General features: G+C 60.1%; 60 protein-coding genes, 3 tRNA genes and 1 pseudogene. 53 read left to right on the forward strand and 11 right to left on the reverse strand.

Annotated elements, in window-relative coordinates:
- Nucleotides 1-161: 161 nt before the first annotated feature.
- Together ACZM22_RS07485 and ACZM22_RS07490 are read right to left on the reverse strand one after the other, a co-directional pair.
- Nucleotides 162-253, reverse strand: a tRNA-Ser gene (locus ACZM22_RS07485).
- A gap of 145 nt (nucleotides 254-398) precedes the next feature.
- Nucleotides 399-575: a hypothetical protein gene (locus tag ACZM22_RS07490; protein ID WP_483267903.1), complete on the reverse strand. Its 177-nt coding sequence runs from the start codon at nucleotides 573-575 to the stop codon at nucleotides 399-401.
- Nucleotides 576-716: 141 nt separating this feature from the next.
- Here ACZM22_RS07490 and ACZM22_RS07495 point away from each other — a divergent pair, with 141 nt between their 5' ends.
- The 10 genes from ACZM22_RS07495 (at nucleotide 717) to atpC (ending at nucleotide 11,017) form a co-directional block, all read left to right on the forward strand.
- A complete protein-coding gene (locus tag ACZM22_RS07495) occupies nucleotides 717-1,475 on the forward strand; it encodes a beta/alpha barrel domain-containing protein (RefSeq protein ID WP_483267904.1) in 759 nt (252 codons plus the stop codon).
- Nucleotides 1,472-2,524, forward strand: coding sequence for a GNAT family N-acetyltransferase (locus tag ACZM22_RS07500; RefSeq protein ID WP_489543622.1), 1,053 nt, complete (start codon nucleotides 1,472-1,474; stop codon nucleotides 2,522-2,524). Before ACZM22_RS07495 ends, ACZM22_RS07500 begins: the two co-directional genes overlap by 4 nt.
- 13 nt (nucleotides 2,525-2,537) lie before the next feature.
- Nucleotides 2,538-4,517: a YgiQ family radical SAM protein gene (locus ACZM22_RS07505; protein WP_489543623.1), complete on the forward strand. Its 1,980-nt coding sequence runs from the start codon at nucleotides 2,538-2,540 to the stop codon at nucleotides 4,515-4,517.
- Nucleotides 4,518-4,805: 288 nt separating this feature from the next.
- A complete protein-coding gene (locus tag ACZM22_RS07510) occupies nucleotides 4,806-5,654 on the forward strand; it encodes a F0F1 ATP synthase subunit A (protein ID WP_489543624.1) in 849 nt (282 codons plus the stop codon).
- A gap of 17 nt (nucleotides 5,655-5,671) precedes the next feature.
- Nucleotides 5,672-6,043: an ATP synthase F0 subunit C gene (gene atpE, locus ACZM22_RS07515; protein ID WP_483273400.1), complete on the forward strand. Its 372-nt coding sequence runs from the start codon at nucleotides 5,672-5,674 to the stop codon at nucleotides 6,041-6,043.
- Between the two features lie 18 nt (nucleotides 6,044-6,061).
- Nucleotides 6,062-6,559 carry a F0F1 ATP synthase subunit B gene (locus tag ACZM22_RS07520; RefSeq protein ID WP_489543625.1) on the forward strand — a complete coding sequence of 166 codons (498 nt, stop codon included), beginning with the start codon at nucleotides 6,062-6,064 and terminating at the stop codon, nucleotides 6,557-6,559.
- Nucleotides 6,546-8,300, forward strand: coding sequence for a F0F1 ATP synthase subunit alpha (atpA, locus tag ACZM22_RS07525; RefSeq protein WP_489543626.1), 1,755 nt, complete (start codon nucleotides 6,546-6,548; stop codon nucleotides 8,298-8,300). Before ACZM22_RS07520 ends, atpA begins: the two co-directional genes overlap by 14 nt.
- A gap of 4 nt (nucleotides 8,301-8,304) precedes the next feature.
- Nucleotides 8,305-9,201 (forward strand): ATP synthase F1 subunit gamma, encoded by an 897-nt coding sequence (gene atpG / locus ACZM22_RS07530; RefSeq protein WP_489543627.1) that lies wholly within the window; start codon nucleotides 8,305-8,307, stop codon nucleotides 9,199-9,201.
- A 5-nt stretch (nucleotides 9,202-9,206) separates the two neighbouring features.
- Entirely contained in the window at nucleotides 9,207-10,610 is a 1,404-nt protein-coding gene (gene atpD, locus ACZM22_RS07535; protein ID WP_489543628.1) for a F0F1 ATP synthase subunit beta, read from the forward strand.
- Nucleotides 10,610-11,017, forward strand: coding sequence for an ATP synthase F1 subunit epsilon (gene atpC, locus ACZM22_RS07540; RefSeq protein ID WP_489543629.1), 408 nt, complete (start codon nucleotides 10,610-10,612; stop codon nucleotides 11,015-11,017). The genes atpD and atpC overlap by 1 nt, the downstream gene beginning before the upstream one ends.
- A gap of 54 nt (nucleotides 11,018-11,071) precedes the next feature.
- Here the strand turns inward: atpC and ACZM22_RS07545 are convergent, their stop codons facing one another.
- The 3 genes from ACZM22_RS07545 to ACZM22_RS07555 are packed head-to-tail and all read right to left on the reverse strand — an operon-like array spanning nucleotide 11,072 to nucleotide 13,018.
- Nucleotides 11,072-11,710 (reverse strand): Pr6Pr family membrane protein, encoded by a 639-nt coding sequence (locus ACZM22_RS07545; RefSeq protein ID WP_489543630.1) that lies wholly within the window; start codon nucleotides 11,708-11,710, stop codon nucleotides 11,072-11,074.
- Nucleotides 11,707-12,540: a deoxyribonuclease IV gene (locus tag ACZM22_RS07550; RefSeq protein WP_489543631.1), complete on the reverse strand. Its 834-nt coding sequence runs from the start codon at nucleotides 12,538-12,540 to the stop codon at nucleotides 11,707-11,709. Before ACZM22_RS07550 ends, ACZM22_RS07545 begins: the two co-directional genes overlap by 4 nt.
- A gap of 13 nt (nucleotides 12,541-12,553) precedes the next feature.
- Nucleotides 12,554-13,018, reverse strand: coding sequence for a metallophosphoesterase family protein (locus ACZM22_RS07555; RefSeq protein WP_489543632.1), 465 nt, complete (start codon nucleotides 13,016-13,018; stop codon nucleotides 12,554-12,556).
- A gap of 102 nt (nucleotides 13,019-13,120) precedes the next feature.
- Here ACZM22_RS07555 and ACZM22_RS07560 point away from each other — a divergent pair, with 102 nt between their 5' ends.
- From ACZM22_RS07560 to ACZM22_RS07570, 3 genes are read left to right on the forward strand one after another with little or no spacing between them, the layout of a single operon-like run.
- On the forward strand, nucleotides 13,121-13,366 hold the full coding sequence (locus tag ACZM22_RS07560) for a Smr/MutS family protein (RefSeq protein WP_483268734.1): 246 nt from the start codon (nucleotides 13,121-13,123) through the stop codon (nucleotides 13,364-13,366).
- A 31-nt stretch (nucleotides 13,367-13,397) separates the two neighbouring features.
- Nucleotides 13,398-14,207 (forward strand): carbon-nitrogen hydrolase family protein, encoded by an 810-nt coding sequence (locus ACZM22_RS07565; RefSeq protein ID WP_489543633.1) that lies wholly within the window; start codon nucleotides 13,398-13,400, stop codon nucleotides 14,205-14,207.
- Between the two features lie 59 nt (nucleotides 14,208-14,266).
- Nucleotides 14,267-15,547 (forward strand): aspartate aminotransferase type Ic, encoded by a 1,281-nt coding sequence (locus ACZM22_RS07570; RefSeq protein WP_483268736.1) that lies wholly within the window; start codon nucleotides 14,267-14,269, stop codon nucleotides 15,545-15,547.
- Between the two features lie 403 nt (nucleotides 15,548-15,950).
- Here ACZM22_RS07570 and ACZM22_RS07575 read toward each other — a convergent pair whose 3' ends face one another.
- On the reverse strand, nucleotides 15,951-18,509 hold the full coding sequence (locus ACZM22_RS07575) for a DNA translocase FtsK (protein WP_489543634.1): 2,559 nt from the start codon (nucleotides 18,507-18,509) through the stop codon (nucleotides 15,951-15,953).
- A gap of 18 nt (nucleotides 18,510-18,527) precedes the next feature.
- Nucleotides 18,528-19,361, reverse strand: coding sequence for an undecaprenyl-diphosphate phosphatase (locus ACZM22_RS07580; protein WP_483268738.1), 834 nt, complete (start codon nucleotides 19,359-19,361; stop codon nucleotides 18,528-18,530).
- Between the two features lie 370 nt (nucleotides 19,362-19,731).
- Between ACZM22_RS07580 and ACZM22_RS07585 the strand changes: the two genes are divergently transcribed.
- From ACZM22_RS07585 to ACZM22_RS07625, 9 genes are read left to right on the forward strand one after another with little or no spacing between them, the layout of a single operon-like run.
- Nucleotides 19,732-20,055: a hypothetical protein gene (locus ACZM22_RS07585; protein WP_484438246.1), complete on the forward strand. Its 324-nt coding sequence runs from the start codon at nucleotides 19,732-19,734 to the stop codon at nucleotides 20,053-20,055.
- Entirely contained in the window at nucleotides 20,056-22,002 is a 1,947-nt protein-coding gene (locus ACZM22_RS07590; protein ID WP_489543635.1) for a V-type ATP synthase subunit I, read from the forward strand.
- A complete protein-coding gene (locus ACZM22_RS07595; protein WP_483268741.1) occupies nucleotides 21,999-22,487 on the forward strand; it encodes a V-type ATP synthase subunit K in 489 nt (162 codons plus the stop codon). The genes ACZM22_RS07590 and ACZM22_RS07595 overlap by 4 nt, the downstream gene beginning before the upstream one ends.
- A 13-nt stretch (nucleotides 22,488-22,500) precedes the next feature.
- A complete protein-coding gene (locus tag ACZM22_RS07600) occupies nucleotides 22,501-23,085 on the forward strand; it encodes a V-type ATP synthase subunit E (protein ID WP_483268742.1) in 585 nt (194 codons plus the stop codon).
- Between the two features lie 14 nt (nucleotides 23,086-23,099).
- Nucleotides 23,100-24,080, forward strand: a complete 981-nt coding sequence (locus ACZM22_RS07605; RefSeq protein ID WP_489543636.1) for a V-type ATPase subunit — start codon at nucleotides 23,100-23,102, stop codon at nucleotides 24,078-24,080.
- The gene (locus tag ACZM22_RS07610) at nucleotides 24,073-24,381 is read left to right on the forward strand and encodes a V-type ATP synthase subunit F (protein WP_489543637.1); all 309 of its coding nucleotides are present in this window, start codon (nucleotides 24,073-24,075) and stop codon (nucleotides 24,379-24,381) included. The genes ACZM22_RS07605 and ACZM22_RS07610 overlap by 8 nt, the downstream gene beginning before the upstream one ends.
- A 13-nt stretch (nucleotides 24,382-24,394) precedes the next feature.
- The gene (locus tag ACZM22_RS07615; RefSeq protein ID WP_489543638.1) at nucleotides 24,395-26,167 is read left to right on the forward strand and encodes a V-type ATP synthase subunit A; all 1,773 of its coding nucleotides are present in this window, start codon (nucleotides 24,395-24,397) and stop codon (nucleotides 26,165-26,167) included.
- Nucleotides 26,164-27,540: a V-type ATP synthase subunit B gene (locus ACZM22_RS07620; RefSeq protein WP_489543639.1), complete on the forward strand. Its 1,377-nt coding sequence runs from the start codon at nucleotides 26,164-26,166 to the stop codon at nucleotides 27,538-27,540. Before ACZM22_RS07615 ends, ACZM22_RS07620 begins: the two co-directional genes overlap by 4 nt.
- Nucleotides 27,541-27,546: 6 nt before the next feature.
- Entirely contained in the window at nucleotides 27,547-28,197 is a 651-nt protein-coding gene (locus ACZM22_RS07625; RefSeq protein ID WP_484424883.1) for a V-type ATP synthase subunit D, read from the forward strand.
- Nucleotides 28,198-28,238: 41 nt separating this feature from the next.
- On the opposite strand, the gene ACZM22_RS07630 is transcribed toward ACZM22_RS07625, so the two are convergent.
- Nucleotides 28,239-29,747 (reverse strand): hypothetical protein, encoded by a 1,509-nt coding sequence (locus tag ACZM22_RS07630; RefSeq protein WP_489543640.1) that lies wholly within the window; start codon nucleotides 29,745-29,747, stop codon nucleotides 28,239-28,241.
- Nucleotides 29,740-30,273, reverse strand: a complete 534-nt coding sequence (locus tag ACZM22_RS07635) for an RNA polymerase sigma factor (RefSeq protein WP_483268324.1) — start codon at nucleotides 30,271-30,273, stop codon at nucleotides 29,740-29,742. The genes ACZM22_RS07630 and ACZM22_RS07635 overlap by 8 nt, the downstream gene beginning before the upstream one ends.
- A gap of 128 nt (nucleotides 30,274-30,401) precedes the next feature.
- On the opposite strand from ACZM22_RS07635, the gene ACZM22_RS07640 reads away from it, so the two are divergent.
- From ACZM22_RS07640 to ACZM22_RS07685, 10 genes are all read left to right on the forward strand, one after another.
- Nucleotides 30,402-30,487 (forward strand) — tRNA-Leu (locus ACZM22_RS07640).
- An 18-nt stretch (nucleotides 30,488-30,505) separates the two neighbouring features.
- Nucleotides 30,506-30,581 (forward strand) — tRNA-Met (locus ACZM22_RS07645).
- 335 nt (nucleotides 30,582-30,916) lie between these two features.
- Nucleotides 30,917-31,609, forward strand: coding sequence for a hypothetical protein (locus tag ACZM22_RS07650; RefSeq protein WP_489543641.1), 693 nt, complete (start codon nucleotides 30,917-30,919; stop codon nucleotides 31,607-31,609).
- Nucleotides 31,610-31,890: 281 nt separating this feature from the next.
- Nucleotides 31,891-33,075 carry an antirestriction protein ArdA gene (locus ACZM22_RS07655; RefSeq protein ID WP_489543642.1) on the forward strand — a complete coding sequence of 395 codons (1,185 nt, stop codon included), beginning with the start codon at nucleotides 31,891-31,893 and terminating at the stop codon, nucleotides 33,073-33,075.
- A gap of 56 nt (nucleotides 33,076-33,131) precedes the next feature.
- Complete coding sequence (locus tag ACZM22_RS07660; protein WP_489543643.1) at nucleotides 33,132-33,995, forward strand: DUF6329 domain-containing protein; 864 nt, start codon at nucleotides 33,132-33,134, stop codon at nucleotides 33,993-33,995.
- A gap of 57 nt (nucleotides 33,996-34,052) precedes the next feature.
- Nucleotides 34,053-34,406 carry a hypothetical protein gene (locus ACZM22_RS07665; protein WP_489543644.1) on the forward strand — a complete coding sequence of 118 codons (354 nt, stop codon included), beginning with the start codon at nucleotides 34,053-34,055 and terminating at the stop codon, nucleotides 34,404-34,406.
- Entirely contained in the window at nucleotides 34,403-35,425 is a 1,023-nt protein-coding gene (locus tag ACZM22_RS07670) for an LPD28 domain-containing protein (RefSeq protein ID WP_489543645.1), read from the forward strand. The genes ACZM22_RS07665 and ACZM22_RS07670 overlap by 4 nt, the downstream gene beginning before the upstream one ends.
- Nucleotides 35,425-36,762: a DUF4314 domain-containing protein gene (locus ACZM22_RS07675; protein WP_489543646.1), complete on the forward strand. Its 1,338-nt coding sequence runs from the start codon at nucleotides 35,425-35,427 to the stop codon at nucleotides 36,760-36,762. The genes ACZM22_RS07670 and ACZM22_RS07675 overlap by 1 nt, the downstream gene beginning before the upstream one ends.
- Complete coding sequence (locus tag ACZM22_RS07680) at nucleotides 36,755-37,960, forward strand: hypothetical protein (protein ID WP_417307063.1); 1,206 nt, start codon at nucleotides 36,755-36,757, stop codon at nucleotides 37,958-37,960. The genes ACZM22_RS07675 and ACZM22_RS07680 overlap by 8 nt, the downstream gene beginning before the upstream one ends.
- Nucleotides 37,960-38,370, forward strand: a complete 411-nt coding sequence (locus tag ACZM22_RS07685) for a hypothetical protein (RefSeq protein WP_489543647.1) — start codon at nucleotides 37,960-37,962, stop codon at nucleotides 38,368-38,370. The genes ACZM22_RS07680 and ACZM22_RS07685 overlap by 1 nt, the downstream gene beginning before the upstream one ends.
- Nucleotides 38,371-38,405: 35 nt before the next feature.
- Here the strand turns inward: ACZM22_RS07685 and ACZM22_RS07690 are convergent, their stop codons facing one another.
- Nucleotides 38,406-38,633 (reverse strand): hypothetical protein, encoded by a 228-nt coding sequence (locus ACZM22_RS07690; RefSeq protein WP_489543648.1) that lies wholly within the window; start codon nucleotides 38,631-38,633, stop codon nucleotides 38,406-38,408.
- Nucleotides 38,634-38,773: 140 nt separating this feature from the next.
- Entirely contained in the window at nucleotides 38,774-39,097 is a 324-nt protein-coding gene (locus ACZM22_RS07695) for a helix-turn-helix domain-containing protein (RefSeq protein ID WP_178874394.1), read from the reverse strand.
- Between the two features lie 219 nt (nucleotides 39,098-39,316).
- On the opposite strand from ACZM22_RS07695, the gene ACZM22_RS07700 reads away from it, so the two are divergent.
- The 21 genes and pseudogenes from ACZM22_RS07700 to ACZM22_RS07800 form a co-directional block, all read left to right on the forward strand.
- Nucleotides 39,317-39,625: a hypothetical protein gene (locus tag ACZM22_RS07700; protein ID WP_489543649.1), complete on the forward strand. Its 309-nt coding sequence runs from the start codon at nucleotides 39,317-39,319 to the stop codon at nucleotides 39,623-39,625.
- A complete protein-coding gene (locus tag ACZM22_RS07705) occupies nucleotides 39,622-40,611 on the forward strand; it encodes a DNA adenine methylase (protein WP_489543650.1) in 990 nt (329 codons plus the stop codon). The genes ACZM22_RS07700 and ACZM22_RS07705 overlap by 4 nt, the downstream gene beginning before the upstream one ends.
- Entirely contained in the window at nucleotides 40,608-41,126 is a 519-nt protein-coding gene (locus ACZM22_RS07710; RefSeq protein ID WP_489543651.1) for a hypothetical protein, read from the forward strand. Before ACZM22_RS07705 ends, ACZM22_RS07710 begins: the two co-directional genes overlap by 4 nt.
- A gap of 37 nt (nucleotides 41,127-41,163) precedes the next feature.
- Entirely contained in the window at nucleotides 41,164-41,892 is a 729-nt protein-coding gene (locus tag ACZM22_RS07715) for a DUF3849 domain-containing protein (RefSeq protein WP_489543652.1), read from the forward strand.
- Nucleotides 41,893-41,907: 15 nt separating this feature from the next.
- The gene (locus ACZM22_RS07720; protein ID WP_489543653.1) at nucleotides 41,908-42,456 is read left to right on the forward strand and encodes a YodL domain-containing protein; all 549 of its coding nucleotides are present in this window, start codon (nucleotides 41,908-41,910) and stop codon (nucleotides 42,454-42,456) included.
- Between the two features lie 57 nt (nucleotides 42,457-42,513).
- The gene (locus ACZM22_RS07725; protein ID WP_489543654.1) at nucleotides 42,514-42,873 is read left to right on the forward strand and encodes a SpoVG family protein; all 360 of its coding nucleotides are present in this window, start codon (nucleotides 42,514-42,516) and stop codon (nucleotides 42,871-42,873) included.
- Nucleotides 42,874-42,925: 52 nt separating this feature from the next.
- Nucleotides 42,926-43,162: a DUF6133 family protein gene (locus tag ACZM22_RS07730; RefSeq protein WP_417306810.1), complete on the forward strand. Its 237-nt coding sequence runs from the start codon at nucleotides 42,926-42,928 to the stop codon at nucleotides 43,160-43,162.
- A 3-nt stretch (nucleotides 43,163-43,165) separates the two neighbouring features.
- On the forward strand, nucleotides 43,166-43,576 hold the full coding sequence (locus ACZM22_RS07735; protein ID WP_489543655.1) for an A24 family peptidase: 411 nt from the start codon (nucleotides 43,166-43,168) through the stop codon (nucleotides 43,574-43,576).
- A 20-nt stretch (nucleotides 43,577-43,596) separates the two neighbouring features.
- On the forward strand, nucleotides 43,597-44,400 hold the full coding sequence (gene cpaB / locus ACZM22_RS07740) for a Flp pilus assembly protein CpaB (protein WP_417306930.1): 804 nt from the start codon (nucleotides 43,597-43,599) through the stop codon (nucleotides 44,398-44,400).
- Nucleotides 44,397-45,194, forward strand: coding sequence for an AAA family ATPase (locus ACZM22_RS07745; protein ID WP_489543656.1), 798 nt, complete (start codon nucleotides 44,397-44,399; stop codon nucleotides 45,192-45,194). Before cpaB ends, ACZM22_RS07745 begins: the two co-directional genes overlap by 4 nt.
- Before the next feature lies 1 nt (nucleotide 45,195).
- Nucleotides 45,196-46,707, forward strand: coding sequence for an ATPase, T2SS/T4P/T4SS family (locus tag ACZM22_RS07750; protein WP_489543657.1), 1,512 nt, complete (start codon nucleotides 45,196-45,198; stop codon nucleotides 46,705-46,707).
- The gene (locus ACZM22_RS07755; protein WP_489543658.1) at nucleotides 46,704-47,633 is read left to right on the forward strand and encodes a type II secretion system F family protein; all 930 of its coding nucleotides are present in this window, start codon (nucleotides 46,704-46,706) and stop codon (nucleotides 47,631-47,633) included. Before ACZM22_RS07750 ends, ACZM22_RS07755 begins: the two co-directional genes overlap by 4 nt.
- A gap of 5 nt (nucleotides 47,634-47,638) precedes the next feature.
- Nucleotides 47,639-48,514, forward strand: coding sequence for a secretion protein F (locus tag ACZM22_RS07760; protein ID WP_489543659.1), 876 nt, complete (start codon nucleotides 47,639-47,641; stop codon nucleotides 48,512-48,514).
- Nucleotides 48,511-48,906, forward strand: coding sequence for a DUF4320 family protein (locus ACZM22_RS07765; protein WP_489543660.1), 396 nt, complete (start codon nucleotides 48,511-48,513; stop codon nucleotides 48,904-48,906). The genes ACZM22_RS07760 and ACZM22_RS07765 overlap by 4 nt, the downstream gene beginning before the upstream one ends.
- Nucleotides 48,903-49,436, forward strand: a complete 534-nt coding sequence (locus tag ACZM22_RS07770) for a hypothetical protein (protein WP_489543661.1) — start codon at nucleotides 48,903-48,905, stop codon at nucleotides 49,434-49,436. Before ACZM22_RS07765 ends, ACZM22_RS07770 begins: the two co-directional genes overlap by 4 nt.
- Before the next feature lie 97 nt (nucleotides 49,437-49,533).
- A complete protein-coding gene (locus ACZM22_RS07775; protein ID WP_489543662.1) occupies nucleotides 49,534-50,082 on the forward strand; it encodes a DUF6550 family protein in 549 nt (182 codons plus the stop codon).
- 77 nt (nucleotides 50,083-50,159) lie between these two features.
- Nucleotides 50,160-51,920, forward strand: a complete 1,761-nt coding sequence (locus ACZM22_RS07780) for a DUF8193 domain-containing protein (RefSeq protein ID WP_489543663.1) — start codon at nucleotides 50,160-50,162, stop codon at nucleotides 51,918-51,920.
- Between the two features lie 14 nt (nucleotides 51,921-51,934).
- The gene (locus ACZM22_RS07785) at nucleotides 51,935-52,282 is read left to right on the forward strand and encodes a DUF3852 domain-containing protein (protein ID WP_489543664.1); all 348 of its coding nucleotides are present in this window, start codon (nucleotides 51,935-51,937) and stop codon (nucleotides 52,280-52,282) included.
- 10 nt (nucleotides 52,283-52,292) lie between these two features.
- Nucleotides 52,293-52,718, forward strand: coding sequence for a hypothetical protein (locus ACZM22_RS07790; RefSeq protein ID WP_489543665.1), 426 nt, complete (start codon nucleotides 52,293-52,295; stop codon nucleotides 52,716-52,718).
- A 97-nt stretch (nucleotides 52,719-52,815) separates the two neighbouring features.
- Nucleotides 52,816-53,715 (forward strand): conjugal transfer protein TrbL family protein, encoded by a 900-nt coding sequence (locus ACZM22_RS07795; RefSeq protein WP_489543666.1) that lies wholly within the window; start codon nucleotides 52,816-52,818, stop codon nucleotides 53,713-53,715.
- A gap of 11 nt (nucleotides 53,716-53,726) precedes the next feature.
- A pseudogene (locus ACZM22_RS07800) lies at nucleotides 53,727-55,338 on the forward strand (DNA cytosine methyltransferase); the annotation flags it as partial.
- Nucleotides 55,339-55,462: the final 124 nt, after the last annotated feature.

The following is a 55,462-nucleotide window of genomic DNA, read 5'->3' on the forward strand; positions in this document are numbered from 1 at the left end:
TGCCCGAAAAGGGAAAACGCCCGGTTCGAATCGGGGCAGACGCTCTGAAACAGCGATTTGCATCTATGGTTTGAAAGAAAAAATCCGGGCCTGAAAAAGCCAGGAAACGGTATAGATGCGCCTGGCTTTTCGCCAGACGCATCTATACCGTTTCGTTAATATGGCGCAGTGGGAGGGATTCGAACCCTCGTGCCGCTTTTGACGACAACACGATTTCCAGTCGTGCTCGTTATGACCTCTTCGATACCACTGCAAATATTCAGTTCTGTGACGAACAGCATTACTTATTATAGCAAAAAAACTGTCCTTGTCAAGAAGTAATTCCTGCAAAACTCCGTTTTTTCGCACAGGCAGGCGGTAGAAGGACCAAGAGCCCCTCCACCGCCTGCTGTGATCCCTCAGTGCAGCATGGATGTGACAGTCACCAGCGCCGAGTCCAGTGTATTTCCCACCCGCTGCATGGCCTTGCCCACAACGGTTTTTCTGGGCTTCGGGTAGGGGCGCGCCGCCATATCCACCGCCGCGCCGGCTACCATGCCGACGCAGACGCCCCGCAGAAATGCGGTCATGTTCATTTTTACCTCACTCCTTTTCCGTACAGCACCAGTATCTCCCGCCGCCGCGAAAAAAACACGCGGTGTTTCTTGCCAAATCGCCCCAAAGCGCGGTATAATAATATTTAATGTATTTTTATTGCGGAAAAGGAGGACCCCTGTATGTCCGTTACCGATTTGCAGCAGCGCATCCGGCAGAAAAAGACGCCCCTGGCCCTGGGCCTGCGTCCGGAGCTGGAGAAGCTCAGTCCCAAAATTCTGAAAAACTTCACCGATATGTTCGGCCCGGGCAGCATGGCGGAGGCGGAAGCCCTGCGCTATCACGGCACCACCCTGCTGGACGCGGCGGCGGAGACGCTTCCCGCCGTGATGCTCCACGGCGCCAGCTACCTGCGCTGCGGCATGATGGGCGCGGACGTGCTGTCCAACCTCATCAGCGCCGCCCACGCCAAGGGTCTGTACGTCATTCTGGGTATCGGTGCGGAGGAGCCCGCCCTGTGGCAGGGCTACGGCGCCGACGCCATCACCGTGGATCCCTACATGGGCAGCGACTGCTGCGATGCCGGCGAGCAGGCGGTGTTCGCCCTGGTGCGTACCTGCAACAAGAGCGGCGGTGAGGTACAGCGTCTCATGGCCGGCGACCGGCCGCTGTATCTGGCGGTGGCAGATCAGATGGCCCGCCACGGTGCGTCGCTGGTGGTGGGCACCGGCTACCGGCTGGACATCCGCGATGTCCGGCGGCAGTGCCCCAAGTCCTTCCTGCTGCTGCCGGAGTGCGACGGCGAGAATGCCGTCCCCGCCTTCGATGAGTACGGCCACGGCGCCATGCTGGTGGACTTCGATCTGCAATACGCGGAGGAACCGGCGCAGGCCGTGCCTGCCGCCGCGCAGCTGCTGAAGCAGTGGGTGACAGTGGTATGACGAAGATCTATCTTATCCGCCACGCGGAGGCGGAGGGCAACCTCTACCGCATGGCTCACGGCCACTACAACGGCATGATCACCAACTACCGCGGCTATCAGCAGATCGATGCCCTGCGCCAGCGCTTTCAGGACGTGGACATTGACGCCGTGTATGCCAGCGACCTCTACCGTACCCAGATCACGTCCCGTGCCATCTGGCTGCCCAAGGCTCTGCCCCTGCATCTGGAGCCCGCCTTCCGCGAGATCCACATGGGCGTGTGGGAGAATCACACGTGGCACGAGCTGAACAAGGCATACCCCCAGGAGATGTACCACTTCAACCGCCGCGTGGACCTGTGGCACGTGGAGGGCGGTGAGACGGCGCAGGACGTGCTGGATCGCTATCTCCCTGCGCTGCACCGCGTGGGCGCCGCCCACGACGGCGGCACCGTGGCGGTGTTCTCCCACGGCGCGGCCCTGCGCATCGTGCTGGGCACATTGCAGGGCGTCCCCCTGTCCGGGATTGGCGAGACGCCCCATGGCGACAACACCGCCGTCTCCCTGCTGACCTGGGACAACGGTCAGCTCCGCGTGGAGTACCGCGATGACAACAGCCACCTGACGGAGCGCGGCCTGTCCACCTTCGCCAAACAAAGCTGGTGGCGCAGCAAAAACATGGTGGACCCCGGCGAGGATTATCTGCCCCTGCCGGAGGAGCTTCTTCCGCGCTTCCATGTGCCCGACGGCGGTGAGGCCGTGGGCATCCGCAGCGGCGAGACGTTCATCGGCGCGTATCAGCTGCTGCCGGACCGCGAGCCGGACGCCGTATGGCTGGGCTGGTACTGGCTGGACCCCGCCTTCCGCGGTACGGGCCGCGGCATCGCCCCCATGGGCCAGATCATCCGCGCCGGACGCCATCGGGACGTGGGCTTCCTGCGTCTTTCCTGCGGCGACGCGAAGCTGCGGCGGTTTTTCGCCCGTCTGGGCTTCTACCCCCTGAGCGGCGATGTGATGGAAAAGGACATCCGCCAGCAGCTGCCGCCCATCCCCCAGGCGTACCGTCCCTGAAAGGAGCTGTCCCATGACACGTGGCGAATATTTTTTACCTGTCAGCCGTGACGAGATGATCGACCGCGGCTGGTACTATTATGATTTTCTGGTGGTGACGGCGGACGGCTACATCGACCATCCCAGCTTCGGCTCCACCCTCATCGCCCGCCTGCTGGAGGCGGAGGGCTACCGCGTAGCCATTCTGGCCCAGCCGGACTGGCACTCGGCAGAGCCGTTCCGCGCCATGGGCAAGCCCCGCTACGGCGTGCTCATCGGCGGCGGCAATCTGGACTCCATGGTGGCTCACTACACCGTGGCCAAGCGCCGCCGCACCCGCGACCTGTACAGTCCCGGCGGCAAGCTGGGCTACCGTCCCGACCGCCCCACCATCGTCTATACCAACCGGGCGCGGGAGGCGTTCCCCGACACGCCCATCGTCATCGGCGGGCTGGAGGCGTCCCTGCGCCGCTTCGCCCACTACGACTACTGGGACGACAAGGTGCGCCGCAGCATTCTGTTTGACGCCCCCGCCGATCTGCTGGTCTACGGCATGGGAGAGAGCGCCACGGTGGAGATCGCCCGCCGCCTTTCCCGAAAGACGCCGGTGCGCGACATCACCGATGTGGCCGGCACGGCCTACATCGCCGCCGACGACAGCGGCTGCCGCTTCCACAAGGCCCCCTGCCCCTCCTATGAGGAGGTCTGCGCCGATAAAACGGCCTACGCCCGGGCCACCAAGATCGAGTATGACGAGCACGACCCCATCCGCGGCTCCGCCGTGCTCCAGCCCTGCGAGGGCCGATTGCTGGTGGTGAACCCGCCGGCCCGCCCCCTGCGGCGGGAGGAGCTGGACCGCCTGTTCGCCCTGCCCTACACGCGGGAGGTCCACCCCATGTACGCCGAGGGCATTCCCGCCATTGAGGAGGTACGTTTCTCCATCACCCACAACCGCGGCTGCTTCGGCGGCTGCAACTTCTGCGCTCTGGCCTTCCACCAGGGCCGCATGGTCACCAGCCGCTCTATCGAATCGGTGGTAGAGGAGGCCCGCCTCCTGACGGAGGATCCCCAGTTCAAGGGCTACATCCACGACGTGGGCGGCCCCAGCGCCAACTTCCGCCACACCAGCTGCCAGAAGCAGAAGAAGTGCGGCATGTGCAAAAATCGCAGCTGCCTTGCGCCGGAGCCCTGTCCCAATCTGGACGCCGACCACTCCGAGTACACGGAACTTCTGCGGAAGCTGCGGCAGCTCCCCGGAATAAAAAAGGTATTCGTCCGCTCCGGCATCCGCTATGACTACATGCTCCAGGACAAGAACAGGGACTTCTTCCTGGAGCTGGTGCAGCACCACATCTCCGGTCAGCTGAAGGTAGCGCCGGAGCACTGCGTCAGCTCCGTGCTGGACTACATGGGAAAGCCCCATTTCGACGTGTTCCTGAAGTTCTGGCGGCAGTATAAAAAGCTCAACGAGCAGGACGGCACGGAGCAGTATCTGGTGCCCTACCTGATGTCCAGCCACCCGGGCTGCACCCTGAACGACGCCGTGAAGCTGGCGGAGTTTCTCCACAAGAATGGCCGCACTCCCGAGCAGGTACAGGATTTCTACCCCACCCCGGGTACCCTCTCCACCTGTATGTACTATACCGGCATCGACCCGCGGGATATGTCACCGGTGTATGTGGCCCGCGACCCGAAGGACAAGGCCATGCAGCGTGCGCTGCTCCAGTGGTCCCGCCCCGAAAAGCGCGCTCTGGTGGTGGAGGCGCTGGAGGAGGCAGGCCGCACCGACCTCATCGGCTACGGTCCCGAGTGCCTGCTGCGCCCCCGCAAGGGCGAGCCCTACGGTCAGCCTCCCGCCAAGCCGGAGAAGCCGGAGCGCCAGCCCCGCCGCCCGCGGAAGGAGGTCTCCGGCAACCGCGGCCGCCGCGGTACGCCAGCAGCCCGTCAGCCGGTACAGAAGGGTAAAATGTCTGACCGGAAAAAGGCGGAATTTGCCAAAAAAAGGAAATCATGACCCGCTGGGGGCCTGCTATTGCCGCAGGCCCCCGGCCTTTTTTGGACATTTCACTGAAACTGGCCTTTTCTTCGGTAAAAAAGCAGAAATGTTTGGACAGTCCTGACGAAAAAATGCTTGTGTTATACCCGCTTTTTCATTATAATAAAAGTGAAGCGTCAAGATGGCTCCCCGCTGCGTGAAGATTCCGTTAAGGAATTGTATGCAATAGGGCGCCGCCGTGCCGCTCATGCCGTAAAAACGACGTAGCGGCACAAAATCCGGACCGTATGTGAAGGTGATAAGAGAATGGAAAAAAAGAAGAAAACAAGGTTCATCGTGGGGTGGCTGCTGATTACGGCGGCCCTGCTGGCCGGTTCTCTCCTGGTGCCCGGGCACGGGAAGTCGGAGTCGGTGCAGGAGGCCATGCGTGACGCAGTGCTCCACGGGACCAACCGCATCAGTCTGTTTGGGCTGAAAGACGTGAACCCCGCGTACATATCCTCTTTGGTAGTGGTGGGCGTGATCCTGCTGGCGGCGCTGCTGCTGCGGCTGTTTGCGATCCCCCGCTTCAAGATGGTCCCGGGGAAGCTGCAGCTGGCCGTGGAGACCGTGGTGGGGATGTTCGACGGCATGGCCAAGGACAACAGCCCCCACCGCAACAAGTTCCTGGGTGCCTACATCTTCGGCGCCGGTGTGTATATCTTCATCGGCACGCTGTTCGAGCTGTTCGGCTTCCAGGCCATTACCACCAACGGGCACATCATTGCCCTGCCGGCCCCGCTGTCCGATGTGAACGCAGCCATCTCCCTGGGCTGCCTGTCCTACGGCGGCATTCTGGTGGGCGGCATCGTGGCCAACGGCCTCAAGGGCGCGGGCAAGGCCCTGAAGGACTTCTCCCTGCCCATCTCCATGAGCTTCCGTATGTTCGGCGCGCTGCTCAGCGGTCTGCTGGTGACGGAGCTGGTCTACTACTATGTGACACTGAGCTATGTGATCCCCGTGGTCGTGGCGGTGCTGTTCACCCTGCTCCACGCGCTGATCCAGGCCTATGTGCTCACCACCCTGACCTCCATGTTCTACGGAGAGACCACGGAGAAGCACGCGCCCAAGCCCAAGAAAGCCAAAAAAGTCAAAGCTGAAACTGTAAATAACTGACGGAGGAAAGAGAGATCATGAAGAAACTGACCAATAAGAAGGCTGTTGCCCTGCTGCTGTGCCTGGTGCTGGCACTGACCGCACTGTTCACCGTGACCGCGTTTGCCGACACCGAGCCTGCCGCCGATGCCCCTGCCCAGACGGAGCAGACCACCGACAGCAGCGTTGACAGCGCCAAGGCCATGGCATCCGCCATCGCCATCGGCGTGGCCGCCGCCGGCGGCGCCATCGGCATGGGCATGGCCATCTCCAAGTCCGCTGAGGGCATTGCCCGCCAGCCGGAGGCCGAGGGCAAGATCCGCACCACCATGATGCTGGGCCTTGTGTTCCTGGAAACCGCCATCATCTACGCCCTGCTGGTGGTCATCCTTATCATCTTTGTGCTGTAAGAAACGGAGAGAGAAGCTATGAACATCCCTCTGAATATTGATTGGCAGCAGATCCTGCTGCACCTGTTCAACTTCTCCATTCTGGCGGGCGGACTGTACCTGCTGCTGTTCAAGCCGGTAAAGAACTTCATGGACAAGCGCGCCAAGCACTATGCCGACATGGAGTCCGCCGCCGTGGAGCGGGAGAAGAACACCGCCGCGCTGGAGGCATCCATGCAGCAGCGTCAGGCTGCGCTGGACGCGGAGCTGGACGAGAAGCGCGCCGCCGCCGCCCGGGAGGCCGAGACCTATGCCCATCAGCAGCGCGTCGCTGCCCATGAGCAGGCGGACAAGATCGTGGCTGCCGCCCGCGAGAACGCGGAGAACGACCGCAAAAAGATCGTGGACGAGGCCAACCGCGAGGCCGTGTCCATCGCCGAGGCCGCCATGGAGAAGCTGCTGGCGAAGGAGACTTCCCGCGCCTATGACGCGTTCGTGAACGCAGCCGAGGGGGTGGAGAAGCATGAGCACGAATGATGCCCGCCTGACCGCCAGACTGCTCAGCGCCTGCCCGCCTGACGCCGCGCAGAAGGCGAAGCTGGAGGACGTGCTGGCAAAGAGGTACGGCCGGCCGGTGGCGCTTTCGTGGCAGGAGGATAAGACCGTCTCCGGCGGCTTCCGCATCGAGATCGGCTCCGAGATCATCGACTGGACGGCGGAGGGTCGTCTGGGCCAGCTGAAGGAGCGCCTTGCCGCCCTGAAGACCGGCGGCCAGTCCGTTATCCCTCTGATCCGCGACACCGTGCGGGACTGGGTACCGGAAATCAGCGCCCGCGAGGTGGGCAGCGTCCTGTCCGTGGCGGACGGCATCGCCTACGTGGACGGTCTGGAAAACGCTGCCTACGGTGAAATTTTGCTCTTTGAGAGCGGCATCCGCGGCATGGTGCAGGAGCTGCGGGGCCACCGCATCGGCTGCATCCTGTTTGGCCGTGTGGAGGAGGTCAGCGAGGGCAGCGCCGTGTACCGCACCGGCCGTACCGCTGGCATCGGCGTGTCCGACGCCATGATCGGCCGCGTGGTGGACGCGCTGGGCGCGCCCATCGACGATGCCGGCGACATCCCCGTCGATGCCTACCGCATGATCGAAAGCCCCGCCCCCGGCATCATCGACCGCCAGCCGGTAAACACCCCCATGCAGACCGGCATTTTGTCCATCGACTCCATGTTCCCCATCGGACGGGGTCAGCGCGAGCTGATCATCGGCGACCGCCAGACCGGTAAGACGTCCATCGCCATCGACACCATCCTGAACCAGAAGGGGAAGGACATGATCTGCATCTACGTGGCCATCGGCCAGAAGGCCAGCTCCGTGGCGCAGATCGCGGAGATGCTGCGCAAGCACGACGCCATGGCGTACACCATCATCGTCTGCGCCAGCGCCGGTGAGTCCGCCTCCATGCAGTATATCGCGCCCTACGCCGGCGCGTCCATCGGCGAATACTTTATGAACAAGGGGAAGGACGTGCTCATCGTCTACGACGATCTTTCCAAGCACGCCATCGCCTACCGCGCACTGAGCCTTCTGCTGGGACGTTCTCCCGGCCGTGAGGCCTACCCCGGCGACGTGTTCTATCTGCACTCCCGCCTGCTGGAGCGCGCAGCGCGCCTCAGCGACGCACGGGGCGGCGGCAGCATGACCGCCCTGCCCATCGTGGAAACGCAGGCAGGCGACGTGTCCGCCTACATCCCCACCAATATCATCTCCATCACCGACGGCCAGATCTTTCTGGAGAGCAGCCTGTTCTTCTCCGGCCACCGCCCCGCCGTAAACGTAGGACTTTCCGTGTCCCGTGTGGGCGGCGCTGCCCAGACCAAGGCGATGAAAAAGGCGGTCGGTACCCTGCGCCTCGATCTGGCGCAATACCGCGAGATGGAGGTCTTTACCCAGTTCTCCAGCGATCTGGACGAGGAGACCAAGAACCAGCTGGCCTACGGCCAGAGCCTGATGTACATCCTGCGTCAGGGCCGGTGCAGCCCGCTGAGTCAGGCCCAGCAGATCGTCACGCTGGTGACGGCTATGGCCCGCATCTATCAGCAGGTGCCGGTGTCCCAGGTCTGCCCGCTGCGGGACTACATCCTGGGCGAGTTCGCCGCCGGACGCCCCCAGCTCATGCAGGAGCTGGAGCAGGGCGCGGCGCTGACCGACGAGGTGCGCCAGCAGATCGTGGACTTTGCAAAGACCGCGCTGGAAAAGTTCCGGCGCGCAGGCGGGCGGTGAGGCCATGGCCAGCACAAGTGAGATCCGCCGCCGCATCGGAAGCGTCCGGCAGACCCAGAAGATCACCCACGCCATGTACCTCATCTCCCAGGCCAAGCTGCGCAAGGCCAAGCAGGACCTGAGCAACACCCGTCCCTACTTCGACGCACTGCAGGCGGAGATCGGCCGCGTGTTCAACGCCGACGACACCGCGGAGAGCCGGTATCTCTGCGATGAGAACAGTAAGCCGCTGCCCGGCGTGGCCGCTTGCCTGCTCATCACGGCGGATAAGGGCCTTGCCGGCGCGTATAACCAGAACGCCATCCGTCAGGCCCAGCAGTTCCTGTCGGATCACGAGGGCGCGGTGCTGTATGTGGTGGGCGAGTACGGCCGCCGCTGGTTCACCCAGCGGGGCATCCCCATCGAAAAGAGCTTTCTCTACACCGCGCAGAACCCCACGCTGCGGCGCGCCCGCCAGATCGGCGAGCTGCTGCTGGAGCGGTACGACGCCGGTGAGATCAACGCTGTCCACATCATCTACACGGACATGAAAAACGGGCTGGAGGCTACGGTGCGTCAGGCACAGGTGCTGCCCCTGACGCGGGAGCACTTCTCCGCAGCCCAGGCCAGCACGGCGGGCGACCCCACCTTTGAGTATGTGCCCAGCCCCGCCGCGGTGCTGGACAACGCGGCGCGCAGCTGCCTCATCGGCTTCATTTACAGTGCGCTGGTGGACAGCTTCTGCAGCGAGCAGTCCGCCCGTATGACCGCCATGAACGCGGCGGACCAGAACGCGGAGGACCTGCTGAAGGACCTGTCCGTGCAGTACAATCGGGCGCGTCAGGCCGCCATCACCCAGGAGATCACCGAAGTCTCCGCCGGTGAGCGCGCCCAGCGCAGCAAGAAAGAAAAGGAGGGCTGACCTCAATGAAACAAGGAACCATCACGGGCATTTCCGGTCCCGTGATCGACGTATGCTTCCCCGAGGGGAGCCTGCCCGCCATCAATGAAGCGCTGACCGTGGAGGCAAACGGTACGCGCTACACCATGGAGGTGGAGCAGCATCTGGAGAACAAGACGGTGCGCTGCGTCATGATGGCCGGCAGTGACGGCCTCAGCCGGGGCCTGACCGTCACCGCCACCGGCCACGGCATCTCCGTGCCGGTGGGCGAAGCCACGCTGGGCCGCATGTTCAACGTACTGGGCGACCCCATCGACGGTGAAGCGCCGGTCAGCGCCGACGCGCCCCGCTGGGAGATCCACCGCCCCGCCCCCGGCTTTGCCCAGCAGATGCCCGCCGCCGACATTCTGGAAACGGGCATCAAGGTCATCGACCTCATCGAGCCGTATCCCAAGGGCGGCAAGATCGGCCTGTTCGGCGGCGCCGGCGTGGGCAAGACCGTCCTGATCCAGGAGCTGATCCACAATGTGGCCATGGAGCACGGCGGCTATTCCATCTTCACCGGCGTGGGCGAGCGCAGCCGCGAGGGCAACGACCTCTGGGGCGAGATGCGGGAGAGCGGCGTGTCCGACAAGACGGCGCTGGTGTTCGGTCAGATGAACGAATCCCCCGGCGTCCGTATGCGCGTGGCGCTGTCGGGTCTGACCATGGCGGAGTATTTCCGCGATGTGGAGCACAAGGACGTGCTGCTGTTCATCGACAACATCTTCCGCTTCGTGCAGGCGGGCAGCGAGGTCTCCACGCTGCTGGGCCGCATGCCCTCCGCCGTGGGCTACCAGCCTACTCTGGCCAGCGAGATGGGCGCTCTGCAGGAGCGTATCACCTCCACCAGAGACGGCTCCGTCACCTCCGTGCAGGCGGTGTACGTTCCCGCCGACGACCTGACCGACCCCGCCCCCGCCACCACGTTCTCTCATCTGGACGCCACCACCGTGCTGAGCCGTAAGATCGCGGAGCAGGGCATCTACCCCGCCGTGGACCCGTTGGAGTCCACCTCCCGCATTCTGGAGCCGGACATCGTGGGTGAGGAGCACTACAACATTGCCCGTGCCGTCCAGTCCACCCTGCAAAAGTACCGTGAGCTGCAGGATATCATCGCCATCTTGGGCATGGAGGAGCTCAGCGACGAGGACAAAAAGACCGTCGCCCGTGCCCGCCGCATCCAGCGCTTCCTGTCCCAGCCCTTCTACGTGGCGGAGAAGTTCAGCGGCGCCCCCGGCGTGTTCGTGCCCCTGCACGAGACGCTCCGCGGCTTTAAGGAGATCCTGTCCGGCAGCATGGACGAGTACCCCGAGGCGGCCTTCTTCAACGCCGGCACCATTGACGACGTGATCCGCAAGGCGGAGCAGATGAAGAAAGGCGGCATGTGATGGCAGCGCCGTTCCATCTGGATATTCTGGCGGCCAGCGTCCCGTTTTACCGGGGTGACTGCGTATCGCTGGTGCTGCCCACCACCGACGGCGAGTACGGTATTCTGGCCAACCACAGCAACGCCGTGGGCGCCGTCACCGCCGGTGAGCTGCGGTTCGAGACGGCGGAGGGAGAGCAGCGCCGCGCCGCCGTGGCCCCGGGCCTTTTCAAGGTGGAGAATGGCCGCGTGCTGCTGCTGGTGGACGCGGCCGAGCGTCCCGAGGACATTGACGTGAACCGCGCCCTCCGCGCCCGTGAGGAGGCGGAGGAGGAGCTGCGCCAGAAACGCAGCATGGCGGAATACCACCTGGCCCAGAGCCATCTGGCCCGCGCCATGAACCGTCTCCGCGTCAGCGGCCGCGGCTGAGAAACAGCAAAAAGCGAAAAAAGAACGTCCCCACCGGGGACGTTCTTTTTTCGCTTACAGCAGCCTGCCGATGCCCACAAACAGGCACCCCAGACCGAAAAACGCCGCGATCAGCAGCAGGACCACCGGCCAAAACCGTTTGCCCATCACCTGCGGGTCCATGAACGGGTAGGGGTAGCAGCGCTTCGTGTGGCCGATGGGCTTTCCCGTGGCCCCACGGGCCATACCGAAGGCAAAGTAGGCCAGCGGCAGCACCAGCCACCAGACGGCGTGGCCGATGGCGAGGCCGGACTTGTCCTGCCACAGCAGCCACTGCACCACCGTCAGCCACGGCACAGCGTAATGGACACACAGGTTGCCGAAGCTGCTGAATCCGATGTCTGACAGCGCCTTGCCGCCCTTTTTCGCCGATGGCACCAGCACCCACTGGTAGATGAGGTGGGTCACGAAGATGCACAGCGTCATGCTCAGGGCCACACCGGCGGAGCTGAGCCACCGGAACACGCCGCACTGTGGATCGTGGCCGCTGACCCCCAGCGTCAGCTGGTACACCGCCAGCAGCAGGTTGCTGAGGTTGGTGTAAAAGACGAAAAATCCAGGCCGGATATGGCTCGTCACCGGCAGCGTGGAGTGAAAATACAGTCCCACCAGTCCCAGCAGGCCCAGAAACAGCGCGGACAGCCGCAGCATCATTCCGCCCTCAGCTCCTTCAGCCGTCCGATCTCACGGGCGTAGCCCGCCAGATCGTTGGGCGTTTCCAGAATAAAGGGCAGGTCCCGCAGGGCGGGGTGATTGATGATGCGGCCAAAGGCCGCCTCCCCCAGATAGCCCTCGCCGATGCGGGCGTGGCGGTCCTTGTGGGCGCCCAGCGGGTTCATGCTGTCGTTGATGTGGACGGCCTTCAGCCGCTCCAGCCCGATAACGCGGTCGAACTCCGTCAGCACGCCGTCGATGTCGCCCGCGATGTCGTACCCCGCGTCGGAGATGTGGCAGGTGTCCATGCACACGCCCATCTGGGTATTCAGCGCCACGCGGTCCAGTATCTCCCGCAGCTCCTCGAACCGGCCGCCCACCTCGGAGCCCTTGCCCGACATGGTCTCCAGCAGCACCGTGGTGTGCTGCTCCGGCTTCAGGATGGCGTTCAGCGTCTCGGCGATCTGGCTGACGCCCACCTCCATGCCCTGCTCCGTGTGGCTGCCCGGGTGGAAGTTGTAGTAGTTGCCGGGGAGATATTCCATCCGCTTCAGGTCGTCCGCCAGCGTCATGCGGGCGAATTCGCGGGTGCGCTCCGTTTTGGAGCAGGGGTTGATGGTGTAGGGCGCGTGGGCCACCAGACGGCCGAAGCCGTTGGCCTGCGCCAGTGCCAGAAACGCCGCCGCGTCGTCGGGGTCAATGGCTTTCGCTTTACTGCCCCGGGGATTGCGGGTAAAGAACTGGAACGTGTTGGCGCCGATGGACAGCGCCGTTTTCCCCATGGCCAGAAAGCCCTCCGAGGCGGACAGATGACAGCCGATGGTCAGCATAGTTTTTCTCCTTTCACAGGGCCAGCGTCCGGACGTCCGCCCTGCCGTTTTCAATGGTAAGGATGCCGCAGGTGGGGTGCAGCGGGTCTCCGGCGGCCCCGGGGTTCAGCACCAGCAGGGCCCCGTCGTTGTCCACCAGAGGCCGGTGGGTGTGGCCGAACAGCAGCACCTGCGCGCCGCACTCACGTGCCGCCCAGACAGCCCGCATCACGTCGGACTTCACGCCCCGCGTGTGGCCGTGGAGCATCAGGATGCGCACGCCGCCCAGCTCGATGAGCCGCTCCGGCTGGTCGCAGCTGCCGTAGTCGCAGTTCCCGGGCACGCCCTCCATGGGCAGCATGGGAAACGCCTGCCGCAGCTTCTCCAGATCCCGCTGGCAGTCGCCCAGATGCAGTACATAGCTGGGGTGTACCTGCTCTACCGCTTGTATCAGTTTGTTCACTTTCCCATGGGAGTCGGATACCACCAAAACATTCATAGGCCCCTCACACTTGATGTAATGAAGGGTATTTTACCACAAAGCGGTTGAAAAAACAATTTATTTCCCGTATGATTAGGGCAGTTGAGAGGAGGTGTTGTCATGACCGGAGGTGTGGTGGAGCTGGACCTGCACGGCATGAATACCTATCAGGCCCAGATCGCGGTGGATGCGGCCCTGCGCCGCGCCGGAAACGGCACGTACCGCCTGCGGCTGATCCACGGCTATCGCGGCGGCACGGCCATTCGGGACATGCTGTGGCTGACCTACGGGCGGCGCAGCCAGGTGAAGCGCATGGTCAGCGTCAGCGAGGGCGTCACGGAGCTGGTGCTGCGGGAATACTATTGAGAAACGATCTCCGTGAAAGAGGTGTAAAGGTATGAAGCTTGCACAGATACAGATGCGCGTGGGCCCTGACAAGGCGGCGAACCTGCGCCACGCGGAGGCCCTGCTGTCCCGGGCAGCGGATGCGGACATGGCGGTGCTGCCGGAAATGTTCTGCTGTCCCTACGACAACGCCTGCTTCCGCGCCTACGGCGAGCCGGAGGGCGGGCCGGCCTATCAGATGCTGTCCCGCGCCGCAGCGGCCCACGGCCTGTGGGTGGTGGGCGGCTCTCTGCCGGAGCTGGACGGCGATAAGGTGTACAACACCAGCTATGTGTTCGATCCCACGGGCCTCTGCGTGGCCCGTCACCGAAAGATGCACCTTTTCGACATCGACGTGGCCGGCGGTCAGCGATTTCGCGAGTCCGACACCCTGTCGGCAGGAAATGAGATCACGGTGTTTGACACGCCCTGGGGCAAAATGGGGCTGTGCATCTGCTTTGACCTGCGGTTTCAGGAGCTGGCACAGCTGATGGTGCTGGAGGGCGCACAGGTACTGCTGGTACCGGCGGCCTTTAATATGACCACCGGCCCCGCCCACTGGGAACTGCTGTTCCGGCAGCGCGCGGTGGACGGACAGCTGTTCACCGCAGGCACTTCACCGGCGCGGGACGAGACGGCATCCTATGTGGCCTGGGGCCACTCCATCGTCTGCGACCCCTGGGGCACGGTGCTGCACCAGTGCGGCGCCGGTGAGCAGGTGGTGGTGACGGAGCTGGATATGAGCCGTGTGTCCGCCATACGGGAACAGCTGCCCATTCTTTCAGCGCGCCGGACGGACGTGTACGGTGTCCGAAAAAAGTGATTGCCACGGGGGCATCAGACGGTGTATAATCGCAAAAAACATGAGGCGGGAGGACGTTCATGATGAAGAAGAATTATAAAGAGATGACAAAGCCTGAGCGGCAGGCGGAATACGCGGCTGTCAAGGCGGAATTCGAGGGGGCGAAGGCCCTTCATCTGGAATTGAACATGGCGCGGGGCAAGCCCAGCCGCCAGCAGCTGGACATGGTGACGCCCATGCTGCAGGTGCTGACCCAGCCGGAGCAGTTTGTATCCGACGGGGTGGAGACCCGCAACTACGGCGAGGTGGCGGGTATTCCCGCGGCGCGGAAGCTGTTCGCCGACATCCTGGGCTGCAAGCCGGAGCAGGTGTTCGTGGGCGGCAATGCCAGCCTGCAGCTGATGTACGATGCCATCTCCAAGGCGTTCACCCACGGCCTGCTCCACAGCGAGAAGCCCTGGGCCAAACTGGATACGGTGAAGTGGATCTGCCCCGTCCCCGGCTACGACCGGCACTTTAAGGTGACGGGCAGCTTCGGTGTGGAGATGATCAACGTGCCCATGACCGACCAGGGTCCCGACATGGACATGGTGGAGGAGCTTATCAAGGATCCCGCCGTGAAGGGTATGTGGAACGTGCCCAAGTACTCCAATCCCGAGGGCGTGGTGTACTCTGATGAGACCATCCGCCGTCTGGCAGCCATGAAACCCGCCGCACCGGACTTTATGCTGATGTGGGACAACGCCTACTGCATCCACGAGTTCGACTGTGACTTTGTACCGTTCTCCGATATCATCGGCCTGTGCGCCCAGTACGGCAACGCCGACATGGTGTATGAGTTCGCGTCCACCAGCAAGGTGACGTTCCCCGGCGCGGGCGTGGCGGTGATGGCGGCCAGCGAGGCCAACATCCAGTATTTCTCCAAGCTCATCAACATCCAGACCATCGGCTATGACAAGGTGAACCAGCTGCGGCACGTGCTGTACCTGCAGGATCGGGAGCACACTCTGGCGCTGATGAAGCGGCACGCGGCGGTGTTGGCGCCCAAGTTCCACGCGGTGCTGAACGCGCTGGACAGTGAGATCGCGCCCCGTGGCATCGCGGACTACAAGCGGCCGGTGGGCGGCTACTTTATCAGCGTGGACACCATGCACGGGTGCGCCAAGCGCACGCTGGAGCTGTGCAGGGAGGCGGGTATCACCATGACCGGTGCGGGGGCCACGTTCCCCTACGGCAAGGACCCCAACGACAGCAACATCCGCATTGCGCCGTCCCTGCCGCCGGTGGCGGAGCTGGAGCAGGCCATCGCGGTGTTCTGCATCTGCCTGCGCCTGGCGGCGCTGGAAAAGCTGGGCGTGTAAGAATCTGACTGTGTAACTGTGTATAAGATTGAAGAGCGCTGCGGCATGGCTGCAGCGCTCTTCAATCTGTCAAAAACCTGCCCGGTCACAAGTATCGGAGGGAAGGATAGTGTGAAAGGGAACCGTTAGGGTTCCCTTTCGCGTTCAATCACCCGCCGCAGCGGCCAAAATCGCAAAACAAAATACTGTTTTTTATTTTGCGATTTTGCTGGCAGCTTGTCAGAAAAGTCCGAACGGACTTTTTTGACAAGCTGAAGAGCGCTGCGGCATGGCCGCAGCGCTCTTATATTTTGTTGTTTTGTCAGGGACGATTTCCCGCGCCTTTGCCTCCGGCGGAGGCTGCGATCTGAGCAAGCGGCGAAACAAGCGGGGACGGGTAGGCCTGACCCCTTTTGCAATCCCTTTATTCCAGTGCGTCGTGGCTTTCGAACACGTCGTGGATGGAGCCGCAGCGGTCAGCGGTGGGCGGCGTCTCCGCCGGCGCAGCGCCCTTTGCCATTTGCAGCTCCTGCCACTTCTCCCGGGTGATGAGGAGCTGTCGGGGCTTGGAGCCCTCGAAGGGTCCGACATAGCCCCGCTCCTCCATCTGATCCACCAGCCGGGCGGCACGGGAGTAGCCCAGCTTCAGACGCCGCTGGAGCATGGACACGGAGGCCTGCCCCGTCTCCAGCACCACCTCCACGGCGGCGGGCAGCAGCTCGTCGCCGTCCTCGCCATCGGCAGGCGCATCGGATGCGGCGCCCTTGCCCTTGTCGGACTTGGCGTCCACCGCCTGCTGGATCTTCTCGATGACATCCTGATCGTAATGGGCCTCGCCGGCGGTGTCCTTGACAAAGGCCACCACACGCTCGATCTCCTCCGGTGTGATGAAGCAGCCCTGTACGCGGGTGGGTTTGCTGTCGCCCAGCGGGGAGTAAAGCATATCACCTTTACCTACCAGCTTTTCCGCGCCGGGGGTATCCAGAATGATGCGGGACTCCATGGAGCTGGCCACGGCGAAGGCGATGCGGCTGGGAATATTGGCCTTCATCAGGCCGGTGATGACATCGGCGGAGGGACGCTGGGTGGCCACCACCAGATGCATGCCGGCGGCACGGCCCATCTGGGCCACGCGGCAGATGGACTCCTCCACCTCCTTGGCAGCCACCAGCATCAAATCGGCCAGCTCATCGATGACCACCACCACCGTGGGCAGCTTCTTCACGTCCTCGTCCGTCTCGGACAGGGCGTTGTAGCCCGCCAGGTCCTTGACGCCCTTTTCGGAGAACATCTTGTAGCGCTTCATCATCTCGAACACCGCCCACTGCAAAGCGCCCGCGGCCTTCTTGGGGTCCGTGACCACAGGGATCAGCAGGTGGGGGATGCCGTTGTAAGGCGCCAGCTCCACCATCTTGGGGTCCACCATAATGAAGCGCACCTCGTCGGGGGTGGACTTGTAGAGGATGCTGACGATCAGGGAGTTGGTACACACGGACTTGCCGGAGCCGGTGGTACCGGCGATCAGCACGTGGGGCAGGCGGGCAATATTGCCCACGATGTTATTGCCGCCAATGTCCTTACCCACGGCGAAGGCCACGGGGGACGGGTGGCGGGTAAACTCCCGGGACTCGATAACATCGCGGATACGGACGGCGGTAACGGTGCGGTTGGGCACCTCGATGCCCACCACGGAGATCTTGTTGGGCACCGGCGCCACACGGACGCCGCTGGCGCCCAGTGCCAGAGCGATATCGTCGGACAGGTTGGTGATCTTGCTGAGCTTCACACCCTGCTCCAGAGTGAACTCGTAGCGGGTGACACTGGGTCCGTGGACCACGTCGCCCGCGGTGGCGTCCACGCCGAAGGAACGCAGGGCGTCCGCCAGACGGCGGGAGTTGTTGCGCAGCTCCGCGCCCACCTCGGTGCAGTTGTCGGTGTGATTCTCCTCCAGCAGGGTGATGGGCGGGTAGCGGTAGATCTCCTCGCCCTGGGCCAGCTCCTGCTCGATGGCCTGTCCCACTTCCTGGGCGGCAGATTCCACCTCCTGCTGAACCTGAGCCTTCTTTCTCTTCTCGGACACCGGCTCCTTCACCGCTGCGGCCTCCTGTACTGCGGGAGCGGCAGGAGCTGTCGATGCCGCAGGGGCTGCCGGTGCGGCGGGGACGGCGGGCGCGGCAGCGGCGCGGTCCAGCACCTCGTCCGGCGTCCGGACGGCGGCACTGCGGCGGGGGAAGAAGTCCTTCTTCTCGCCGCTCTCCATGGCGGAGGGCGCGCCGTCCAGCGGGATATCGATGTTCACCCGCTTTTTGGCGGGCTTCTCTTTCACAGGCTTCTCCGGTACAGGCGCTTTCCGCGGAGCCGCAGGCTCGAAGCCCTCCAGATCGTCCTCGTCCTCCTCGTCCTCCCAGCGGCTGCTGCGGTACTCCTTCATTTTATCCACGGCCTGCTGCGGCGTCATGTGCAGCGCGCCCAGCAGCGCCGCCACCAGCAGCACCACGAACACCACCACAGACACCACCTTGCTCAGCAGCGCCTCGCTGCCCAGTGCCAGGCCGCCGGCCACCACGCCGCCGCAGGTCAGGGTCTGTCCGTCCTTCCACAGCTGGGGCAGCAGGCCGCTGCCCAGCTCATAGGCCGTGCGGCACAGCAGCAGGTGGCACAGCATTCCCGACAGCAACGGCACCAGCAGGGTGCAGGTGGTGCGCAGGATCACGGGGCGGCCCTGATGCCGCAGCTGGATCACCGCCACGGCCAGCAGCGCCGGCGCCGCCAGAAAATACCCGTACCCCAGCGTGCCCTTCAGCACCTTGGCGATAAACGTCAGGAGCAGGGCGTCCACCTGAAAATAGCTGACCAGTACGCACAGTGCCAGCAGCAGGCAGACCACGCCGCCGACGAGCCGCGCCAGTCCGTTATAGGCGGGCGGCTCCGGCTTGGGCGGCGCCTTTTTCTTTTTTGTGGTCTTCTTTTGCGTCGATGCCATAGTTTTCCTCACTTCATCTCACTTGACGGCCTGCAGCACCAGCGTCAGGATACCCACCGCCCAGCAGTAGTAGGCGAACGCGCCGAAGCGGCCCTTGTCCGCCACGTATTTCAACAGGCGGATGCACAGATACCCCGATACGGCGGCGGTGACGACGCCCAGCAGGTACATGGGCACCTCCGCCGTGTTGATGCCGGCCTTCGCCGCATCGCTCAGGGACAGGATGTTGGCGCCCAGCACCGCAGGGATGCTCAGCAGGAACGAGAACCGCACGGCGAACCTGCGCTCGTAGCCCACGAAGCAGCCGGCGGTGATGGTCATGCCGGAGCGGGACACGCCGGGCAGCGTGGCCACCGCCTGGCCCACGCCCACCAGCAGGGCGTCCAGCCACGTGGCGCTGCGCTCGGTCTTGCGGCCCTTGCGGACCCGATCGCACAGGAACAGCAGAAAACCGGTGACGATCAGCGCCGCGCCCACGAATACCATATTATCAGCAAGGCCCTGCACGCTTTTTCGGATGGGCAGCACCGCGAACAGCGGCAGCGTGCCCACGATGATGAGCAGGATCAGCCGCCGCGCCGGCGGTACCGGCGACGGTGTGGAGCGATGGGCCAAGTCGCCGATGCCGCGGAAGAACTCCACCACCATGTCGCAGATGTCCTTCCAATAGGCGGCGAACACCGCGATCAGCGTACCCAGATGGAGCAGTACGTCGAAAAATTCCGGCACGCTGCCCGCGCCCTCCAGGCCCAGCAGGTTCTGTGCGATAGCCAGATGGCCGGAGCTGGAGATGGGCAGGAACTCCGCCACGCCCTGTACCAGTCCCAGCAGGAATGATGTTACGTATGTCATAACCACACCTCACGTGTTTTTTTCAAATACTTTTCGTTATATATTGTCGCAATTATCCCATTTGTTGTCGGAACGTTTACCATAACAAGGATACTATACCATAGATATGGGGAAAATGCCACTGGAATTTGACATCCGTCGCCCGCGGAGGATAAGAGTTTCCTATTATGCTATTTTTTTAGGCAAAGCAACGCTATTGACGAAATTCACAAAAATACGATGGACAATTTCTACGGCTTGACCGTTGTGAGAAACCTGCTTTTATGATATCCTGATGCAAATAACGCAGAGGGCCATCCCTGCGGTATACCGGATAGTCAACAGGGGAGGCCGCAGGGGCTTCCCCTGCCTGCATATTCCGAGAAAGGCGGTGAGTGAACTGTACCGTGAAAAAATAGAGAGTCTTCAGGCGGAGGAGAGCCGTCTGCTGGCGCAGAAGGCTGCGGCGCAAAGCGCGGCGGCGGAGACGGTGCGGCAGGCGGAAAAGGACGGCGCCGCGCTGGTATCCCAGGCCCAGGAGGCGGCGCGCCGTGCCGCGGCCGACGCCCTGCGTCAGGCGGAAGCCCAGGCCGAGGCGGAGCGGCAGGCCATGCTGGATCGCACCGAGAAGGACTGCGAGGCCCTGCGTGCCGCGGCTATGGCGCGGATGGACGACGCCGTGGACTACCTGCTGGAAAAGGTGGTGAAGCGGTAGATGGCCATTGTCAAAATGAAGCATTTGCAGGTGCTGGCGCTGGAGCGTGACCACGATGCCATACTCCGCCGTCTCCAGCACATGGGCTGTCTGGAGATCAGCGAGCCGGATATACAGGCGCTTCCCGACACTCTGCGCCGGTGCGATACTGCGGCAGCGGACCTGCTGGCCCGCCAACGGCAGCTGCAATCGGCCATAGACATCCTGCGCCGCACCGCGCCGCCCCAGAAAACGGGTCTGCTGACACCGCGTCCCCGCATCTCCGAGCGGGAATATCTGGATGAAGCGGCGCTGGCATCAGAGCTGGAAACGGCCCAGCACATCAATGAACTGGCGGCGGACGTAAACCGCCTCACCGCCAAGGAGACCCAGCTCCGCAGCGAGCAGGCCGCCCTGACACCCTGGCGGAGCCTGGATATCCCGCTGGAGCTGACGGAGACGCGATGGTGCGACATCACCACCGGCACGCTGCCCCCCTTCGCCGTATGGGAGGAGATACAGGGCACGCTGAGCCAACAGGTGCCGGAATCGGAGGCATACCTGCTGTACGCCGACCGGCAGCAGCAGGGCATCCTGCTGCTGACCCACAAGGCCGTGACGGCTCAGGCGCTGGAGCTGCTGCGCAGCTTCGGTTTCTCCGGCGGGCAGCTCAAGGGCCGCCATGGTACGCCGGAGGAAAACCTGACGGCGCTGGCGGACAGTCTGCGTCAGACCGCCGCGGAAAAGGACGCCGCCCTGCAGGAGCTGGCCGGCTTAGGCGGGAAGCTCCCCGACATGCAGTTGTGCAGCGACCGGCTGAACTCCCGTCTCATGCGGGAGGAGAACCGGAAACGGCTGATGACCGATGGCTGCATCGTGGCCTTTGACGGCTGGGTGCCGGCGGAGAAGCTGCCGCAGCTGACGGCGTGGCTGGACACGCTGGACTGTGCCTACGACCTCAGCGACCCCACGCCGGAGGAGATCCCCGACGTGCCGGTGGCGCTGAAGGGCAATATCCTGACCCGCTCCATGAACTGCATCACGGAGCAGTACTCCATGCCCGCCTACGACGGTGTGGACCCCAACCCCGTGATGGCACCGTTCTTCATCTTCTTCTTTGGCATGATGATGGCGGACATGGGCTACGGCCTGCTGATGATCGTCGGCTCCCTGCTGTTCCTGAAGAAAAAGCGGCCCGATGATCGCAGCTTTATGGAGATGATCTTCTGGTGCGGCATCATGACGTTCATCTTTGGTGCGCTGACCGGCGGCTTCTTCGGGGATTTCATCCCCCAGCTGTGCAAGCTCATCGATCCCGCCAGCACCTTCACCATGCCGGCACTGTTCGACCCGCTGAACGACACCATGGCCATCATGGTGGGCTCGCTGGTGCTGGGCGGCATCCAGGTGTTCACCGGCATGACCGTCAGCGTGGTGGAGAAATGCAGGAGCGGGCATTTTTTGGACGCGCTCTTTGATGAGATCACGTGGTGGATCATCCTGGCCGGCGGGGCCATGGCCATTCTGGGCGTGGGCAGCGTCGGCGGCGTGCCGGTGGTGCTGTGCGTTGGCGGACTGATGCTGCTGTACGGCGCGGGCCGCGGCAAGAAGGGCTTCGGCAAGGTCACAGGCGTGGTGGCTGCCGTGTATAACGGCGTCACCGGCTTTTTCAGCGATATCCTGTCCTACGTGCGGCTGATGGCGCTGATGCTGTCCGGCGCGGTGCTGGCCCAGGTGTTCAACATGCTGGGCGCCACTACCGGAAACATCGTGCTGTTCGTCATCATCGCGCTGGTGGGCAACGCGCTGAACCTGGCGCTGAATCTGCTGGGCTGCTATGTCCACGATATGCGCCTGCAATTTCTGGAATTCTTCGGACGTTTTTATAAGGACGGCGGCAAGGCCTTCCGTCCCCTGCGCATGCAGGCCAATCATGTAGAGATCATAAAGGAGGAACACGTACAATGAGTATTCTTGAATCCATCGGCGGACTGGGTTTCGCCATCCTGGGTGCGGCGCTGACCGCCGGCCTGTGCTGCATCGGCTCCGCCAAGGGCACCGGTATGGTGGGTGAAGCCGCCGCCGGCCTCACCAGCGAGGACCCCGACAAGTCCACCAAGTGCCTGATTTTGCAGGTGCTGCCCGGTACTCAGGGCCTGTACGGCTTTGTGGCCCTGTTCCTGGTGCTGGGCCAGGTGGGCGTACTCAGCGGCAGCGCCGTGGACATCACCCTGACCCAGGGTCTGTCCTTCTTCGCCGCCTGCCTTCCCATCATGCTGGGCGGCTGGCTCAGCGCCATTTTCCAGGGCCGCGTGGCCGCCGCCTCCGTCAACATCGTGGCCAAGCGTCCCGAGGCCGCTACCAAGGGCATCATCTACTGCGGCATCGTGGAGTTCTACGCCATTTTGTCTCTGGTGGCCACCATCATGATCTCCCTGAACATCCTGAAGTAAGGTGGGTACCGTTATGAACGGACTGGAAAAGATCGTGGCCCGCATGGAGGCGGATACCAGGGCGGAGTGCGATGCACTGACCGCCAGCGCCGCCGAGAACGCCGCTGCCATCCTGCGGGACTGCCGGGCCCAGGCGGACGCTGTGGCCCGCGACAGCCGCCAGCGGGCGGAGGCTCAGGCGGCGGAGCATCTGGAGCACCTCAACGGCAGCAGCCAGCTGGCCTGCCGCCAGAAGGTTCTGGCCGCCAAGCAGCAGCTGATCGATGAGGCCTTCGCAGGCGCCGCCCAGCGGCTGTCAAGTCTGCCGCAGGCGGAGTACATTGACCTGCTGGCCGCGCTGGCCGCCGAGAATGGCAGCGGCGACGAGGAGCTGCTGCTGTCCGCCAAGGACCGCGAGGCCGTGGGTCCCGCAGTGGTGAAGGCCGCCAACGCCAGAAAGGCCGGCGCCGCCTTCCGTCTGTCGGAGGAGACCCGCGAGACCGGCGGCGGACTGGTGCTGCGGCGGGGCCGCGTGGAGCTGAACTGCAGCTTCACCGAAAAGCTCCGCCAGCTGCGGCAGGAGGAATCCTCCGCCGTGGCCAGGCTGCTATTTGACTGAGAGGGGGCGTCCCTTTGACAAAACCCAGAAAGGACACGGACTACCTGTTCCTCTCCGCCCGCATCCGGAGCCTGGAGAAGGACCTGCTGACCTCCCAGCGGCTGGAACAGCTGCTGCAATCCCCGTCGGTGGAGAACTGCTCCCAGCTGCTGAGCGATCTGGGGTACGCCCCCATCCGCGACGAGGCCTCGCTGCAGAGCAGCCTGAAGCGGCAGCGGGAGGCGGTGTTCGCCGAGCTGGAGCGGTTCATGCCGGAAAAGCAGCTGCTGGACGTGTTCCGCATCAAGTATGATTACCACAACATCAAGGTATTGCTGAAAGCGCCGGAGGGGGCGGAGCGCCTGCTGATGGACGCGGGCACCATCCCCGTTTCGGAGCTCCAGCGCAAATACGCCGACAGCGGGAACTGGCAGTTCCTGCCCCGCGATATGGCAGAGGCCGCCGGAAAGGCCGCCGCCCTGCTGGCGGAGACCGGCAGCGCCCAGCGCAGCGACTGTCTGCTGGACCGTGCCTGCTTCCAGAAGCTGCGGCAGCTGGCGGAGGAAAGCCGCTGCGTCTACCTCCAGACCTATGTCCGCGCCATGATAGACGCCGCCAACCTGCGTGCGCTGGTACGGGCGGAGCGGATGCACATGGATCCCGGCTTTTTGCAGGAGGTGCTGTTCGAGGGCGGCAGCGTGACCCCCGACGCCATCCGCGCCGGTGCGTCCGAGCCCGCCGCCCTGTTCCGCAGCACCGCTCTCCGTGAGGCCGCGGAGCTGGGCGAGGTTGCCGTCAAGGGCGGCAGCCTGACGGACTTCGAAAAGGCCTGTGACAACGCGGTGCTGCGCACCGCCGCAGGCGCCAGACGGGTGCCCTTCGGCGTGGAGGTGGCGCTGGGCTACCTCATCGCCAAGGAGGCGGAGTGGACGGCCGTGCGTATCGTCATGGCCGGACGGCTGGCGGGGCTCAGCGCCGACGCCATACGGGAAAGGCTGCGTGACACATATGTATAAGATCGCTGTATTGGGTGACCGCGACAGCGTCCTGGGCTTTCGGGCTCTGGGGCTGGACGTGTTCTTCGCCGATGACGCAGAGACGGCGCGGAAAACCCTGCACCGTCTGGCGCAGGAGAGCTACGCCGTCATCTACGTGACGGAGCAGCTGGCCCAGAGCATGGCGGCGGAGATCGCCCGCTATCAGAATGACATGCTGCCCGCTGTCATCCTCATCCCCGGCAAGGGCGGGGCGCTGGGCCTTGCGGACCGTGCGCTGCATGCAGCCGTGGAACGCGCCGTAGGCGCGGATATTTCCTGAAAGGAGCAGAAGAATGGGTAAGATCATCAAAGTCTCCGGTCCGCTGGTGGTGGCCGACGGCATGGCGGATGCCAGTATGGCGGACGTAGTGCGCGTAGGCCCCCAGCATCTGATCGGAGAGATCCTGAATATGACCGGCGACCGCGCCTCCATTCAGGTATACGAGGAGACGTCCGGCCTTGGCCCCGGCGCAGAGGTGGTCACTACCGGCGCGCCCCTCAGCGTGGAACTGGGCCCGGGTCTCATCGAGAACATCTACGACGGCATCCAGCGCCCGTTGGAGGAGATCGTCCGCCGCGTGGGCGCCAACATCACCCGCGGCATCCAGGTGCCGCCGCTGGACCGCGAAAAGCTGTGGTCCTTTACTCCCACCGCCGCCGTCGGCGATGCCGTGGCAGGCGGCGATGTGCTGGGCACCGTGCCGGAGACGGAGTCGGTGCTGCACAAGATCATGGTCCCCAACGGCGTCAGCGGCACGGTGTCGTGGCTGGCGGAGGCGGGGCAGTACAACATCACCCGGCCCATCGCCCGCATCCGCACCGCTGACGGTGCAGAGCGTGAGCTGACCATGGTGCAGAAGTGGCCGGTCCGCGTGGGCCGCCCCTACAAGAAGAAATTCCCGCCGGAGACGCCTTTGCAGTCGGGCCAGCGGGTCATCGACACGATGTTCCCCATCGCCAAGGGCGGCACTGCCGCCGTGCCCGGGCCCTTCGGCTCCGGCAAGACCGTGGTGCAGCACCAGCTGGCCAAGTGGGCGGACGTGGACATCGTGGTCTACATCGGCTGCGGCGAGCGGGGCAACGAGATGACCGACGTGCTCCGCGAGTTCCCCGAGCTGACGGACCCCCGCACCGGCGAAAGCCTGATGAAGCGGACGGTGCTGATCGCCAACACCTCCGATATGCCCGTGGCCGCCCGTGAGGCGTCGGTCTACACCGGCATCACCATCGCCGAGTACTTCCGGGACATGGGCTACGACGTGGCCGTCATCGCCGACTCCACCTCCCGTTGGGCTGAGGCCCTGCGCGAGATGTCCGGCCGTCTGGAGGAGATGCCCGGTGAGGAGGGCTACCCCGCGTATCTGGCTTCCCGTCTGGCCCAGTTCTATGAGCGGGCCGGCGTGGTCCGCTGCATGGGCACGGAGGAGCGCACCGGCTCCCTCACTGCCGTGGGTGCGGTGTCGCCTCCGGGCGGCGACCTCTCCGAGCCGGTGGCACAGGCCACCATGCGTATCGTCAAGGTGTTCTGGTCGCTGGACGCCTCTCTGGCCTACCGCCGCCACTTCCCCGCCATCAACTGGCTGAACTCCTACTCTCTGTATCTGGACGCGGTGGCCCCCTGGTTCGATGAACATCTGGGTCCTGAGTTCATGAAGGACCGCAACCGCGCCATGCACCTTCTGCAGGAGGAGAACGAGCTCAATGAAATCGTCCAGCTGGTGGGCAAGGACTCCCTGTCCCCCAGGGACCAGCTGACGTTGGAGATCGCCCGCATGCTGCGGGAGGACTTCCTGCAGCAGAACGCCTTCATGGATGTGGACTCCTACTCCAGCTTCGACCGGCAGCTGCGGCTGCTGGCGCTGATCCTGCACTACGAGGACCTGTGCCGCGATGCCATCGCCAAGAACGTAGAGCTGCCCGCCCTGTTCGCCATTCCCGCACGGGAGCGGCTGGGCTGGGCCAAGTACGCCGCCGCAGAGGAGTACGCCGCCAACTATCAGCAGGTACACGACGAGATGGACAGTGAGATCGCCGCCCTGATCGAGAAAGCAGGTGAGGACGCATGATGAAGGAATACCGTACCATCCATGAGGTCTCCGGCCCCCTGATGGTGGTGGAGAACGTGGAGGGCGTCACCTATGACGAGCTGGCAGAGATCCAGCTCCGCAGCGGTGATGTCCGCCGCTGCAAGGTGCTGGATGTCAACGGCGACCGCGCCGTGGTGCAGCTGTTCGACTCCTCCGCCGGCATCAACCTGCGGGACGCCAAGATCCGTTTTCTGGGCCATCCTCTGCAGCTGGGCGTGTCTGTGGACATGCTGGGCCGCGTGTTCAACGGCATGGGCGAGCCTATCGACGGCGGCCCTGCCCTGCTGGCCGATAAATACATGGACATCAACGGCCTGCCCATGAATCCCGCCGCCCGCGACTACCCCAACGAGTTTATCCAGACCGGCATCAGCACCATCGACGGTCTGAACACTCTGGTCCGCGGCCAGAAGCTGCCCATTTTCTCCGGCTCCGGCCTGCCTCACGCCAATCTGGCAGCCCAGATCGCCCGTCAGGCCAAGGTGCTGGACGACAGCTCCAACTTCGCCGTGGTGTTCGCCGCCATCGGCATCACCTTTGAGGAGTCGGAGTTCTTCGTCCGCGAGTTCAAGCGCACCGGCGCCATCGAGCGCACCGTGCTGTTCACCAACCTGGCCAACGACCCCGCCGTGGAGCGTATCGCCACGCCCCGCATGGCCCTGACCGCCGCTGAATATCTGGCGTTCGAGCAGGACATGCACGTGCTGGTGATCCTGACGGACATCACCAACTACGCCGAGGCGCTGCGCGAGGTGTCCGCCGCCAAGAAGGAGGTCCCCGGCCGCCGTGGCTACCCCGGCTACCTCTATACCGACCTTGCCAGCATGTACGAGCGGGCCGGGCGGAAGCTGGGCTGCAAGGGCTCCATCACCATGATCCCCATCCTGACCATGCCGGAGGACGACAAGACCCACCCCATCCCCGACCTGACCGGCTATATCACCGAGGGCCAGATCATCCTCAGCCGCGACCTGTACCGCAAAAACATCCTGCCGCCGGTAGACGTGCTGCCCTCCCTTTCCCGTCTGAAGGACAAGGGCGTGGGCGCAGGCAAGACCCGTGAGGATCACGCCCCCACCATGAACCAGCTGTTCGCCGCCTACGCCAGCGGCAAGGAGGCCAAGGAGCTGATGACCATTCTGGGCGAGGCCGCCTTGAGCCCCACGGACCTGCTGTACGCCAAGTTCGCCGACGAGTTCGAGAAGCGCTACGTTTCCCAGGGCTTTGACGAGAACCGCTCCATTGCGGAGACGCTGGATCTTGGCTGGGAGCTGCTGCGGATGCTGCCCAGAAGCGAGCTCAAGCGCATCAAGCCGGAGATGCTGGACAAGTACCTGCCGGAGAAGGAGTGACCGCCTATGGCCGGAAAGACTGTCAATCCCACCCGCATGGAGCTGACGCGGCTGAAGGGCCGTCTCAAAACGGCCCGCCGCGGCCACAAGCTGCTGAAGGACAAGCGGGACGAGCTGATGAAGCAGTTTCTGGAGATCGTCCGCCGCAACCGGCAGCTCCGCGCCAAGGTGGAGCAGGGCCTGAAGGAGGCCAACGACGCCTTCACCGTGGCCTCCGCTGTCATGGGGCCGGAGATGCTGGAGCAGTCGCTGCTGCGGCCCCAGCGCTCCGTGTCGCTGGATGTGGACGCCCGAAACATCATGAGCGTCAACGTGCCGGTGTTCACGTTCCACACCGAGGGCGGTGAGGGTTCCCTCCTGCCCTACGGCTTCGCCCAGACCAGCGGCGAGCTGGACGCGGCGCTGGAGAAGATGCAGGCGGTGTTCGCCGATATGCTGGAACTGGCGCAGGTGGAGAAATCCATGCAGCTGCTGGCGCAGGACATTGAAAAGACCCGCCGCCGTGTCAATGCGCTGGAATATGTGATGATTCCGGAGACGGAGAAGAACATCCGCTATATTACCATGAAGCTGGACGAGAACGAGCGCGGCAACACAACCCGCCTGATGAAGGTCAAGGATATGGTCTTGCAGGACGCCCATCACTATCAGCCGTAAACACGAGAAAAAAGAGGAGACACTGTGCGTCTCCTCTTTTTTTATTCCACATCGTCGGCCCATTCCTGCAGCGCCGACTGGATCAGCGTATCGCCGTCGGTCAGTCCCCAGCCGTGCCACCGGGCCAGCGCACTGCGGAACGGATACACCGCGCCGCCGGACTGCGCGTAGTTGCACCAGCTCTCCAGATACTCCCATTCCGGCGTCAGCGTCTCCGCGTCGTACAGCACGTAGGCCCGCAGATCCTCCGCGCCCCGCAGGCGCGACCACTCCGCAGTGATGGTGCTGCGCTGGCTGCTTCCGAAGAAGCTCTGGCTGGTGTAGCTGCCGCTGTCCAGCGCGGCGAAGTCCGCCGTGTACGTCTGTCCCCGCCGGCCGCACAGCACGCGGCCGCCGATGATATTGCCCCGGGTCCAGTTTTCATCGTCACGCCACATCGGCCAGAGCTCCACGCTCTCCGTCAGAGCCAGCCCCTCGGGCCGCGCCGCGATGTGGTGCAGGAACACCACCCGCTGATAGCCGTCCTGGGGCAGCACCACCGCCACATGGATCATGGTGCAGACCTCCTCCACGTCGTAGACGTGGTAGGTATAGCGGTACGTGCCGTCCTCCTGCTTCTCCGCGCTCTGGTACTGCCAGGTATTGGGCGTATCCTCGTCCCAGACACCGGTGGTCACCACCCGATATTTGTCGCCGTCGTACCGCGTGTCGGTCTGTGTAAGCACCTCGCTTGCGCCCGTCAGACCGGCCACCTCCTCTGCAGTCAGGTCGTCCAGCACATTCTGCGGCATGCCCAGCGCCAGCAGCTCCGCCCGGATCGTCTCGTCCTGCGGCGCATCCTGACGCACCTGCCAGTCCATGGGGTACCGCTGGCCCAGCAGCATGGCCAGTATCACCGCCGCCAGCGTCACGCCCAGATACCCCCACAGCACCGTCGTCATCGAAAGGCGCACCGGCGCGGCGTGAATGGTGTATCCGGTGTCCTCCAGCGAGCGGGAGAGCTTCACCAGATTCCGCAGGATCACGAGGTACACCGCCAGCACCGGCAGCACCAGCAGCCAGCCCTCCAGACCGATCATGGCCAGCGCCATCAGTACCGCGTAAAAGGCAGCCAGCACCCCGGCGGCGGGTGCGGACGGCTTCTCCGCACCGGCGGCGCGGGAGACGCCCACCATGCCCCGCCACAGGGCGATCAGCGTCGCCTGCATCAGCGCCATATCCGCATAGGCAAGCGTCAACCCCTCCTCCACCGGCAGCGCCGCCAGCACCATGGCGGCGCTGCGCAGGACGACGGCGGCAATGGACAGGCCGTAGGCCCACCGCAGCGCCCGATTCTCCTGCCGCAGTGTGCGGAAGCCCAACACCAGCAGGATGCAGCCCAGCGTGGGCAGGATGTAGTCCAGATACAGAAGCTGCAGCGTCAGCGTCTTCAGGGCGATGCCCCACACCACGCAGCTCATGGCACTGCGCCACGGGCTGACATCCGCAGGCGGCGGCAGGGTGTCGGCGCTCTCTGTCAGCAGCGCGTCAAATCGCAGATCGTCACTCACAGAAGTCACCTCCCAACAGCTCCCGCAGCTTTTGCCGCAGGCGGTACAGCCGCCCCTCCACGCCTCGCTCCGTCAGTCCCAGCTCGGCAGCCATCTGTGCGGTGGACTGGCAGTAGTAATATTTCCGGTAGAACAACGTCTGTTCCCCGTCGGTCAGGCTCTTGACTGCCCTGACCAGCAACCGGGAGCGCTCCTGCCGCAGCAGGGCATCCTCGGCGCTGCCCGCGCCGTGGGGCATATCGTCTGTCAGTGCCGTCTCCGTCCGCAGGCCGCGGGCGCGGTTGAGCGCGCAGTTGCGCGCCAGCACTGTCAGCCATCCGCGCAGCGTCCCCTTGGACGCGTCGAAGCTGCCCGCCGTCTGCCACAGCCGCACCGACACGTCGGCAAAGCATTCCTCCCTGTCCCGCGCATCCGGCAGGATGGGCGCAATGATATACCGCAGCAGCGGCCCATGGCGGCGCAGCAGCGTCTGTAAGGCTGCTTCGTCGCCGGAGGCGATCCTGTCCATCAGGGATCTATCGTCCACTGTCCCACCACCCTTCGTGTCTCTCTGCCCTATTATACACGGAAAAGGCAGAAAACCCACGAAATGTTTTTTCGGAAAAGGTGTTGACATAGAGGGCCTGATGTGGTAATCTAAGTATTGCCTGATCCGCCGGTGTGGTGGAATGGTAGACACAGGAGACTTAAAATCTCCCGGCAGAAATGCCGTACCGGTTCGAGTCCGGTCACCGGCACCACCGGTACAAGTTCTATATCGCGGAGTAGAGCAGTTGGTAGCTCGTCGGGCTCATAACCCGGAGGTCGGAGGTTCAAGTCCTCCCTCCGCAACCATCTTGAGTGACCAAAATAGATACACTCACCTGAAACCCCTGAGAAATCAGGGGTTTCAGCGTTTTTATGCCCTGTTTTTTCAAAGCGTGATTTATAGATACACAAGGGCAATTCAGAGCGTTAGGCAGGACTTGAACTAAATCCACAGCCTATTTCCGCCCTGTTTTAAAGAGGGCTATGCTTTTTCGGGCGCTTTTTTCGCTCGCCTCCCCAAAATAATATAATAAATTTTTAGATAGTGGTTGGTATCATATTTTGATACCAACCAAAAAACTTTCGGGCCGGTTTCCTACTTCGGATACCGGCCCTTTTTTTCATGGAAAGGAGTTTTTACTGTGAATGACCACAACAAGGAGCAGCAGCTCCGCTACCTCGAGGAAGTCTGCATTCCCTTGCACCGTGCTGGGTTTGAAACCCAACCTCTGGACGAGTCTCAACTGCCTGTCCATTGGAATGGCGCACCTCTCTGCCGTATTACCGGCAAGGGTAGCGTATTCTATCGGCGGGAAGATGTGGATACACCACTGGCAGAGGATGCCCTCCTCCGTGTCGAAGATATCGCCGCCCGAACGATGGAGTATATGACCGCTATGGAAAACGCTCTGCAGCTCGAAGCCAGCGGGCTGGAGGGCGACTACCGCATCCTTGCCGACTTCAACGGTACCGTGTTGGCAGGAAGTCATAGCAAATACGGTGTTCAATTCGTTACATGGGATTGGGACTACGAACGCACGGGCGTGACCCATGGTCACTATTTCATGGAGAACTACGACGGAGCAAAGCAGGACTTTGTCACACGATCCGGCCTCATTCACAAAGAGCAGCTCTTCAGTCCGGAGCAGATGACCGAGATCTACCGTTGCTGCGCAGACTCTGTGGATGGGGAGTTTTTTGAACTCACGGATAAGCAGGAGGAAGTGATCCGCAGTGTCCAGCAGCAGATTGAGGTGTGCGTGCCAGATCTGAACGAGCGAATCCGGCAACAAGAGGAGGCGCTGGAGCAGGCTTCGCAGGAGCAAACAATGTAATACATGGTACGGGCCGGAGTTTTAGCAATAAGACTCCGGCCATTTTTATTATGGAGGAAATGAAATGCCACAGGTAAACAGAAGAAGCTCATTAGGGCACTGGTATGCTCCCGTCCTTGCCCCTGAATATCCCCGCGACCCGCCGGAGTCTCACGGCTGTACGCTCTTTGAGAGATGCAAAGGTTGTCCCTACCCAAGGCATGGCTTCATCTGCTGGCGGAGTGAAGATACCTGCCTTCGGACAAGAATGAACAAGATAAACAGATTGGAGGAAAGCGAAAATGATGTTTCAGGCGGTGCTGAGTAACCGTGATCACCCGGAATACGGTGTGGCAACTATTCCGTTTCCCATTCCCCACGACCAGTACGCACACTGCATGGATCTGCTGGAGGCTTTGGAGATTGGCGATGCAGTCAGGGCTGACTGTAAGGTCGAAAAGATCGACGGCTTTTATACTGTACTAAAACGCACAGAGATGCTTACGGTAAATGTTGAGGAGCTGAACTATCTCGCCAAACGGCTGGATGGCTTCGATACCGGAGAAGCCGCACAGTTTCAGGCGATGGCTCATAAGCTGGAACTTTTTGAGCTGAAGGACCTTATCAACCTGAGCTTCTGCTGCCAACAGGTTACAGTTATCACGGATTTCTCTGACCTCGATGCGGTTGGCCGGGATCACTACATGAACCTGCACGGCGGCAGCGCACGAGTTGACGAGTTGGAGGCGCTGGACGGTGAGGAAACGGCACGGCTGCTTATCGGGAACGGTAGCGGCACGATTACACCCTATGGTGCGGTCTACGACAACGGCATGCAGATGAAGCTGCTCTACGACGGTCAATTCTTTCCTTGCTACTATTACGAACCAAATCCCATTACCGTTGCGGTGACCGCTAAGTCTGATCCAGAGGATACCGAGCATATCACTTGGCTTTACCTTCCGATGGCACAGGAGGAGATCGACCGCGCCCTCCAGCGAGCGGGAATCACCGATCCAACGGATGCCCGCTTGTGGCTGAAAGATAATCAGCTTCCAAATGAGGTGGATGTGCTGCTGGATATGGATCGAGAAAGCATAACTGACCTCAATGCGCTGGCGCAGGTTACAGAAGACTTCTCCGATGAGGACATCCGAAAACTTGGCGCCGTTGTAACAATGGCACGGCCGCGAACAGCAGAACAAGTCAAAAATCTTGTGGAGAATCTTGACCTGTTCGATTTTGCGCCTGACGCGCACACACTGGAGGAGTACGGTAAGTACATGATCCGGCAGTCCGGCCATTTCGATTACGATGAGAATCTGGATGATTTCTACGACTATGAGAAGTATGGCTTTCAGCGCATGAATGAGGAAGACGGGATGTTCACCGACCGAGGCTACATCGCCTACAAGGGCTATTCCAGCTTGAGAGAAATCATGAACGGTGACCAGAGCAGCCACATGAAGATGGGGGATATGACATGATCATTCAGGCAGAACTCAGGCGAAAGCAGTCCGAATATGAAGGCGAAGCTTGCGCCGTGGATAAGGTTATCGAGCTGCCTGCCCAGCGGTTTCAGCAGTTCAGCCGTGTGCTGCTGGCAGACTACGATTTTATAGCAGAAAACAAAAATACTATCCGGCATGATGGTGATGCCAGACACTGCTTACTTATCCTCGATGCGGGCGGAATGGACGGTTTCCTTGTTGACCCACAGGGGTATAACTACGCGCGGTACAGCGCTTTCGTTCCGAATGCCCGCAGTCTGCTGACGCCGGATATGGCAATCGACCGCAGTTACATTTCGCCGTCAGAACCTTGGCGGGACGAGAACCGGGATGAAATGCTCCGCATGACATTGCACATCGATGGGAAGCCGGACTACATCCTCGTCCTCCCCGCTGACGAGGAATACCTGGACGCGGTGAAGGCTTATCTTGATATCGATGTTTTCGCGGATGCCATGCTCTGTGATATTCGCTTCAAGGTGCCTTACATCGGGGAGCTGATCCGTGATACGGATTGCCCCGCCGTGGAGGATTACAACGATTTTGCCGAAGCCTTGGAGGACATCTGGCAGAAGGACGGGATGCTCCTGACCTACGCCGCCGTGCTGGAGGCAGAGAAACCGGAAACCCTGCACCGTGCCTGTGAGCTCCTGCGAAATCTGGACAACTACCAGCGCATCACGGAGGACGCCTACGGTTACGGTCAGCAGCGATTGCAGGAAACGCTGGGACTGGACGATGAAGCCATCTATGAGCTGGACGGCTACATGGATTTTGAAAAATACGGTCAGGACTGCATGGAAAACGACTGCGTGACAAAAACAGAGTTCGGCCTGCTGCGCCGCTTGGACTCGCCGTTCCCGGAGCAGCGGCAGGGGCAGCAAATGTTTCAGTAGACTTTGCGGCAGATGTGTAGTATGTTTGCCGTTACCCAAAAGAAGGGAGGGATACTTATGAACACCAAGATCTCATATCTGTACAGAGATGCCGATAACTACAAGATGCACAATAAATGCGTCATTGCCGGTACACTGACTACGGAACAGACTCGTACCATCAAAGATTGCTGCGAAATGGGCGAATACTTCATTCCAAGGCAAGTAGGACTGCCGGAACGCCGCTTCGACCGGTATGATCCTGCGGTGGATCACTGCTGGTTCGAGCTGGATGAGGACTGCTTCTCAGAAACGATAGAACCGCCTACTGTAGCCCTCACCGCCACAGAACTGGCCAACCGTTTCGAAGGATGTAAAAACAACTGGCGGGATGAAGCGTACACGCCGCAGATGGGAGGCATGAAATTTTGAAAGTCAACGCAAGAACGGAAGAATTCCAGCACATTGAGTTATTTGACAAGTTTGCATTATTCACCAACGCCCGAATCGACCGCTCAACCGTACCGGAAGGCTGGTACTGCTATGACATTCGCGGCTCTGACGACGATCCCGGTGAGCTGTGCTACATGGAAGAAAATGTTGTGGTCAACCACGCAGGCTCGGTGCTGATACCGGAAAAGCTGGCGATGCCTAAGTCCGGACGGCTGGATGTGCGGGATGAGCTCGGTTTTCTCGATGAAGGCAACATGACGCTCTGTGAGTTCTGCGAGGCGCATCAGCTCCCCTATCCCGCGGAGAACATGAAATTTCATATCCGACCTGCCCGCCCGGAGGAGGCGGGCTTATTTTATACCCCGCACCCCGAAGAAGATAAGCGGCTGGGTACCGTCGGCCATGTCCGGATGGACTTCGGGCGCAGCGGCAATGAGTTCTGGCATACCTGGTGGCCGAGGGGCTCGGAGAAACTGAACAGCCCCGCATTCAAGCTGGAACTGCAGGAGGTCGTGGACACGCTGCGGGAGAGTGTGCTGAAAAACCGCTTCGCTATGGAGCGTTTTTGCTATGAACATAGCGGGAAAATCAGCGGCGGCTGGACACAAAACTACGGTTACATCGTGGAAACCGAGCATTACCGCTACTGCCTGCGGTGCAATCCGTCCCCCGGAGATTATAACTGCTACTGTACGGCCTATGATCTGGATGTCCAGCAGCAGAACATGGCGCAGGACAAGCCGCTGGTGGGCTGCGTCACCTATGCCAATGGCGATGCACAGGAGTTTACCGATGCCGAAGCCTTTCTCAAGTGTGTGAGGGAGGAGCTTCCGTATCGCCCCACCACAGGATTCCGTTACGAGGTGCTGACCGACGATCCCGCCGTCCGCAAGCAGGTGGATGACATGATCTTCGACTTCTACGGCGAGGAAGCCCCTTGCCGACAGGAGGATCACGAGCCTCGACCCGAGCAGGGCATGACCTTCGGAGGAATGTAATGGACGCTTCAAAAAAGCAGCGAGAGCCGGTCGCTTTCAAGAGCCTTGCCGAGTTGAAGCGGTTCATCCGACCCGGTGTGGAGTTTAAGACCGTCAGCCACGCCAATCACGCGGATATGGTGGGGCTGACCCGTGTGGTGACCACGGTGCAGACGGTGGGCTTTTATTCCAAGATCAAGGATCAGCCGGAGCATCCCTTCTCCACCTGCAACCACGGCAAGGGCTTCTACACCGATTTTGGAAAAGCCGGCAATTACATCTTTGATGGTACGACGGTCAAGGTGAAGGATACTCGAAAGCAAGATCGCGGTGTGATCTACGAGCTGGAGTTTTACGACAGAGAGCAAAACATGGAGGAAACGATGATGGACAGAAAAATGGTGAATTTTATCAGGGAACAGTATCCCCCCGGCACCCGCATCCGGCTGAACGCGATGGACGATCCCCATCATCCCATTCTTCCCGGCACCGAGGGCGAAGTAGACTTCGTGGATGATGAGGGGCAAATTTTTATGAAGTGGGACAATGGCCGCACGCTGCCGCTCATCCCCGGCGAGGACAGCTTCACCGTGCTGCCGCCCAAGCTGACCACCCTCAAGCTGTATATGCCCCTGACCGCCGATCTCTACGAGCGAAACGAGTACGGTGATCTCGATGACAGCAGCACACTGCTGGAGGGTAGTGAGCTGCGCGACTATCAGGATCAGATCATGGCGGCGCTGGTGAAAAACCGGATGCCGGAGGAGACCGAGCGCGGCATCATGCACTGGTACCATAAGCCTGACAGCGTCAACACAAAGGTCCACTCCGCTGTGTTCACGGTAGACAATCGAGGCGGTGAGCTTTGGGGCGTGGTGGAATGCCGCGTCGCCGGGGAATTGTCGGACACCGAAATGGATACTTTGAAAGAGTTTATCACCGGACAGGCTTCTGATGGTTGGTGCGAGGGGTTCGAGCAGCGGGAGATCTCCGTGGATGACGGCGGTGAATTGTATGTCCACTTTTGGAATTCGGACGAGTGGAGCATCCAAACGGAACAGGAGCTTTTCTCCCCCAAGCTGGCGGAAGGTCTGCCAGAGCTGTGCTTTTCCACGCTGCCCGGCACCGGGACTCTCATCTGCATCAAGCGTGGTGAGAGCGGCTACTATCCAAGCGACTGGTCTACAGATGACCCACAGCAGAACCGCGAACTGGCAGACTACAACAACGAGCGGCTCGGCGTGACAAAGGAGCAGGAGGAAGCCATGAAGAACGGCAGTATGTTTGGTTGGAACTCTCCCGGCGCAGATCCCGCATTCCAAAGGCAAATGCAGCAAGGGGGAATGACGCTTGGCTGAGAAAATATTCTGTGTGTATCTGGCAAAAGATGGCGTTCCCTACAACGAAGCCTACGCCAAGTTGGACTTGCCCGCCACGCCATGGGAACTGTGGGATGTGCTGGACAAGCTTCGGCTTAGAGACGGCGAGATCCTGTACATGGAGATCGACGATTACTATGCCTTTGAGTATCTCGCTCCCCATTTAGAAAAACTGGATATTAGTCTCAATGAACTCAACGACCTTGCCGCACAGCTTGCGGCGTTGGATGAGGTACAAGGAATCGCCTTTGAGGGAATGTTCTCCATGGAGGTGCAGAAAAAAGTAAACGCCAACGGCGGTATCATCACAATGCAGGATATGAGAGATCTGGCGGTCAGCGCAAGAGCCGACTGTTATCATGTAGTGGATGCTGCAGACGATGCTGCCCTCGGCCGGTTTTACGCAGAAAACGATTTTATTCCAGAGCTGGATGGAGTGTCGGATACTGTATTTAAGATGTTGGACTTCGCCGGTATCGGAAGAATGATGCGTCAAGGGGAAAATGGCGTCTTTGTTGGAAGCCTTTATGTACTGTGCGTCGGCGAGTTGACTGCTGCGCCGCCCTGCCCCAAGGAGCTGCCACCGAAGCCAAGCCACTTGTTTCGCCTGACCCTTGGCCTGCACCCTGACTTCAAAGATGCGCGCACGGCGACATTGAACCTTCCGGCGACCGAAGCGGAATTGTCCGCTGCACAGGAGCAGCTCGGCACACTGGAATGGGAAAACGCAGTTGTCCTCGACTATGACGGTGTTATCCCAAATGCCGCCAATTTTGCGGATCTGCCTATGGAAATGAATGCATTCAACAGCTTTTCTGGAGCCGTGCGGGATATTCCTTTCCCTGATAGGCAAATCCCAAAGCTGAAGGCCCTGCTGGAGCAGTTTGAGGTGAAAGATATTGGGACTGCAATGCAGCTGGTGGAACATCTGGAGGATTATAACCTCACGCCGAAACTCAGCTCACCGCAGGAGACTGCCATCGACCAGCTTCATTTCATGACGGACGAACATTCGGTGGAACTGTTGCTCCCTCATGTAAACCTCTATGCCTACGGCTGCGACATCATCAGGGAGGACAACGCAGTTCTCTCGCCCTACGGCCTACTGCACCGCGCAGACTATCAGCCCATGCTGGAGCCGATCCAGCAATCCCATGAATCGGAGATGACGATGTAATGAATAATAAGCAGTTACAAAACGAGAATGAGATATCTCTGCCTTGCACATCGCAGGAGCAATTTGATGCATCCCAATGTGGACCGTGCATATTGAGCGATGAGGAGAAAATGATTCTTTCTGCCATGGTTCTGCAAAAGGGCGAGGCGGAGGCAGGGGCAATTTTCGCAAATTCACCGGGGCGGCTGCGCGATTACACGATCCTCAAAGGCATCAACAGCTATGCTGCATTGGGCAGGTACTACCTTGCCCACGAGACTTCGGTGCCGGAGGAGCTATACGAGTACATGGATCTGGGCGCGATTGGCTGTCGGTATGAGGACGAACACCCTGGCGTGTTCATCGGCAGCGATTATGTGCAATATCCATCTGTCGAACAGAGGGCGTCGATGGAAATGCAGATGATGTGATACCACCTGATTCCCGTCATGATCAAAGTATAAGCTTATTGCGGCAGGCACTGCTTTGCAATGTATGCAATGAGATCCTCCGGCGTGAGCGCAGCACCAGCACATGGAATCTCACGCCATACTCGCTGTATAGAAGGGTCCGGATCGCACATCGCAGCTATCATCGCCAGTCGTATCTCTTTTCTCACCTCTTCCAGAGTCGTATGGTTTTTTCGTGCAACTTTCCTCAATGCGGCTTCCGCGTCAATATTTCTTCTCTTCATTATGTTTCTCCCTTCCAATTTGTTTTGAACGGTACTCGTTCTTATAGAACTATAATAACACCGTGAATTTGGGGGAAAATGACGAAGCCTGTCGAAAAAAACAGAGACCTGCAAAAAACAAGTCTCTGCGTCTGCAACAATTATTGTAATTCCGCGATTAGGGTATCCAGCACATTCATTACCTTGCGTTGCCCCTCTGGAGGGAGTGCTTTCAACTTTTCTGAAATCTCAGTAGCATGAAGCATCGTTGCCGTGTTCAGGGCATCTTGAAGAAGTTCATCTGTCCCTACATTGAGCGCATTGGCAATGGCGACCAGCTTTTCCAACTTTGGAGCCTTTACTCCTCGCTCTACTACGCTCATGTGGTCAACACTGTAGTCCACAGCGGCAGCAAGCGCTTCCTGCGTCATGCAAGCCCTCTCACGGGCAGCTTTGATTCGTTTTCCCAATGCGATCTGATCCATACAGCAATCTCCTTTTGAACGGTATCCGTTCTTAAAGTATATGGGAGATGCCGTTTGTTTCACAGGAGCGCACGGAACGCAGACCGTTCTATAAGAACGGGACAGAACAAAAAACAGTATGTCAAGAGGCCGTATACCCGGATGGGGAAAAGCGGCCCCTTCTTTTTTGCGCTCATTTTGTCTCCTGTTCCGGGATAAGAGCCTCGGAAAGGAGCAGAAATGCGTGAAGAAAAACTATTGAATTATTTGAAAGGTGCCTGTACCGGGCGAAAGTACAGAGCGAGCAGTGCTGAACTGGAAGCTGTTCTCGGAATCAGCGGAACAGATCTGCGAAAGCTGGTAAATCGCATGCGACGTAAGGGCGTTCCTATTGGGAGTGATCGATGCGGATACTTCTACGCTTCCACTGCTGGCGAAGTCTACTCCACGATCCAACAGCTCAAAACCATGGAAAACGGTCTTGCGGCAGCAAGGCGCGGATTGGAGCAGTCACTGGATGCCTTTCCCTTGAGAGAAGGTGCATCTTGAACAGCTTTATCCCTTGGGTGGGAGGCAAGGGCAAACTGCTGTGGATCATCAACAAAATGGCTCCATATCACTACAGGCGGTTCATCGATGTCTTCGGCGGCAGCGGCACGGTCACTATGAACCGTCCTATCCGGCATGGATGCATGGAGGTCTACAACGATTTCAATGGGAACCTCACAAACCTGTTCTGCTGCGTAAAAAACCGAACCCTCGCGCTGTTGGCAGAGTTGGGCTTCTTGCCTTTGAACACACGGGATGACTTCAATGTCCTCTATAAGTTTCTTTCCAAAGGGGAGTTCACAGATGACTACCTGCAGGAAGAAATGGAATTAACAGAGGTCTATCTCAAGCCACCCGACTCCGAAGCTATCCGTGCGCTCCTGTTAGAGCGTGCGCCTCGTGGAAGTATCCGCCGTGCGGCGGACTACTTCAAGTTGGTACGGTACAGCTTCAGCGGCAGTGCCAAGTCTTTCGGCGGCAAGCCCTGCGACATTCGCCGCTTCTTTCACCTGATTTGGGAATGTTCCCGCAGGCTGGCAAATGTCATCGTGGAGAATAAGGACTTCGAAGATGTCATCCGCCAGTATGACCGAGAGGATGCCTGGATCTACTGCGACCCGCCCTACTTTGAGGCAGAGTGCTATGAGGTAGGCTTCCCCAAAGCAGATCATCAACGGCTCCATGATACGCTCCTGACCTGCCGCGGGTATGTCATGGTGTCCTACAACTACTGCCCGTACATCTGCGAACTTTATAAGGAATTTTATATCTTCCGCACCGTCCGTCCCAACAGCATGTCCCAGACGGCAGGCAGTGAATATGAAGAAGCTATCATCACCAACTATGACCCCCGCAAAGCCTGTTGGCAGCTGACTTTGGAGAGCCTGCTGGACGGTGATAACGACACCCGATACGAACTGATGCACGAACCAGAGCGCCCCATCAAAACCACGATCAAAGAAAACGAAGGAGGAATCGTATTATGAACTTTATTCTTACCAGAGACAAGGCCATCACCATCGCGCCCGCAGCGCTGAAGCTGAGTGGCATCCCCGATGATGCGAAGCTGGAACTGACCACACTGGACGGCGCGGTCATCCTGACAAGGTCCAAGATGACCGCAATGGAGTATGTCAAGCTGCTCACGGAGTTGACTGCCCATGTCGGTCAGATGCTTCTGACCCTGCGGGATACCTGCGGCCACTGCGACGAGTGCGACGAGGACGAGTGCGCTTGCAGAGATCTGCCCATCGAGGAACTGATTCGCCCCGCGGTCACCGTCCCCGATTGGGCCAGAGAGGAAGCGGATATCCCGTCCGATGCCAAGCTGGGCTGCTATGTGGATGAGGACTCCGGCGAGATCACCGTCTGCGAGACAGATTATGAGTATGACCTCTCCGATGTCCCGCCTGCGATCCTGTTTGCCCTGCGTCAGTCTGGCTGTTGCCTGTCTGTGCTGGAGGATGTGCTGATGGAGAACGATATCGTCTACGACAAGTGACGACTCCGGTGTTCAAAGGATCGAGGTGATGACACAAATGAATGAAACTTACCTGTACCGTGGGTCTGCAAAAGAAGCAAAACGCCGGGATGAGCTTCCTCTGTGGTGGGAGAGCCACAAGGCCAATATTGCCTGTCGTGAAGCCATTGAGGATGCTATCCGCCGAAACTTCGACGGGATAAACCTGGACCCGGAGTGTCTTACTCCCGTGCTGGAGGAGTACGGCTACAAGCGCACCGAGTGGGTGCTGGCAGCAACCTTGCGGGAACTCAAGTGGGACGGCCGTTTCCGCCCTGCGAATAAGGATTGGGCGACACGGCACCATGTTCCGCAGGATGAACGGCATATTGCCGATATCACCGTTCGAAGCCATCCAGCTGTGCTGGATGGCTTCGTAGGCCTCTATCGCAAAGCGTATCAGAAGCTGGGGCTGTTTGGCTCCGAACATTGTATCGGTGACCGCGCCGAGCAGGATTATACCGGCAAGGTGTTGGTGCTGTCGCCGGATACACTGAAGGAATCCTATTGGAGTCAGGAAAACCAGCTGTGGTACGCCCATGACGGCTTCGGATGCAGCCCCACCGCCATCGGGCGCTCGGTACGCTGCACCTGCCTGGGCGACGGCGAGATGACCCGTTGGAATCGAGATGAGTTCATCGGTGTGCTGGACGAGAAGTTCCTGCCCGAATGGGCGCAGGAGAAGCTGGCGGAGCTGACTGCGCCTCGGCAGGAGGAAAGTGCCATGGGTGAGATGAAATTGGAATGATCGGAGGTGAGACAAGTGCAGCGCATCTTTATCGACAACCATGACCGCATCCTCTGCTACGGCAACCCTGCCGGTTACATCACAGAAAAAGAAGCGGTGGTGGACACCATGTTCCAAACGCAGGAGCTGGAGAGTTTTCTGCAAAAGCAGGCACTCACCATCCGCTGGGAGGACGGCGTCTATGACCGCCTCCTGTTGGGGCAGCGCAGCGGTCGCTTCGACCCGGAGGCTCCGCCCCTGAAGAACTGCCGTGTGTGGCAGCTCTCACGGGACAGCCCCATCAATGTCCGTTTCGTTTCCTATGAGACGATGGTACAGCGCTTCGGTCAGCCAAGCCGAAAAAGCTATGAGATGGTCTATGACGGTCAAGTTGGGACCAACGACTTGGAAGAGATCTACACCATCTTTCGCAATCCTGTCCCCGGCTATGACGGCCGACCCATCGGCATCTCGGATGTGCTGGAGCTGTACGACGCCGACGGCAGCGAGTTCTACTACTGCGACCGCATCGGCTTCCAGCAGATCGAGTTTGCACCCCAGCAGGAAATGGATATGAACCTGTGAAATAAGCACCTGACCGGGTGCTTTTTTCATATCCAAATCAGAAAAGGAGGAATCCCAATGCCCAAAGCCCAAGCCAAGGTAACAGCTCCCACCCCTGCACCGGATACCCCGCTCCCCGTGGAGTACGCCGTGCGCATCTATCCCGTGAAGGACAGCAAGTACACCCTCGCCAATGCCAACGTGGACATCAACGGCATCTTTGCCATCCGCGGCGTGAAGATCATTCGAGGCGAGAATGGCCCCTTCGTCGCCATGCCTCAGTACAAGGACGGTCACGGCGACTACCACGACATCTGCTTCCCCTGCACGAAGGAAGCCCGACAGCAGTTCAACGAAACAGTTCTGAACGCCTACGAGCAGTCGCTCCGTCAGGACCAGCAGCAGGACAATGCTCCTCCCATGGAGCAGTCCATGTAAACCAAGCCTATCCACTACACAAACATCATAATTTTATGGAGGTAACTACACTATGAAGAAGCTCATCAAGAAGACCGTCAATTCCGTCCGCAACGCCGCCATCCGTCTCGCCGCCACCCGCCGCTCTGGTGAGGGCTACATCGACACCGCCGTCAAGATCCTCATCGCCGTAGTGCTGGGCGCTCTGCTGCTGGCCGGTCTGTACGCCCTGTTCGGTGATGTGGTCATGCCCACGCTGAACCAGCGCATCAAGGATATGTTCAACTACGCCGGCGCGCTGGGCGGCTGATCCGTGGCATCCGTCCTGCAGGGGGCGCTGTTCCTCATCGGACTTATGAGCGCGGCATGGACGGATCTCCGGCGCAGGCAGATCTATGACCTTTCCGGTATCGTCATCGCAGGGGCGGGGCTGATTTCCTTCAGCCCCGCCCGGCTTCTCGGCCTGGCGCTGGCCGTCCCATTTTGGCTGGCAAGCCGGAGAGGACGCGGCGGCATGGGAGATGCGTTACTCATCGCCGCCTCCGGTTTTCTGCTGGGCTTTCTGCGCGGAGTCGCCGGACTGGTGCTGGCACTGGTGCTGTACTGCCTTTTCTACCTTGCAATAGCCGCCCTGCACAAGATCCGCAGGCAAGAGCGTCCACCGGAGAGCTATCCATTCGCGCCATTTCTTGCAGTGGGCTTCTTTACCGCATATATCATCTAAGAATAAGGAGGACTTGCTCCATGAGTATTTTCAAAAACCGCACGGTCATCGGCGTCATCTGCATTCTGCTGGCGCTGGTGATCTGCTTCGGCATCACACCGCTGTTCAATCAGAGCATCAGCCAGAAGGCGGAGATCGTCCGTGTGACGAAGGACATTCACGCCGGCGAGCTCATCACCAAGGACATGGTCACCACGGCCGAGGTCGGCTCCTATAATCTCCCCTCCGGTCTTATGACCGTGAAAGATAATGTAGTGGGCAAATACGCCAAAGCGGACTTCGCCGTGGGCGATTATATTCTCGCTGCAAAACTCTCGGAAGCCCCTGCTGCCGAGAATGCCTATCTCTATAATCTGGATGGCTCGAAGCAGGCAATCTCCGTCACCATCAAGAGCTTTGCCACCGGACTGTCCGGCAAACTCCAGAGCGGTGACATCGTATCGGTCATCGTGGCAGACTACCCGGAGGATGGTGAAACCACTATCCCTGCCGAGCTGCAGTATGTAGAGATCATCAGCGTCACTGCCAGCACCGGCTACGATGCCAATACCGGCGAAGCAACAGAGGAGGAAAAGGAGCTTCCCTCCACCGTGACCTTCCTCGTCTTGCCGGAGCAGGCCAAGGTACTGGCAGAACTGGAAAAGGACGCCAAACTCCATCTGGCTCTCGTCTACCGCGGCACAGCAGACGGCGCAAAACAGTTCATTGAGGCGCAGGACGCACTCATCGAGGAGTTGTACACTGAGCCGGAGGAAAGCCCCATTGAGGAGGGCGAAGTCACCGATCCCGCCGCAGCCACGCCGGGGAGCGAGGTGACGGAATGAATTTCAGAAAAGCCAGCATCTTTCAGCGCGATACGGAGAAACCGGAAGTGCAGAATGACAGCGGTGGTGTGCTGGCGGTCTGGGGCAGCCCCGGCAGTGGGAAAACGGTGACAGCGGTAAAGATCGCAAAGGCGCTCTCCGCCAAGAAGAAAAATGTTATCCTTCTGCTCTGCGATATGAGCGCTCCCATGCTGCCGTGCATCTGCCATGCGGACGCTCTGGAGAGCAAAGGCTCCCTTGCCAGCGTCCTTGCCGCCGCCCGCATCAGCGAAAGCCTTATCAAACATAACCTCGTCACTTTCAAGCACAACAGCTATCTCGCAGCGCTGGGACTCCTCGAACTGCAGAACGAATACAGCACTCCACCCTTTGTACAGAAGCAGGTGGTGGAGCTGTTGGACGGGCTGCGTCAGATCGCGCCCTATGTTATCGTGGACTGCGGCAGCTACATTGCCAACGATATCCTCTCCGCCGTGGCGCTGATGGAAGCGGACAATGTCCTGCGTCTTGCCAACTGCGACCCCAAAAGCGTCAGCTACTTCTCCAGTCAGCTTCCTTTGCTGGAAGATGCTGAGTGGGATGTAGACAAGCAATATAAGGTGGCGTCCAATGTGAAGCCCTATCAGGCGGCAGACCATATCGGCAAGGCACTGGGCGATGCGACCTTCGTGCTGCCCTATTCGCAGGAGTTGGAAGAACAGTATCTGGGGCGAGGTCTCCTTGCTGACCTCGCCCTCAAGGACAGCCGCCCGTTCCGCAAGGAACTGGAAAAGATCATCGCGGAGGTGTTTTGATATGGCACTTGGCGAAAAGCGAAACGGCACGATCTTTGCCGCAGACGCAGAACGGCGGGACGCGCCGGAATATCAGGTCACCTCGGAGCCGGAAGTCGTCCCTGTCGTGGTGGATGACACGCCGAACCGCACATTGAACACCGATGTTGGCGCGCTCGGACGGGCACACAACCTGTTCTTTGCTCCTGAGACAGCGGGAAAGGACTTCAATTCCGTGCTGCAAGAGGTGCAGGAGTACATCTCCGGTTCCTACGCCGCCCTCATCACCGAGGGCGGCGAGGACTCTAAGGAGCATCTCCAGCGCTATATCACGAAATACCTGCAGGACAAGCGCGTCGCTGTGGCGGGCATGACACAGGTGGAGCTGGTAGAAGCCATCTATTCCGAGATGGCGGAATTCGGCTTCCTGACCCGCTACATCTACGGAGACGGTATCGAAGAGATCAACATCAATTCGTGGCGTGATATTGAGGTGCAGTATTCGGACGGCCGAAACGAAAAGCTCACGGAACACTTCGACTCACCGGAACACGCCCTCGCTGTCATCCGCCGTATGCTCCACGCCTCCGGCATGGTGCTGGATAATGCCAGTCCTTTGGTCACGGGGCATCTGACCAAAAACACCCGTATCGCCGCTATGAAGTCCCCCGTGGTGGATGAGGATGTGGGCGTTGCCGCCTCCATCCGAATCGTCAACCGCCACAATCTCAGCCGTGAGGATCTGCTCCGCAGCGGTACGGCCACAGCGGAAATGCTGGACTGGCTTTCCGTATTTTTGCGCTATGGGATTTCCATCTGCGTGGCGGGAGCCACCTCCTCCGGCAAGACCACGGCGGCAGGCTGGCTGCTGACCACGATCCCAGACAGCAAACGCATCTTCACCATCGAGAACGGCTCCCGTGAACTGGAGCTGGTGCGGGAGGAAAACGGTAAGGTAGTCAACTCGGTGGTCCACACCCTGACCCGCGACAGTGAAAATGAGCGTCAGCGGATCGATCAGATCGCGTTGGTGGATATCTGCCTGCGCTTCAATCCGGACATCCTGGTGGTGGGTGAGATGCGCGGCGCCGAGGCCAATGCCGCGCAGGAGGCCGCCCGCGTGGGCGTGGCGGTGTTGACCACCATCCACTCCAACTCCTGCGAGGCGACCTACCGCCGCATGGTGTCCCTGTGCAAACGAGCCGTGGATATGTCGGATGAAACGCTTCTCAGCTATGTGACGGAGGCATACCCCATCGTGGTATTCTGCAAGCAGTTGGAGAACAAGCAGCGCCGCATGATGGAGATCATGGAGTGCGAGATCCTGCCCAATGGGGATCGCCGCTACAACACGCTGTTCCGCTATGTCATCACGGAAAACCACATGGAGGACGGCAAATTCGTCATCGAAGGGCATCACACGCAGGTGAACGAGATCTCCGTGAGTCTGCGCAAACGCCTGCTGGAAAACGGTATGCCCAACGAGGAGCTGCAGGCTCTTTTGAAACCCAAGAAGGAGGTGAACGCCACTTGACAGCCCTGCTGCTGACTGCGTGCGTCGGCATGATCACCGGCGCATTTTTCATTATCCGCATCTCACCCATGGACTTTACGCTCGGCGTGTTTCGTCGGTTGACCACCGGCCCTAAAAGCATCCGGGATGCCATCAATGAGACCACCCAGCGCAAAAAGCCCGGCTTCTTCCGCCGTGAGATCATGGAAACGCAGACGATTCTGCAAGCCACGGGCAAGGAGGAGCGCTTTCCTATGCTGTGCGCGGCGTCGCTGCTGTTCTTTGCCATCGGCGCAGGCATCGCCATCATCATGAATAACTTCCTGCTGGTGCCGGTGTTGGCGGCGGGCATGATGTTCCTGCCCTTTTGGTACATCAAGCTGACGGCCGGACATTACAAGAAAGACATCGCCGCCGAGTTGGAAACGGCGCTCTCCATCATCACCACGGCCTACCTCCGCAGCGAGGATCTGCAGACCGCCGTGGAGGAGAATATCAACTACCTGAACCCGCCTGTGCATGGCGTGTTCCGCAGCTTCCTCACCCGCATCAAGCACATCGACCCGGATATGAATGCGGCGTTGGCGGAGCTGAAGTCTGCCATTGACAATGAGGTGTGGCGGGAGTGGTGTGAGGCACTCTCCGCCTGCCAGTATGACCACAGCATGAAAAGCACCCTTAATCCCATTGTGGCAAAGCTCTCGGATATGCGCATCATCAATGGGGAGCTGGAGAATCTCGTGTTCGCGCCCCGCAAGGAATTCATCTCCATGGCGGCGCTGGTGGTGCTGAATATCCCGCTGCTGTACTTTCTCAACAAGGACTGGTATGCAACCTTGATGACCACCGTACCCGGCAAGGCGGTGCTGGCGGTCTGTGCCGCCGCTATCTTTCTCTCCTTTGCCAGAGTGGTCAAGCTGACCCAGCCCATTGAATATCGGAGGTGACGGACATGACGATCTTACTATTCCTTTTCGGCGTGGCCGTTGCCGCGGGCTTATTCTTCATTCTGGCGGATATTCTGAAGCTGCCCCGCCTCTCCACGGAGAAGGCACTCCTGTCCGCAGGGCGAGCCGAGAAAAAGCGGATGAAGTCGCTGGACGCGATCTTCCTTGGCTGGGCCATCAAGCTCTCCAAGTTTATCCGAATGGACGAGTACAAGCGTCACCGCATGGAGCGCACGCTGAGTGCTGCCGGCATGGACATGACGCCGGAGGTCTACTTGGCCTATACTATCCTCAAGCCTGCCGCCGCGCTGCTGGCGGTCATTCCGTGTCTGCTGATCTTTCCTCTGCTCTCGCCCATCGTGGTGCTGCTGTCGATATTGCTTTACTTCAAGGAGAGCCGCAAGGCGGAGGAAAAGGTTGCAGAACGCCGCGAGAAGATCGAGGGTGAGCTGCCCCGCTTTGTTGCCACAGTGGAGCAGGAGCTGGGAGCCAGCCGCGATGTGCTGACGATCCTTGAAAACTATAAGCGTCACGCCGGTCCCGACTTCGCCCGTGAGCTGGATGTGCTGACGGCGGATATGCGCTCCTCCTCCTATGAGGCGGCACTGGTTCGTTTCGAGGGCAGGATGGCATCGCCCATGCTCTCCGACATCGTGCGCGGGCTCATCGGCGTCCTGCGCGGGGATGACGGCCGCGTTTATTTCCAGATGCTCTCCCATGACATGAAACAGCTGGAGCTTCAGCGACTCAAGGCACAGGCAGCGAAGATCCCGCCCAAGATCCGTGTGTACTCCTTCGTCATGCTGGTCTGCTTTATGCTCATCTACATTGTGGTCATCCTCATGCAGATCCTCACCTCGATGGGAGGGCTGTTCGGATGATGAAGCACAAATGGAAGAAACGCTCCGGCGAGGGCTACATCGATACCTGCGTCCTCATCCTCTGCGCCATGCTGGTGATCGCATTGGCGGTGAAGGTACTTCCTGTGTATGTTGCCAAGCAGCAGCTCGACACCTTCGCCGCCGAGCTGGTGCGGGAAGCCGAGATCACCGGCAGAGTCGGGAGTGAAACGACCTCCCGCGCGCAGGTGCTTTCCGAGCGGTTGGAGATCGACCCGGACATCCGCTGGTCCCGCACCGGCCGCATCCAACTCAATGAGGAGGTGACGGTGACGCTGACCATGGATATGGACATCGGCTTTGGTGGGCTTGGCAGCTTCCCCATTGAGCTGACGGCACAGGCCAGCGGCAGATCGGAGGTGTATTGGAAATGAGAAAGCTGCTTTTTTGCTCCCGCTCCGGTGAGGGCTATCCCATGGTCATCGCTGTGACACTCTGCCTGCTCATGCTCTTTATGGTCATAGCGGAATATTTCCGGGTGAACATCATCGTGCAGGGCGTGCGGGACGCGGTGCAGCAGGCGGTCATTGCCACGGTCAATGAGAACTATGACGATGTGTACCACTCTGTGCGGGAGGGCTATGCCGCAGGTTGGTTCCCGGAGGGGGATGGCGAGTGGTTCGAGTCCGTTGACACCGGTGATGTCTACGGCAACCTATCCTATATTCTTGGCCTTACCACAGATGGCGATGGCTACATGAAATACGCCGGAAATGAGCTGGAGTATACGCTCTCCGACCTGTCCGTACATATCTCCAACAACGCTATCGCCTCAGGCCAGAGCGAGGGGTATCTCGCAACCGCCACCCTCCATCTGGAGGTCCCCACCCGCTTTGCCGGACGTGTGCTGCCGCCTGTGAGCCTAAATCTGCAGGTGCAGGCCAAGTATATCCCAAAGTTTTAGTTCTTTTCACTTCTTGCAGTAGACTTCCGAAGAAAGCTGTGGTATGTTCGGGATAAGAAGAAAAATCACTGACCCCTACAAAGGAGGAGTTCAACCTATGACAGACAAAACAAAACGCATCATCCTCATTGCGGCAGGCGTCCTGCTCTGCGCGGTACTGGTGGTGGGGATCGTCAGCCGGCTTGCGGCGGTGCCCATGCCCATCGACCCCGCCATCCCGGGCGATACACCCGACACGAAAGATCCGGTGGTGAACATCAGCGATCCAGAGGTAAAGGTGGATAGCAAGACGGATGGCGAACGGCATGACCCCGGCAGGGATGCTGACAGCTCCGGCACAGATCAGGCCATTCAGGGTGCGCCCACCAAGCCGGACGCGCCGGAGCATCCCGGCAAGACGGAGAAGGACCATGCGGCGGATGATGTGCCGGACGCGGACCGCAACAAGGAAACGCCGCCCACCTACAAGCCGGAGCAGACTGAGGTAAAGCCCCAGCCCACAGAGCCTGCGGGCGGCAGCACCAATGATGCCGGACAAATCTATATCCCTGGATTTGGATATGTAGATTATGAGGGGGACAATGTCGGAATCAAGGACGATTCCATGTATGAAAACGGCAACAAAATTGGAATCATGGGCGGCTAAGTCCGCACGATCACAAGAAAGACACGGCTAAGAAGAAGCCGTGTCTTTCTTTATCTTCATGACGAGGAGGAATGCGCATGAAAAGGCTTTTGCCCCTGTTGCTGGCGCTTGTGCTGGCAATAACCGCCATCGTTCCCGCCTATGCCACAGGGGATGGCAACTTTGACGGCGGTGGAGGCAGCATGGGGGACGGTACCAAGACCAACTACTGGAATCCTGGCATGGACGGCGTGAGAGTGTCTATCGTGGATGTAGGTTCCCATTCTGTGGTGCGAACCCCCATCGACTTAACCAACAAGGTTCCTATAGCAAATATTGCTCACTTCGGAAAGGTGTCCAAGTTGTCTTACAATGCAGGACGAGGATTGTCCGTATCGGTCAGCGGATATTCCTATCGAAACCCAAGTCAGAGCCTGCCCAAGATCATCTCTACGAGCAGCAGCAAAGCCAGCATCGCTGCCATCCGAAGCTATTTCACCGATGAACAGGTTATCCGTTCCATTGCTGGATACGCAGGAATGGACTTCGATACGCTCATTGGCGGAGACTACAAGCTGGTAGTGGAGCCGCTGGCCTATCTCTGCTACAACGGTCAGCAGTTCGCCATGACCGCTACGGAAGCGGCGCTGTATGATCAGGTCGTCAACGGCGATCTCAGAAAGAAGCTGGGGACGCTCACCCATAAAAATCTGCCGCTGGCGATTTTTCTGGAGGAAGCGGATCTCGGCTACGCCGCATGGCCCGGCAGCCGCACGGAGAAGGCGTCCAACGGCGACATCATCTCCTCTCTGGGTATTGGCATCGTCCGCTTCAACGAGGTGACCACGCCGCCCGAACCCGGCGAATATGACTACGAATACCGCGTCAACACAGAAGTCATCACCTCAGTGGAGGTGCGCGGCGGGCAGTCCGACCCGGACAACCCTGTATCGGTACGCTTTAACATTCAGGGCAGGACTTACACTGTCAGCAATGTCTACTACCCGGACGGCGACAGCCAGCTGGCATGGGTGCGCTGGCGTACTCCCGCGGAACCATGCGTCATAACGATTTCCGTCAGCGTGTCTGGCGGCGGCTCGGCGCAGGGCACCATCACCTGCAATATCGTGGATCTGGACGGCAACGACCCGCCCAATCCCCTGGCGGATGACCGCAACAACGGCTTCAGGCCGGCGTCTGTTCCTCAAAAGGAGCAGGTGACCTCGGCGTCCTGGGGCATCTGGTCACCGTGGTGGCAGGAGAATTGGGAGTGGGTAGAAAACTGGCAGAAATGCTGGCACACAGACCGCTGGACGGATGCGGACGGCAAGACCCACAGGGACCGCTGGTACCATTGGGTGGACAACGGATGGTGGGAGGATCACGGCTGGTGGGAGTTTGACTATAACGGCTATTCCGCAAGCCTGACTGCATCCATGCGTATCACGCCGGATGAGAAAAGCCCCACGGCGACCGCATCCACGCTGAAAAGCGGCTATGGCGTTCAGGAGAAGGTGACCGCAAAAGTCACCACAAATCAGAGTGCGGCGGTGACAGCGGCGCAGAATGCCGTGACCTATTTCCCGGAGTTTGGCTATGCGAACTATTGGCGGCTGCTGGAGGCAGAAATCTCTGGGCGAAGCACGACCTTCCAATTCAAAGCCAACCCCTACAGCACCTACAACCGCCGTACCCACTTCACGCCCATCTGGTATCCGGACGGCAGCTATACGCCCTACACATGGCTTCTGGATTGCTGGACGCCGGCAGGAATGCTCTCCATGAACCTGACGGACCGCGTCACCATCCGGGGGAATCTCTGGGAGGAGTGGCATATTGCTCCCGCAAAACAACGATAGAAACGGAGGAATCTATGAACAACACAAAATGCAAACGCCTTTGTGCGGCACTGGTGCTGTCCCTGCTGTTGGTCTGCGTGATGGGTACCACGGCCTTCGCTGCCGGTACGGGCGATGTGGCCGGTGCGGTGGAAAGCACATGGCAGACGGCATCCGGTCAGATCAAGACCGTCGTCAACAACGTGGTGTTTCCCGCGATTGACCTGATCCTTGCGGTGTTTTTCTTCGCCAAACTCGGCACAGCTTATTTCGACTTCAGAAAAAGCGGCCAGTTCGAGTGGACGGCGCCCGCCATCCTGTTCGCGTGCCTCGTGTTCACGCTGACAGCACCGCTGTACATCTGGCAGATCATCGGGATTTGAGGTATAGGCAATGACTTTTTACGAACAGGAGCTTCGGAAGATCGTTGGAGAGCGGTACCCCGACGCCACTTATGTGGGCAGAGCCTGCTATGTGCGTCTGAGCGATATGAACCGGGCAAAGATCCAATTTGTCACTGGAATCGTCGCCAATCAGTACAATGCCCTGCAGATGACGATCCTCAACCGCAGCGAAGGACAGGTGGATACCCTGCGCCTGCGCTTCTTGGATCTGCTGGGGACAAAGATGACCTCAAATCCCAATTTCCGAAACGGCGTGGAGCCGCACATTTGGGATGACTATGGAAAGGTGAGCTGGTATGTATATCACCCCACCCGGCAGGACTATGAAGCGTTGTCTGATGCGGTGTCAGACTATCTGGAGGTATTTCAGGACATGAGCCAGTCCTCTGATCGGGCGTGGGAGCAGACAATGTAACAAAAGCGTGATTTGAAGGCCGTACCAGCTGTACGGCCTTTGCCATATCCCAAAGCAGCTGGTGCGGCCTCACCCGGAAGTGAGGTGAAACCGATCAATGTTCATTTGGGATTTTGTTGCCGCCAAGGTGTTAGGCCAGATCGTGGACTGGTTCTACAGTCAGATCGTGGGCTTTCTCGGCAACTTCTTTTCGGAGATGGGAAACATGGGCGCAGAGCTCTTCACCATGGATTGGGTGCAGAGCATCGTGCTGTTCTTCTCCTATTTGGCATGGGCACTCTACGGCACAGGATTAGTGGTGGCCTGCTTTGAAACCGGCGTGGAGTATTCCAGCGGCCGCGGCAACATCCGTGAGACCGCCCTCAATGCCATCAAGGGCTTCATGGCTGTCAGCCTTTTCACCGTTGTTCCGGTACGGCTTTATGAGCTGTGCGTTTCTCTGCAAGGGACCTTCACCGCAGCTCTTACCGGCTACGGGACTTCTATTGGCGATGTGGCCGGAGAGGTCATGCAGGAGTTCAACGCCGTGGAATCAATATCCGACCTGACGGCAGGGCCGCTGCTGGGCTTCGGCAACATCACCAGCGGGATCATGATCCTGTTCTGCCTTATCCTCATGGCTTATGCCGTCTTCAAGGTCTTCTTCGCCAATCTAAAGCGCGGCGGCATCCTGCTCATCCAGATCGCCGTTGGAAGCCTTTATATGTTTTCTGTGCCCCGTGGTTATACGGATGGCTTTATCCAATGGTGCAAGCAGATCATCGGCTTATGCCTGTCGGCGTTCTTGCAGGCGACGATACTTGTCGCCGGGCTTATGGTGTTCAAGGATCATGCCCTGTTAGGGCTTGGGCTCATGCTCTCCGCTGGTGAGATCCCCCGTATCGCCGGAGCTTTCGGACTGGATACCTCCACCAAGGCAAACCTCATGAGTGCTGTTTATACCGCACAGGCCGCCGTCAACACCACGCGCACGGTCGTACAGGCGGTGGCGAAATGAGCAGACTGACGATGGGCAGCTTGTTCGATGGCATTGGTGGATTCCCTTTGGCCGCGATTCGCAGTGGCATCACGCCGGTGTGGGCGTCGGAAATTGAATCCTTCCCTATTGCGGTCACAAAGCTGCGTTTCCCTGATATGCTCCATGTGGGCGACATCACTAAGCTGAATGGCGCAGAGCTGCCGCCTGTGGACATCATCTGCGGGGGCAGCCCGTGTCAGGACCTGTCCGTTGCCGGCGCAAGGGCAGGCCTTGCCGGAGCGCGTTCCGGTCTTTTCATGGAACAGGTCAGACTGGTAAAGGAGATGCGAAATGCAGACAAATTACGAGGCCGAACAGCTCTCGATGTTCGGCCAAGATTTATGGTATGGGAAAATGTTCCCGGCGCCTTTAGTTCAGGAACGCCAAAGGGCGAAGACTTCCGAATCGTTTTGGAGGAGATCGTCCGCATTAAATGCGATTCCGTTTCAGTCCCTCGACCTGACTCCGGGCGCTGGGAATCTGCTGGGCGAATTCTATTGGGAGCGGATTTCTCCCTGGCGTGGCGGTGCCTCGACGCTCAATACTGGGGTGTCGCCCAGAGACGCAAAAGAATCTTCCTTATCGCAGATTTTGCAGGCAGATCCGCCCCTAAAATACTATTTGTCCCCGAAAGCCTGCCTGGGCATCCTGCGCCGGGCCTTTGAGCGCGGTAAGGAACTGCCGAAGAAGCTGGAGCGTGCCCTAAAGATCCAGGCGGGGCTCATGCGCCCGGACGGACAGCCCACAGGATTAGAAGCGTACCACATCAACCAGCGGGATGAGGGCATCGACCTGCACGGCGTGTCAGGTGCGTTGATGGCAACCACCAATATGCAGATGCAGACCTTCGTGACACAACCGGATGAAGCTGTTGAGGGCTTTGACGGCTACAACGGTGATCTGACTGGCGATGTAGCAGCCACGCTCGGCGTCAACTGCGGGATGTCTACTGGAAGAAACGGAGTCAAGGCCTTTGCCGCCAATCAGCGGGATGAGGTGCGCGACCTTCACGATGTAGCTGGTGCGCTGGGCGCACAACCAGGGATGAAACAACAGACCTTCGTAGCTTCAGGCGTTGTGACCAAAGGCATTGGGGATTGCTTCCTTTCCGAGGAACGACATACGGCACTATCGACAGGAGGTGGTCAGGCAGGACAGGGATATCCCTGTGTGCTGACTGCTGCCTTCTCCGCAGGTGCTGGAGCCTCTGCTGGGGGCATAGGCTATGGCGAGGAGCTATCTCCCACATTGAAAGGATCTGCCGGAGGGAATTGTATGCCGTCCGTTTTGTGTCTCAACGATCAGGGCGGCAGCGTGATGGAATACAGCGAAAATGTGTCCGGCACGCTACGGGCGCAGGAGCATGGACACCAGCCTCTCGTATACGAAAACCACGGCATTGATAGCCGTTACACAGGGCCACATAAGGTCGCGCCGACCATGTCTGCGCGATACGGCACAGGCGGCAATAATGTGCCGCTGGTCGAGCAGGATTCCGATGCTATCTGTATTGCCGGAAACATTGTGGATCGTCAACCTCAAAACGGTGGAAACGGTCTTGGCTGTCAGGACGATTTGGCATATACACTGACCGCCACGGATCATTTATCTGGATATCCAGATAAATGATCTAATCCCGAGGATTGAGTTATCCCGAGGAAGTCAGATGGGCCATCGGCTTTTTGTTGCGAGATAGTGTTTTTGCTGCTGTAATTCATGTTAAAAC

The organism is Vescimonas sp. (genome assembly GCF_057856985.1).

Bases quoted from the DNA above. Each gene is read 5' to 3' on its own strand.
- ACZM22_RS07765 (WP_489543660.1), top strand. From the start codon at position 48,511: ATGATGAAGCACAAATGGAAGAAACGCTCCGGCGAGGGCTACATCGAT.
- ACZM22_RS07700 (WP_489543649.1), top strand. From the start codon at position 39,317: ATGCGTGAAGAAAAACTATTGAATTATTTGAAAGGTGCCTGTACCGGG.
- atpD (WP_489543628.1), top strand. From the start codon at position 9,207: ATGAAACAAGGAACCATCACGGGCATTTCCGGTCCCGTGATCGACGTA.
- atpA (WP_489543626.1), top strand. From the start codon at position 6,546: ATGAGCACGAATGATGCCCGCCTGACCGCCAGACTGCTCAGCGCCTGC.
- ACZM22_RS07790 (WP_489543665.1), top strand. From the start codon at position 52,293: ATGACTTTTTACGAACAGGAGCTTCGGAAGATCGTTGGAGAGCGGTAC.
- ACZM22_RS07615 (WP_489543638.1), top strand. From the start codon at position 24,395: ATGGGTAAGATCATCAAAGTCTCCGGTCCGCTGGTGGTGGCCGACGGC.
- ACZM22_RS07550 (WP_489543631.1), bottom strand. From the start codon at position 12,540: ATGCTGACCATCGGCTGTCATCTGTCCGCCTCGGAGGGCTTTCTGGCC.
- ACZM22_RS07595 (WP_483268741.1), top strand. From the start codon at position 21,999: ATGAGTATTCTTGAATCCATCGGCGGACTGGGTTTCGCCATCCTGGGT.
- atpE (WP_483273400.1), top strand. From the start codon at position 5,672: ATGAAGAAACTGACCAATAAGAAGGCTGTTGCCCTGCTGCTGTGCCTG.
- atpC (WP_489543629.1), top strand. From the start codon at position 10,610: ATGGCAGCGCCGTTCCATCTGGATATTCTGGCGGCCAGCGTCCCGTTT.
- ACZM22_RS07685 (WP_489543647.1), top strand. From the start codon at position 37,960: ATGAATAATAAGCAGTTACAAAACGAGAATGAGATATCTCTGCCTTGC.
- ACZM22_RS07510 (WP_489543624.1), top strand. From the start codon at position 4,806: ATGGAAAAAAAGAAGAAAACAAGGTTCATCGTGGGGTGGCTGCTGATT.
- ACZM22_RS07750 (WP_489543657.1), top strand. From the start codon at position 45,196: ATGGCACTTGGCGAAAAGCGAAACGGCACGATCTTTGCCGCAGACGCA.
- cpaB (WP_417306930.1), top strand. From the start codon at position 43,597: ATGAGTATTTTCAAAAACCGCACGGTCATCGGCGTCATCTGCATTCTG.
- atpG (WP_489543627.1), top strand. From the start codon at position 8,305: ATGGCCAGCACAAGTGAGATCCGCCGCCGCATCGGAAGCGTCCGGCAG.
- ACZM22_RS07770 (WP_489543661.1), top strand. From the start codon at position 48,903: ATGAGAAAGCTGCTTTTTTGCTCCCGCTCCGGTGAGGGCTATCCCATG.
- ACZM22_RS07780 (WP_489543663.1), top strand. From the start codon at position 50,160: ATGAAAAGGCTTTTGCCCCTGTTGCTGGCGCTTGTGCTGGCAATAACC.
- ACZM22_RS07600 (WP_483268742.1), top strand. From the start codon at position 22,501: ATGAACGGACTGGAAAAGATCGTGGCCCGCATGGAGGCGGATACCAGG.
- ACZM22_RS07610 (WP_489543637.1), top strand. From the start codon at position 24,073: ATGTATAAGATCGCTGTATTGGGTGACCGCGACAGCGTCCTGGGCTTT.
- ACZM22_RS07545 (WP_489543630.1), bottom strand. From the start codon at position 11,710: ATGATGCTGCGGCTGTCCGCGCTGTTTCTGGGCCTGCTGGGACTGGTG.
- ACZM22_RS07710 (WP_489543651.1), top strand. From the start codon at position 40,608: ATGAACTTTATTCTTACCAGAGACAAGGCCATCACCATCGCGCCCGCA.
- ACZM22_RS07775 (WP_489543662.1), top strand. From the start codon at position 49,534: ATGACAGACAAAACAAAACGCATCATCCTCATTGCGGCAGGCGTCCTG.
- ACZM22_RS07590 (WP_489543635.1), top strand. From the start codon at position 20,056: ATGGCCATTGTCAAAATGAAGCATTTGCAGGTGCTGGCGCTGGAGCGT.
- ACZM22_RS07695 (WP_178874394.1), bottom strand. From the start codon at position 39,097: ATGGATCAGATCGCATTGGGAAAACGAATCAAAGCTGCCCGTGAGAGG.
- ACZM22_RS07745 (WP_489543656.1), top strand. From the start codon at position 44,397: ATGAATTTCAGAAAAGCCAGCATCTTTCAGCGCGATACGGAGAAACCG.
- ACZM22_RS07675 (WP_489543646.1), top strand. From the start codon at position 35,425: ATGGACGCTTCAAAAAAGCAGCGAGAGCCGGTCGCTTTCAAGAGCCTT.
- ACZM22_RS07490 (WP_483267903.1), bottom strand. From the start codon at position 575: ATGAACATGACCGCATTTCTGCGGGGCGTCTGCGTCGGCATGGTAGCC.
- ACZM22_RS07495 (WP_483267904.1), top strand. From the start codon at position 717: ATGTCCGTTACCGATTTGCAGCAGCGCATCCGGCAGAAAAAGACGCCC.
- ACZM22_RS07715 (WP_489543652.1), top strand. From the start codon at position 41,164: ATGAATGAAACTTACCTGTACCGTGGGTCTGCAAAAGAAGCAAAACGC.
- ACZM22_RS07655 (WP_489543642.1), top strand. From the start codon at position 31,891: ATGATGTTTCAGGCGGTGCTGAGTAACCGTGATCACCCGGAATACGGT.
- ACZM22_RS07725 (WP_489543654.1), top strand. From the start codon at position 42,514: ATGCCCAAAGCCCAAGCCAAGGTAACAGCTCCCACCCCTGCACCGGAT.
- ACZM22_RS07560 (WP_483268734.1), top strand. From the start codon at position 13,121: ATGACCGGAGGTGTGGTGGAGCTGGACCTGCACGGCATGAATACCTAT.
- ACZM22_RS07520 (WP_489543625.1), top strand. From the start codon at position 6,062: ATGAACATCCCTCTGAATATTGATTGGCAGCAGATCCTGCTGCACCTG.
- ACZM22_RS07620 (WP_489543639.1), top strand. From the start codon at position 26,164: ATGATGAAGGAATACCGTACCATCCATGAGGTCTCCGGCCCCCTGATG.
- ACZM22_RS07565 (WP_489543633.1), top strand. From the start codon at position 13,398: ATGAAGCTTGCACAGATACAGATGCGCGTGGGCCCTGACAAGGCGGCG.
- ACZM22_RS07760 (WP_489543659.1), top strand. From the start codon at position 47,639: ATGACGATCTTACTATTCCTTTTCGGCGTGGCCGTTGCCGCGGGCTTA.
- ACZM22_RS07785 (WP_489543664.1), top strand. From the start codon at position 51,935: ATGAACAACACAAAATGCAAACGCCTTTGTGCGGCACTGGTGCTGTCC.
- ACZM22_RS07500 (WP_489543622.1), top strand. From the start codon at position 1,472: ATGACGAAGATCTATCTTATCCGCCACGCGGAGGCGGAGGGCAACCTC.
- ACZM22_RS07505 (WP_489543623.1), top strand. From the start codon at position 2,538: ATGACACGTGGCGAATATTTTTTACCTGTCAGCCGTGACGAGATGATC.
- ACZM22_RS07555 (WP_489543632.1), bottom strand. From the start codon at position 13,018: ATGAATGTTTTGGTGGTATCCGACTCCCATGGGAAAGTGAACAAACTG.
- ACZM22_RS07580 (WP_483268738.1), bottom strand. From the start codon at position 19,361: ATGACATACGTAACATCATTCCTGCTGGGACTGGTACAGGGCGTGGCG.
- ACZM22_RS07690 (WP_489543648.1), bottom strand. From the start codon at position 38,633: ATGAAGAGAAGAAATATTGACGCGGAAGCCGCATTGAGGAAAGTTGCA.
- ACZM22_RS07665 (WP_489543644.1), top strand. From the start codon at position 34,053: ATGAACACCAAGATCTCATATCTGTACAGAGATGCCGATAACTACAAG.
- ACZM22_RS07795 (WP_489543666.1), top strand. From the start codon at position 52,816: ATGTTCATTTGGGATTTTGTTGCCGCCAAGGTGTTAGGCCAGATCGTG.
- ACZM22_RS07575 (WP_489543634.1), bottom strand. From the start codon at position 18,509: ATGGCATCGACGCAAAAGAAGACCACAAAAAAGAAAAAGGCGCCGCCC.
- ACZM22_RS07625 (WP_484424883.1), top strand. From the start codon at position 27,547: ATGGCCGGAAAGACTGTCAATCCCACCCGCATGGAGCTGACGCGGCTG.
- ACZM22_RS07570 (WP_483268736.1), top strand. From the start codon at position 14,267: ATGATGAAGAAGAATTATAAAGAGATGACAAAGCCTGAGCGGCAGGCG.
- ACZM22_RS07730 (WP_417306810.1), top strand. From the start codon at position 42,926: ATGAAGAAGCTCATCAAGAAGACCGTCAATTCCGTCCGCAACGCCGCC.